Origin of the sequence: Tessaracoccus sp., assembly GCF_016714275.1 — a bacterium.
Classification (GTDB): Bacteria; Actinomycetota; Actinomycetes; order Propionibacteriales; family Propionibacteriaceae; genus Arachnia.
This window is the reverse complement of the sequence record NZ_JADJNP010000008.1, coordinates 1-45,739: the sequence shown is the minus strand read 5'-3', so window position 1 is coordinate 45,739 and position 45,739 is coordinate 1. Positions and strand designations below refer to the sequence as shown.

91 protein-coding genes (1 of these 91 cut by a window edge) are annotated in these 45,739 nt (G+C 68.7%); 48 read left to right on the top strand and 43 right to left on the bottom strand.

Annotation, left to right across the window (positions count from 1 at the left end; translation table 11 throughout):
- A protein-coding gene (locus IPJ61_RS19450; RefSeq protein ID WP_297111838.1) for a helix-turn-helix domain-containing protein crosses the window boundary here: on the bottom strand, positions 1-281 show its 5' portion. Its footprint begins 67 nt before the window's first position; the window shows 281 of its 348 coding nt (coding positions 1-281); its start codon is at positions 279-281; its stop codon lies off the left edge, out of view.
- Positions 278-586: a hypothetical protein gene (locus IPJ61_RS19445; RefSeq protein WP_297111835.1), complete on the bottom strand. Its 309-nt coding sequence runs from the start codon at positions 584-586 to the stop codon at positions 278-280. Before IPJ61_RS19445 ends, IPJ61_RS19450 begins: the two co-directional genes overlap by 4 nt.
- A gap of 6 nt (positions 587-592) precedes the next feature.
- On the opposite strand from IPJ61_RS19445, the gene IPJ61_RS19440 reads away from it, so the two are divergent.
- From IPJ61_RS19440 to IPJ61_RS19420, 5 genes are all read left to right on the top strand, one after another.
- Positions 593-730, top strand: coding sequence for a hypothetical protein (locus IPJ61_RS19440; RefSeq protein WP_297111831.1), 138 nt, complete (start codon positions 593-595; stop codon positions 728-730).
- A gap of 276 nt (positions 731-1,006) precedes the next feature.
- On the top strand, positions 1,007-1,759 hold the full coding sequence (locus tag IPJ61_RS19435) for a glycosyltransferase (protein WP_297111829.1): 753 nt from the start codon (positions 1,007-1,009) through the stop codon (positions 1,757-1,759).
- A 24-nt stretch (positions 1,760-1,783) separates the two neighbouring features.
- Entirely contained in the window at positions 1,784-1,975 is a 192-nt protein-coding gene (locus IPJ61_RS19430; protein ID WP_297111826.1) for a hypothetical protein, read from the top strand.
- A 6-nt stretch (positions 1,976-1,981) separates the two neighbouring features.
- Positions 1,982-2,311 (top strand): hypothetical protein, encoded by a 330-nt coding sequence (locus IPJ61_RS19425; RefSeq protein ID WP_297111822.1) that lies wholly within the window; start codon positions 1,982-1,984, stop codon positions 2,309-2,311.
- Positions 2,312-2,333: 22 nt separating this feature from the next.
- Positions 2,334-2,549: a hypothetical protein gene (locus tag IPJ61_RS19420; RefSeq protein WP_297111819.1), complete on the top strand. Its 216-nt coding sequence runs from the start codon at positions 2,334-2,336 to the stop codon at positions 2,547-2,549.
- A gap of 393 nt (positions 2,550-2,942) precedes the next feature.
- On the opposite strand, the gene IPJ61_RS19415 is transcribed toward IPJ61_RS19420, so the two are convergent.
- Positions 2,943-3,413, bottom strand: coding sequence for a hypothetical protein (locus IPJ61_RS19415; protein WP_297111816.1), 471 nt, complete (start codon positions 3,411-3,413; stop codon positions 2,943-2,945).
- Between the two features lie 119 nt (positions 3,414-3,532).
- On the opposite strand from IPJ61_RS19415, the gene IPJ61_RS19410 reads away from it, so the two are divergent.
- Positions 3,533-4,015 (top strand): hypothetical protein, encoded by a 483-nt coding sequence (locus IPJ61_RS19410; protein WP_297111814.1) that lies wholly within the window; start codon positions 3,533-3,535, stop codon positions 4,013-4,015.
- Here IPJ61_RS19410 and IPJ61_RS19405 read toward each other — a convergent pair.
- The 8 genes from IPJ61_RS19405 to IPJ61_RS19370 all read right to left on the bottom strand — a co-directional run bounded on the left by IPJ61_RS19405 (position 4,012) and on the right by IPJ61_RS19370 (position 8,027).
- On the bottom strand, positions 4,012-4,374 hold the full coding sequence (locus IPJ61_RS19405; RefSeq protein ID WP_297111810.1) for a hypothetical protein: 363 nt from the start codon (positions 4,372-4,374) through the stop codon (positions 4,012-4,014). The two genes, IPJ61_RS19410 and IPJ61_RS19405, sit on opposite strands and share 4 nt — an antisense overlap.
- Positions 4,375-4,410: 36 nt before the next feature.
- Positions 4,411-4,728 (bottom strand): hypothetical protein, encoded by a 318-nt coding sequence (locus IPJ61_RS19400; RefSeq protein ID WP_297111807.1) that lies wholly within the window; start codon positions 4,726-4,728, stop codon positions 4,411-4,413.
- A gap of 428 nt (positions 4,729-5,156) precedes the next feature.
- Positions 5,157-5,534, bottom strand: a complete 378-nt coding sequence (locus IPJ61_RS19395; protein WP_297111804.1) for a hypothetical protein — start codon at positions 5,532-5,534, stop codon at positions 5,157-5,159.
- Positions 5,531-5,722, bottom strand: coding sequence for a hypothetical protein (locus IPJ61_RS19390; protein ID WP_297111801.1), 192 nt, complete (start codon positions 5,720-5,722; stop codon positions 5,531-5,533). The genes IPJ61_RS19395 and IPJ61_RS19390 overlap by 4 nt, the downstream gene beginning before the upstream one ends.
- Before the next feature lie 10 nt (positions 5,723-5,732).
- The gene (locus tag IPJ61_RS19385) at positions 5,733-6,164 is read right to left on the bottom strand and encodes a hypothetical protein (protein WP_297111798.1); all 432 of its coding nucleotides are present in this window, start codon (positions 6,162-6,164) and stop codon (positions 5,733-5,735) included.
- A gap of 30 nt (positions 6,165-6,194) precedes the next feature.
- Complete coding sequence (locus IPJ61_RS19380; RefSeq protein WP_297111795.1) at positions 6,195-6,818, bottom strand: M15 family metallopeptidase; 624 nt, start codon at positions 6,816-6,818, stop codon at positions 6,195-6,197.
- On the bottom strand, positions 6,815-7,282 hold the full coding sequence (locus tag IPJ61_RS19375) for a hypothetical protein (protein ID WP_297111792.1): 468 nt from the start codon (positions 7,280-7,282) through the stop codon (positions 6,815-6,817). Before IPJ61_RS19375 ends, IPJ61_RS19380 begins: the two co-directional genes overlap by 4 nt.
- 253 nt (positions 7,283-7,535) lie before the next feature.
- Positions 7,536-8,027 (bottom strand): hypothetical protein, encoded by a 492-nt coding sequence (locus tag IPJ61_RS19370; protein WP_297111789.1) that lies wholly within the window; start codon positions 8,025-8,027, stop codon positions 7,536-7,538.
- A gap of 47 nt (positions 8,028-8,074) precedes the next feature.
- On the opposite strand from IPJ61_RS19370, the gene IPJ61_RS19365 reads away from it, so the two are divergent.
- Positions 8,075-8,410 (top strand): hypothetical protein, encoded by a 336-nt coding sequence (locus IPJ61_RS19365; protein WP_297111786.1) that lies wholly within the window; start codon positions 8,075-8,077, stop codon positions 8,408-8,410.
- A 36-nt stretch (positions 8,411-8,446) separates the two neighbouring features.
- Here IPJ61_RS19365 and IPJ61_RS19360 read toward each other — a convergent pair whose 3' ends face one another.
- On the bottom strand, positions 8,447-8,989 hold the full coding sequence (locus IPJ61_RS19360) for a hypothetical protein (RefSeq protein ID WP_297111783.1): 543 nt from the start codon (positions 8,987-8,989) through the stop codon (positions 8,447-8,449).
- Between the two features lie 21 nt (positions 8,990-9,010).
- Positions 9,011-9,226, bottom strand: a complete 216-nt coding sequence (locus IPJ61_RS19355) for a hypothetical protein (protein WP_297111780.1) — start codon at positions 9,224-9,226, stop codon at positions 9,011-9,013.
- Positions 9,227-9,247: 21 nt separating this feature from the next.
- On the opposite strand from IPJ61_RS19355, the gene IPJ61_RS19350 reads away from it, so the two are divergent.
- Positions 9,248-9,655: a hypothetical protein gene (locus IPJ61_RS19350; protein ID WP_297111777.1), complete on the top strand. Its 408-nt coding sequence runs from the start codon at positions 9,248-9,250 to the stop codon at positions 9,653-9,655.
- A 250-nt stretch (positions 9,656-9,905) separates the two neighbouring features.
- Here IPJ61_RS19350 and IPJ61_RS19345 read toward each other — a convergent pair whose 3' ends face one another.
- The 5 genes from IPJ61_RS19345 to IPJ61_RS19325 all read right to left on the bottom strand — a co-directional run bounded on the left by IPJ61_RS19345 (position 9,906) and on the right by IPJ61_RS19325 (position 11,842).
- Positions 9,906-10,193, bottom strand: coding sequence for a DUF6527 family protein (locus IPJ61_RS19345; RefSeq protein ID WP_297111774.1), 288 nt, complete (start codon positions 10,191-10,193; stop codon positions 9,906-9,908).
- A 2-nt stretch (positions 10,194-10,195) separates the two neighbouring features.
- Positions 10,196-10,603 carry a hypothetical protein gene (locus IPJ61_RS19340; protein WP_297111770.1) on the bottom strand — a complete coding sequence of 136 codons (408 nt, stop codon included), beginning with the start codon at positions 10,601-10,603 and terminating at the stop codon, positions 10,196-10,198.
- Between the two features lie 96 nt (positions 10,604-10,699).
- Positions 10,700-10,852 (bottom strand): hypothetical protein, encoded by a 153-nt coding sequence (locus IPJ61_RS19335; RefSeq protein ID WP_297111767.1) that lies wholly within the window; start codon positions 10,850-10,852, stop codon positions 10,700-10,702.
- Positions 10,853-10,856: 4 nt separating this feature from the next.
- Complete coding sequence (locus IPJ61_RS19330; RefSeq protein WP_297111764.1) at positions 10,857-11,174, bottom strand: hypothetical protein; 318 nt, start codon at positions 11,172-11,174, stop codon at positions 10,857-10,859.
- On the bottom strand, positions 11,171-11,842 hold the full coding sequence (locus IPJ61_RS19325) for a hypothetical protein (protein WP_297111761.1): 672 nt from the start codon (positions 11,840-11,842) through the stop codon (positions 11,171-11,173). Before IPJ61_RS19325 ends, IPJ61_RS19330 begins: the two co-directional genes overlap by 4 nt.
- A 29-nt stretch (positions 11,843-11,871) precedes the next feature.
- Here IPJ61_RS19325 and IPJ61_RS19320 point away from each other — a divergent pair, with 29 nt between their 5' ends.
- Positions 11,872-12,114 (top strand): hypothetical protein, encoded by a 243-nt coding sequence (locus tag IPJ61_RS19320; RefSeq protein WP_297111760.1) that lies wholly within the window; start codon positions 11,872-11,874, stop codon positions 12,112-12,114.
- A gap of 1 nt (position 12,115) precedes the next feature.
- On the opposite strand, the gene IPJ61_RS19315 is transcribed toward IPJ61_RS19320, so the two are convergent.
- A complete protein-coding gene (locus IPJ61_RS19315) occupies positions 12,116-13,012 on the bottom strand; it encodes a hypothetical protein (RefSeq protein ID WP_297111757.1) in 897 nt (298 codons plus the stop codon).
- A gap of 81 nt (positions 13,013-13,093) precedes the next feature.
- On the opposite strand from IPJ61_RS19315, the gene IPJ61_RS19310 reads away from it, so the two are divergent.
- The 4 genes from IPJ61_RS19310 to IPJ61_RS19295 all read left to right on the top strand — a co-directional run bounded on the left by IPJ61_RS19310 (position 13,094) and on the right by IPJ61_RS19295 (position 14,922).
- Positions 13,094-13,807 (top strand): hypothetical protein, encoded by a 714-nt coding sequence (locus IPJ61_RS19310; protein WP_297111754.1) that lies wholly within the window; start codon positions 13,094-13,096, stop codon positions 13,805-13,807.
- Positions 13,808-13,998: 191 nt separating this feature from the next.
- Positions 13,999-14,241, top strand: coding sequence for a hypothetical protein (locus IPJ61_RS19305; protein WP_297111751.1), 243 nt, complete (start codon positions 13,999-14,001; stop codon positions 14,239-14,241).
- Between the two features lie 22 nt (positions 14,242-14,263).
- Positions 14,264-14,614, top strand: coding sequence for a hypothetical protein (locus tag IPJ61_RS19300; RefSeq protein WP_297111748.1), 351 nt, complete (start codon positions 14,264-14,266; stop codon positions 14,612-14,614).
- A gap of 2 nt (positions 14,615-14,616) precedes the next feature.
- A complete protein-coding gene (locus tag IPJ61_RS19295; protein ID WP_297111745.1) occupies positions 14,617-14,922 on the top strand; it encodes a hypothetical protein in 306 nt (101 codons plus the stop codon).
- Here IPJ61_RS19295 and IPJ61_RS19290 read toward each other — a convergent pair.
- The 4 genes from IPJ61_RS19290 to IPJ61_RS19275 form a co-directional block, all read right to left on the bottom strand.
- A complete protein-coding gene (locus tag IPJ61_RS19290) occupies positions 14,919-15,302 on the bottom strand; it encodes a thioredoxin family protein (RefSeq protein WP_297111742.1) in 384 nt (127 codons plus the stop codon). The two genes, IPJ61_RS19295 and IPJ61_RS19290, sit on opposite strands and share 4 nt — an antisense overlap.
- Positions 15,299-15,487 (bottom strand): hypothetical protein, encoded by a 189-nt coding sequence (locus tag IPJ61_RS19285; RefSeq protein ID WP_297111739.1) that lies wholly within the window; start codon positions 15,485-15,487, stop codon positions 15,299-15,301. The genes IPJ61_RS19290 and IPJ61_RS19285 overlap by 4 nt, the downstream gene beginning before the upstream one ends.
- Positions 15,488-15,495: 8 nt before the next feature.
- Positions 15,496-16,428, bottom strand: a complete 933-nt coding sequence (locus IPJ61_RS19280) for a hypothetical protein (protein ID WP_297111736.1) — start codon at positions 16,426-16,428, stop codon at positions 15,496-15,498.
- Between the two features lie 99 nt (positions 16,429-16,527).
- Positions 16,528-17,460, bottom strand: coding sequence for a hypothetical protein (locus IPJ61_RS19275; RefSeq protein WP_297111732.1), 933 nt, complete (start codon positions 17,458-17,460; stop codon positions 16,528-16,530).
- Between the two features lie 68 nt (positions 17,461-17,528).
- Between IPJ61_RS19275 and trxA the strand changes: the two genes are divergently transcribed.
- The 15 genes from trxA to IPJ61_RS19200 all read left to right on the top strand — a co-directional run bounded on the left by trxA (position 17,529) and on the right by IPJ61_RS19200 (position 24,979).
- Positions 17,529-17,957, top strand: coding sequence for a thioredoxin (gene trxA, locus IPJ61_RS19270; protein WP_297111729.1), 429 nt, complete (start codon positions 17,529-17,531; stop codon positions 17,955-17,957).
- 92 nt (positions 17,958-18,049) lie between these two features.
- On the top strand, positions 18,050-18,328 hold the full coding sequence (locus tag IPJ61_RS19265; RefSeq protein WP_297111726.1) for a hypothetical protein: 279 nt from the start codon (positions 18,050-18,052) through the stop codon (positions 18,326-18,328).
- On the top strand, positions 18,325-18,573 hold the full coding sequence (locus tag IPJ61_RS19260) for a hypothetical protein (protein WP_297111723.1): 249 nt from the start codon (positions 18,325-18,327) through the stop codon (positions 18,571-18,573). Before IPJ61_RS19265 ends, IPJ61_RS19260 begins: the two co-directional genes overlap by 4 nt.
- A gap of 4 nt (positions 18,574-18,577) precedes the next feature.
- The gene (locus IPJ61_RS19255) at positions 18,578-19,087 is read left to right on the top strand and encodes a DUF6557 family protein (protein WP_297111720.1); all 510 of its coding nucleotides are present in this window, start codon (positions 18,578-18,580) and stop codon (positions 19,085-19,087) included.
- 3 nt (positions 19,088-19,090) lie between these two features.
- On the top strand, positions 19,091-19,639 hold the full coding sequence (locus IPJ61_RS19250; protein ID WP_297111717.1) for a hypothetical protein: 549 nt from the start codon (positions 19,091-19,093) through the stop codon (positions 19,637-19,639).
- A 1-nt stretch (position 19,640) separates the two neighbouring features.
- A complete protein-coding gene (locus tag IPJ61_RS19245) occupies positions 19,641-20,102 on the top strand; it encodes a hypothetical protein (RefSeq protein WP_297111714.1) in 462 nt (153 codons plus the stop codon).
- On the top strand, positions 20,099-20,428 hold the full coding sequence (locus tag IPJ61_RS19240; RefSeq protein ID WP_297111711.1) for a hypothetical protein: 330 nt from the start codon (positions 20,099-20,101) through the stop codon (positions 20,426-20,428). The genes IPJ61_RS19245 and IPJ61_RS19240 overlap by 4 nt, the downstream gene beginning before the upstream one ends.
- A complete protein-coding gene (locus IPJ61_RS19235; RefSeq protein WP_297111708.1) occupies positions 20,425-21,030 on the top strand; it encodes a hypothetical protein in 606 nt (201 codons plus the stop codon). The genes IPJ61_RS19240 and IPJ61_RS19235 overlap by 4 nt, the downstream gene beginning before the upstream one ends.
- Positions 21,031-21,056: 26 nt before the next feature.
- Entirely contained in the window at positions 21,057-22,529 is a 1,473-nt protein-coding gene (locus tag IPJ61_RS19230) for a hypothetical protein (RefSeq protein WP_297111705.1), read from the top strand.
- The gene (locus IPJ61_RS19225) at positions 22,522-22,725 is read left to right on the top strand and encodes a hypothetical protein (protein WP_297111702.1); all 204 of its coding nucleotides are present in this window, start codon (positions 22,522-22,524) and stop codon (positions 22,723-22,725) included. Before IPJ61_RS19230 ends, IPJ61_RS19225 begins: the two co-directional genes overlap by 8 nt.
- Positions 22,722-23,018, top strand: coding sequence for a hypothetical protein (locus tag IPJ61_RS19220; protein WP_297111700.1), 297 nt, complete (start codon positions 22,722-22,724; stop codon positions 23,016-23,018). The genes IPJ61_RS19225 and IPJ61_RS19220 overlap by 4 nt, the downstream gene beginning before the upstream one ends.
- 108 nt (positions 23,019-23,126) lie before the next feature.
- Positions 23,127-23,729, top strand: coding sequence for a hypothetical protein (locus IPJ61_RS19215; protein WP_297111697.1), 603 nt, complete (start codon positions 23,127-23,129; stop codon positions 23,727-23,729).
- Positions 23,730-23,769: 40 nt separating this feature from the next.
- Positions 23,770-24,084, top strand: coding sequence for a hypothetical protein (locus tag IPJ61_RS19210; RefSeq protein WP_297111695.1), 315 nt, complete (start codon positions 23,770-23,772; stop codon positions 24,082-24,084).
- Positions 24,081-24,260 (top strand): hypothetical protein, encoded by a 180-nt coding sequence (locus IPJ61_RS19205; protein WP_297111692.1) that lies wholly within the window; start codon positions 24,081-24,083, stop codon positions 24,258-24,260. The genes IPJ61_RS19210 and IPJ61_RS19205 overlap by 4 nt, the downstream gene beginning before the upstream one ends.
- 215 nt (positions 24,261-24,475) lie before the next feature.
- Entirely contained in the window at positions 24,476-24,979 is a 504-nt protein-coding gene (locus IPJ61_RS19200; protein ID WP_297111689.1) for a hypothetical protein, read from the top strand.
- Here the strand turns inward: IPJ61_RS19200 and IPJ61_RS19195 are convergent, their stop codons facing one another.
- From IPJ61_RS19195 to IPJ61_RS19160, 8 genes are all read right to left on the bottom strand, one after another.
- Positions 24,980-25,972, bottom strand: a complete 993-nt coding sequence (locus tag IPJ61_RS19195) for a hypothetical protein (protein WP_297111686.1) — start codon at positions 25,970-25,972, stop codon at positions 24,980-24,982. It lies immediately after the preceding gene.
- 9 nt (positions 25,973-25,981) lie between these two features.
- Entirely contained in the window at positions 25,982-26,293 is a 312-nt protein-coding gene (locus IPJ61_RS19190; RefSeq protein WP_297111682.1) for a hypothetical protein, read from the bottom strand.
- Between the two features lie 3 nt (positions 26,294-26,296).
- Positions 26,297-26,800, bottom strand: coding sequence for a hypothetical protein (locus IPJ61_RS19185; RefSeq protein ID WP_297111679.1), 504 nt, complete (start codon positions 26,798-26,800; stop codon positions 26,297-26,299).
- Between the two features lie 199 nt (positions 26,801-26,999).
- Positions 27,000-27,551 (bottom strand): helix-turn-helix domain-containing protein, encoded by a 552-nt coding sequence (locus IPJ61_RS19180; RefSeq protein WP_297111676.1) that lies wholly within the window; start codon positions 27,549-27,551, stop codon positions 27,000-27,002.
- 321 nt (positions 27,552-27,872) lie between these two features.
- Positions 27,873-28,583, bottom strand: a complete 711-nt coding sequence (locus tag IPJ61_RS19175; RefSeq protein ID WP_297111673.1) for a hypothetical protein — start codon at positions 28,581-28,583, stop codon at positions 27,873-27,875.
- A 108-nt stretch (positions 28,584-28,691) separates the two neighbouring features.
- A complete protein-coding gene (locus IPJ61_RS19170; RefSeq protein ID WP_297111671.1) occupies positions 28,692-29,210 on the bottom strand; it encodes a hypothetical protein in 519 nt (172 codons plus the stop codon).
- A 64-nt stretch (positions 29,211-29,274) separates the two neighbouring features.
- Positions 29,275-29,466 (bottom strand): hypothetical protein, encoded by a 192-nt coding sequence (locus IPJ61_RS19165; protein WP_297111667.1) that lies wholly within the window; start codon positions 29,464-29,466, stop codon positions 29,275-29,277.
- A complete protein-coding gene (locus IPJ61_RS19160) occupies positions 29,466-30,092 on the bottom strand; it encodes a hypothetical protein (RefSeq protein ID WP_297111664.1) in 627 nt (208 codons plus the stop codon). The genes IPJ61_RS19165 and IPJ61_RS19160 overlap by 1 nt, the downstream gene beginning before the upstream one ends.
- A gap of 87 nt (positions 30,093-30,179) precedes the next feature.
- Between IPJ61_RS19160 and IPJ61_RS19155 the strand changes: the two genes are divergently transcribed.
- The 4 genes from IPJ61_RS19155 to IPJ61_RS19140 all read left to right on the top strand — a co-directional run bounded on the left by IPJ61_RS19155 (position 30,180) and on the right by IPJ61_RS19140 (position 31,700).
- Complete coding sequence (locus IPJ61_RS19155) at positions 30,180-30,479, top strand: helix-turn-helix domain-containing protein (protein ID WP_297111661.1); 300 nt, start codon at positions 30,180-30,182, stop codon at positions 30,477-30,479.
- A 41-nt stretch (positions 30,480-30,520) separates the two neighbouring features.
- Positions 30,521-30,847 (top strand): hypothetical protein, encoded by a 327-nt coding sequence (locus IPJ61_RS19150; protein ID WP_297111658.1) that lies wholly within the window; start codon positions 30,521-30,523, stop codon positions 30,845-30,847.
- Between the two features lie 241 nt (positions 30,848-31,088).
- Positions 31,089-31,274: a hypothetical protein gene (locus tag IPJ61_RS19145; RefSeq protein WP_297111655.1), complete on the top strand. Its 186-nt coding sequence runs from the start codon at positions 31,089-31,091 to the stop codon at positions 31,272-31,274.
- Positions 31,275-31,313: 39 nt separating this feature from the next.
- Entirely contained in the window at positions 31,314-31,700 is a 387-nt protein-coding gene (locus IPJ61_RS19140; RefSeq protein WP_297111652.1) for a hypothetical protein, read from the top strand.
- Positions 31,701-31,725: 25 nt separating this feature from the next.
- Here IPJ61_RS19140 and IPJ61_RS19135 read toward each other — a convergent pair whose 3' ends face one another.
- The 8 genes from IPJ61_RS19135 to IPJ61_RS19100 are packed head-to-tail and all read right to left on the bottom strand — an operon-like array spanning position 31,726 to position 34,495.
- A complete protein-coding gene (locus IPJ61_RS19135; protein WP_297111649.1) occupies positions 31,726-32,052 on the bottom strand; it encodes a cyclic-phosphate processing receiver domain-containing protein in 327 nt (108 codons plus the stop codon).
- On the bottom strand, positions 32,052-32,258 hold the full coding sequence (locus IPJ61_RS19130; protein WP_297111646.1) for a hypothetical protein: 207 nt from the start codon (positions 32,256-32,258) through the stop codon (positions 32,052-32,054). Before IPJ61_RS19130 ends, IPJ61_RS19135 begins: the two co-directional genes overlap by 1 nt.
- A gap of 2 nt (positions 32,259-32,260) precedes the next feature.
- Positions 32,261-32,485, bottom strand: coding sequence for a hypothetical protein (locus IPJ61_RS19125; RefSeq protein ID WP_297111643.1), 225 nt, complete (start codon positions 32,483-32,485; stop codon positions 32,261-32,263).
- Positions 32,469-32,732 (bottom strand): hypothetical protein, encoded by a 264-nt coding sequence (locus IPJ61_RS19120; RefSeq protein ID WP_297111640.1) that lies wholly within the window; start codon positions 32,730-32,732, stop codon positions 32,469-32,471. Before IPJ61_RS19120 ends, IPJ61_RS19125 begins: the two co-directional genes overlap by 17 nt.
- Positions 32,733-32,738: 6 nt before the next feature.
- The gene (locus tag IPJ61_RS19115) at positions 32,739-33,239 is read right to left on the bottom strand and encodes a hypothetical protein (RefSeq protein ID WP_297111639.1); all 501 of its coding nucleotides are present in this window, start codon (positions 33,237-33,239) and stop codon (positions 32,739-32,741) included.
- Positions 33,236-33,511, bottom strand: coding sequence for a hypothetical protein (locus IPJ61_RS19110; RefSeq protein ID WP_297111636.1), 276 nt, complete (start codon positions 33,509-33,511; stop codon positions 33,236-33,238). Before IPJ61_RS19110 ends, IPJ61_RS19115 begins: the two co-directional genes overlap by 4 nt.
- Positions 33,512-33,521: 10 nt before the next feature.
- Complete coding sequence (locus IPJ61_RS19105) at positions 33,522-34,007, bottom strand: hypothetical protein (protein ID WP_297111633.1); 486 nt, start codon at positions 34,005-34,007, stop codon at positions 33,522-33,524.
- A 23-nt stretch (positions 34,008-34,030) separates the two neighbouring features.
- The gene (locus IPJ61_RS19100) at positions 34,031-34,495 is read right to left on the bottom strand and encodes a hypothetical protein (RefSeq protein WP_297111629.1); all 465 of its coding nucleotides are present in this window, start codon (positions 34,493-34,495) and stop codon (positions 34,031-34,033) included.
- 57 nt (positions 34,496-34,552) lie between these two features.
- Here IPJ61_RS19100 and IPJ61_RS19095 point away from each other — a divergent pair, with 57 nt between their 5' ends.
- Both IPJ61_RS19095 and IPJ61_RS19090 read left to right on the top strand, forming a co-directional pair.
- A complete protein-coding gene (locus tag IPJ61_RS19095) occupies positions 34,553-34,939 on the top strand; it encodes a hypothetical protein (RefSeq protein WP_297111626.1) in 387 nt (128 codons plus the stop codon).
- Complete coding sequence (locus tag IPJ61_RS19090; protein WP_297111623.1) at positions 34,936-35,679, top strand: hypothetical protein; 744 nt, start codon at positions 34,936-34,938, stop codon at positions 35,677-35,679. Before IPJ61_RS19095 ends, IPJ61_RS19090 begins: the two co-directional genes overlap by 4 nt.
- Here IPJ61_RS19090 and IPJ61_RS19085 read toward each other — a convergent pair.
- Positions 35,676-35,885, bottom strand: coding sequence for a hypothetical protein (locus tag IPJ61_RS19085; RefSeq protein WP_297111620.1), 210 nt, complete (start codon positions 35,883-35,885; stop codon positions 35,676-35,678). The genes IPJ61_RS19090 and IPJ61_RS19085 overlap by 4 nt on opposite strands.
- On the opposite strand from IPJ61_RS19085, the gene IPJ61_RS19080 reads away from it, so the two are divergent.
- On the top strand, positions 35,862-36,053 hold the full coding sequence (locus IPJ61_RS19080) for a hypothetical protein (RefSeq protein ID WP_297111617.1): 192 nt from the start codon (positions 35,862-35,864) through the stop codon (positions 36,051-36,053). The genes IPJ61_RS19085 and IPJ61_RS19080 overlap by 24 nt on opposite strands.
- On the opposite strand, the gene IPJ61_RS19075 is transcribed toward IPJ61_RS19080, so the two are convergent.
- Both IPJ61_RS19075 and IPJ61_RS19070 read right to left on the bottom strand, forming a co-directional pair.
- Positions 36,054-36,446: a GNAT family N-acetyltransferase gene (locus IPJ61_RS19075; RefSeq protein WP_297111614.1), complete on the bottom strand. Its 393-nt coding sequence runs from the start codon at positions 36,444-36,446 to the stop codon at positions 36,054-36,056.
- On the bottom strand, positions 36,446-37,174 hold the full coding sequence (locus IPJ61_RS19070; RefSeq protein WP_297111611.1) for a transglutaminase domain-containing protein: 729 nt from the start codon (positions 37,172-37,174) through the stop codon (positions 36,446-36,448). Before IPJ61_RS19070 ends, IPJ61_RS19075 begins: the two co-directional genes overlap by 1 nt.
- Positions 37,175-37,231: 57 nt before the next feature.
- Between IPJ61_RS19070 and IPJ61_RS19065 the strand changes: the two genes are divergently transcribed.
- The 8 genes from IPJ61_RS19065 (at position 37,232) to IPJ61_RS19030 (ending at position 42,625) form a co-directional block, all read left to right on the top strand.
- Positions 37,232-38,533, top strand: coding sequence for a hypothetical protein (locus IPJ61_RS19065; RefSeq protein WP_297111608.1), 1,302 nt, complete (start codon positions 37,232-37,234; stop codon positions 38,531-38,533).
- Between the two features lie 24 nt (positions 38,534-38,557).
- Positions 38,558-39,280: a hypothetical protein gene (locus tag IPJ61_RS19060; RefSeq protein ID WP_297111606.1), complete on the top strand. Its 723-nt coding sequence runs from the start codon at positions 38,558-38,560 to the stop codon at positions 39,278-39,280.
- A gap of 33 nt (positions 39,281-39,313) precedes the next feature.
- A complete protein-coding gene (locus IPJ61_RS19055) occupies positions 39,314-39,745 on the top strand; it encodes a hypothetical protein (protein WP_297111603.1) in 432 nt (143 codons plus the stop codon).
- Between the two features lie 34 nt (positions 39,746-39,779).
- Entirely contained in the window at positions 39,780-40,787 is a 1,008-nt protein-coding gene (locus IPJ61_RS19050) for a hypothetical protein (protein WP_297111600.1), read from the top strand.
- Positions 40,784-41,173: a DUF3037 domain-containing protein gene (locus IPJ61_RS19045; RefSeq protein ID WP_297111597.1), complete on the top strand. Its 390-nt coding sequence runs from the start codon at positions 40,784-40,786 to the stop codon at positions 41,171-41,173. The genes IPJ61_RS19050 and IPJ61_RS19045 overlap by 4 nt, the downstream gene beginning before the upstream one ends.
- A 34-nt stretch (positions 41,174-41,207) precedes the next feature.
- Positions 41,208-41,441 (top strand): hypothetical protein, encoded by a 234-nt coding sequence (locus tag IPJ61_RS19040; protein WP_297111594.1) that lies wholly within the window; start codon positions 41,208-41,210, stop codon positions 41,439-41,441.
- A gap of 29 nt (positions 41,442-41,470) precedes the next feature.
- Positions 41,471-41,629, top strand: coding sequence for a hypothetical protein (locus tag IPJ61_RS19035; RefSeq protein WP_297111589.1), 159 nt, complete (start codon positions 41,471-41,473; stop codon positions 41,627-41,629).
- 210 nt (positions 41,630-41,839) lie between these two features.
- Complete coding sequence (locus IPJ61_RS19030) at positions 41,840-42,625, top strand: DUF7695 domain-containing protein (protein ID WP_297111587.1); 786 nt, start codon at positions 41,840-41,842, stop codon at positions 42,623-42,625.
- Positions 42,626-42,808: 183 nt separating this feature from the next.
- Here IPJ61_RS19030 and IPJ61_RS19025 read toward each other — a convergent pair whose 3' ends face one another.
- Positions 42,809-43,027 carry a hypothetical protein gene (locus IPJ61_RS19025; RefSeq protein WP_297111584.1) on the bottom strand — a complete coding sequence of 73 codons (219 nt, stop codon included), beginning with the start codon at positions 43,025-43,027 and terminating at the stop codon, positions 42,809-42,811.
- 93 nt (positions 43,028-43,120) lie between these two features.
- Here IPJ61_RS19025 and IPJ61_RS19020 point away from each other — a divergent pair, with 93 nt between their 5' ends.
- The 5 genes from IPJ61_RS19020 to IPJ61_RS19000 all read left to right on the top strand — a co-directional run bounded on the left by IPJ61_RS19020 (position 43,121) and on the right by IPJ61_RS19000 (position 45,657).
- Positions 43,121-43,447, top strand: coding sequence for a hypothetical protein (locus tag IPJ61_RS19020; protein WP_297111581.1), 327 nt, complete (start codon positions 43,121-43,123; stop codon positions 43,445-43,447).
- Positions 43,448-43,499: 52 nt separating this feature from the next.
- Positions 43,500-44,069: a hypothetical protein gene (locus IPJ61_RS19015; RefSeq protein ID WP_297111579.1), complete on the top strand. Its 570-nt coding sequence runs from the start codon at positions 43,500-43,502 to the stop codon at positions 44,067-44,069.
- Between the two features lie 276 nt (positions 44,070-44,345).
- The gene (locus tag IPJ61_RS19010; RefSeq protein ID WP_297111576.1) at positions 44,346-44,855 is read left to right on the top strand and encodes a hypothetical protein; all 510 of its coding nucleotides are present in this window, start codon (positions 44,346-44,348) and stop codon (positions 44,853-44,855) included.
- A gap of 227 nt (positions 44,856-45,082) precedes the next feature.
- Positions 45,083-45,367, top strand: coding sequence for a hypothetical protein (locus IPJ61_RS19005; RefSeq protein WP_297111574.1), 285 nt, complete (start codon positions 45,083-45,085; stop codon positions 45,365-45,367).
- A complete protein-coding gene (locus IPJ61_RS19000) occupies positions 45,364-45,657 on the top strand; it encodes a hypothetical protein (protein WP_297111572.1) in 294 nt (97 codons plus the stop codon). Before IPJ61_RS19005 ends, IPJ61_RS19000 begins: the two co-directional genes overlap by 4 nt.
- The last annotated feature ends 82 nt before the right edge of the window (positions 45,658-45,739 follow it).

Below are 45,739 nucleotides of genomic sequence, written 5' to 3'. Positions count from 1 at the left end.
TCTGCCGTTGCGCCGAGCAAGATCCGCATCCCGGCCATCGGGTCGGTCTCGACCACGGCACGGACCTGCGCACCGAGGTCACGCAGCACGGCGGCGTCGCGCGCGATCAACGCCTGCAACACTTGCCGGACCTGCCGGCGCAGGTGTGGGCGTCGACGCCGCGCAGCCTCCCACCGGTAGACCGAAGACTTGTGGACGCCGAGCGCGGCCGCGAACAACTCGACCGTCAGCCCGAGCTGCTCGCGCACCGCCTGGATCGCCGGCCCAGAGAGCGCGCTCATGGCGTCTCCGACGGCGGTAGGGAGATGCGATCGTAGATCATACGGGCTGCATCCTGCGGCAAAACGCCCAGCGCTGCAAGCTGTTGCGTACAGAACGCGGCGATCGCCGCCGCCGCCGCGTCGCCCGTGGCGAGGTACCGCGGGTCGACGTCGACGTCGACAGCCGGCTGGGTGATCATGAAGATCCACCGCGTCGGGTCGTCCGGCGCGCGTCGGACCTCGAACGCGACCGCCGGTGGATCGGCGCCAGCGCCGACGTCCACGTTGTCGTCTGTGAGAATGGGCTCAGCCGCAGGCTCAGTCATGGATCCTTGGACCATCCGTGGGTAGGGCAGTTCGCCGCCTTGCACACCCCCTCGTCGAAGATACACGCCCGCGGCGTCGGGATCGGGATCGATGCCGGCGCCGACGGCGCCACGCTGTGCGCCCGGATCGCGGCCCCGACGTGAGCCGCGACGCCAGGCAGCGCCGGCCCTGGGCCGGCCTGCCATAGCTTGTCGCGGCACGCCGCCCCGCACGCATAGACGTAGAGCGTCTGGCTAGCGTCCACGGTCGTGGCGATGTAGAACCACCCGTCCGGCGCCGGGAACAGCAACGACCGTCGCCCGCTGGCGTCACAGTTGTCGCAAAAGATACGCTCGGTCCCGAGCTGATCGATGGGCGGCATCGCAAACGAGAACCTAGCACAGCTATACGCGGTCAGGTAGCCGTGCTACAAGGTTTTGGTGACCACCCTCTCGATCGCCATGATCACGATGGCGTCGCGTGACCGCATCCGTGCGCCCGTCCTTGCCGGGCTGCTCGCCCAGGCGCGTGGGCTAGGCACCGACGTCGAGCTGGTGATCGGACTTGACGCAGACGCCGTGGTGCCGTACGACGAGGCCCGGACCGTCGCCGCGAGCGGGGTCGCCTGGCAAGGCGTCCGCGGCCGATGGCCGACGGTCGCGGACAAGCAGAACGCGACGATCGCACGGACGCGCGGCGCCTGGGTGACGTTGTGGGACGACGACGACTGGTCGGCGCCCGACCGGCTGGCCAAGACGCTCGAGGCGATCGGGACGACCGGCGCCGACCTGATCGGCGTCGAGCGCATCCTCTACCACGAGCTGACGGCGCCGACGCGCCGGACGGTCGAGTTCACGACGCCGGCCGTGGTCGTCGACGGGCTCGTGACGTTCCGCCGCAAGCTCTGGGAGCGTACACCGTTCGAGGTCAAGAGCGCGTACGGTGACGTCGGCGACTGGATCGTCCAGCGCACTAACGCAGGCGCCTCGGTTCGGACGACGGCGTTTGACTACATCGCGATGATCCACGGAGCCAACGCGACGCGGGCTCGGCCGTTCCGCGTCGACCCCGTCAACGGCAAGGTCTTCGACGGCCCCCGCGAGTTCAAGCTGCGCGGCGGGCGCGACGCGACAGCCGCGGTCATGGGCGAGGAGACGTTGCGACAGTTCGAGGCGGCGGTCAGCCCCCGCTGAGATCTACCCCAAACGAGGTACGTGATGACGTTCTGGCGACGGTTCGACGCGTTGTTCGCTGAGTTCGGCCAGCTGCTCCGTGAGGTGCCGCACGACGACGTGCCGCACGACGGTGACGCGAAGGAAACCCGAGTCACCGAGGAAGAAGTCCGGCCCGACGGGACACGCGTCACGCGTACCACGGTCACGCGCACCACGCGCACGGTCAGGAAGTGACCGGCGATGCGCAAGCGCGATCGTAGGACGACAAAGCTCACCGAGTTGCAGCGCCTCGAGCGACGCTACGCCTGCGCGCGCCGCGCGCTCGACAAGGCGATCGACCGGCAAAGTACGCTTCGTACCACGCTCACCGCGATCGCGGCCGAGGCGCGGCCGATCTGCACGCACCCGCTCGAGTACCGGCTCGACATCCCGTGGGCACACGACAACGGCTACGGGCGTCAGTCGACGGTCACCGGCGAGAAGTGCCTGTTGTGTCAGCTGTACCGCGCATGGAAGGGCATGAGCCAGTGGAGCGAGAACTACCCATCGAGCCGGTTTCACGATGGCTGAGCCGTCGTTACAGTTGGTCGTCATGCGCGACGGCAAGCGCGCTTGCGTCACCTGTGGACACGGTGAGGCCCACCACTGGTGGAGCCTCGATGGTGCGGGCTGCGCCGTCTTCGACGTGCCGGCCGGCGGCACGTGTGCGTGCACACGGTTCGTCCAGCACATCCAGCTGCGCTGGCCACACCGGCTCCTGAGCTGGATGTTCCGCCAGCGCATCCCGCGCGCACGGGCGCTCGGGTAGCTACGAAACGTGCGTGCGCTCAGCGTACCGCCAACAGTTGGCGTCCGCGTGACGAAAACTTGCACTGGGCGTAGCTGCGACCGCGCTTGCGTTGCGGTGTGCAGATCGCCAAGTACCCCTCGCGATGACTGTACGGACCCTGTGTGACATCCTCGACGGTCGTGTGGTACCCGCGTGTCTTGGCGTCACGTGCAGCCTTGCGTGCTGCCGCGCCAAACGTTGGGTACTCAGCCCTGAAGGCGCCGATCACCTGACCGTGCACCAGCGCCTGTGAGACGACACGGAACCGCGGCTTGCGACGAGCCATACGCCAAACGCTAACACGCCCCGCCCGAAACGATCAACGGCCCGGGTCGCCCCGAGCCGCTGACAGGCCAGGCTCGACGAGCCGGGCTACTTGACCGACGACGACGCGCGCAGGCGGACGCGCATGTAGCAGTCGCCGGCAGTCGCGATGGCGGTGATGTTGATCTCGGGCCGCCCCGAACCGTCGACGTCGACGTCGGCCTCGCAGAGCGCGCCGCCGCCGACGCCGGTCGCCGGCTGGAGGTCGATCTCGGCGCGCGGCATCAGCGGGCCACCCGCCTGGGTGGTGCCGTCGCCCATCAGCAGGTCCCGGGCCTCGGCCTGGCTCCAGCCGCCGGCGGCCTGGGCGCCGAGGCCGTCGAGGCCGGCGCGGCAGACGGCGCGCAGCTGGGCGCTCGCGGCACGACCCCAGGTGTCGTCGACGCAGTCGGTCGCGAGGTCCGGCGTGGCGCCGCCCGCGGCCGGGATGGTCAGCGTGGTGCCGAGGGTGGCGGCGTTGGTGATCTTGTACACCAGCTCGTTGGCGGTGACGTTGACGAGGATTGCGGTGAGCGCCATGGCGGTTCCTTCTTCCGGGTGGGCGAGGGTGAGCCTCGCAGTGGATGTAAGGAAGCCTACCGGAAGCCTGGGAACACGTCAACCGTGCTGTCAGGCTCGTGTGCTATCCGCCTTGGGCAATGAGCCGCGATTTTCATCTAGTCTGTGTGACGTGCGCCCCCGATCCGACGAGCGCAGGCCCGTCCGCGACATGGGGCCGGTGGTGCGACTTCAACCACCAGGGCGACAAGCTACTCGCGCTGATCCCACACTTGCCGCTGTTCGCGCGTGTGGCTGAAGCTGGCTTCGGCATCGACGGCGACTCGCTCGACATCTACGGATCCGGCCGTGAACCGATCGGCGAATTCGCACGCCTCCACGCAACCCATGATGTTCGCGTCTGGGACGAGTACGGTGAGGAGTGGCCGCAGCGCCTTCAAGCACGTATCATCGATCGACGGCTAGTCGAACGGCCAGGCCCCGACGGCGTGGCGATGTGGCCAACGCCGGTCGACGTGCTCGAATGCGGCCACGAGGTCGAAGTCGAGCGCGCGGCACTTCCACGTACTGATGGGTACCTCGGTCAGCGGAGCTGTCCGGTGTGCGTCGAGCCGCAGGACTAGTCTGCGGGTCGGTAGACCCGCCGCCCGAACTCCTGGTCGTCCCCTGTCTGCCAGGTCGGATGCCAGTACGGCTGCGTCGCGTCGGGCATCACGAGGCACCGGACCGGGCACCCCGGGATGGCGACGTAGCCGACGAAGTCGTCGAGCATGACGTCGATCCGGAGGTCACGCAGGAGCACCGCCTTGCAGCCCTCGCCGTGCGTCGTGTAGTCCGCACAGTGGACACGCGTCGGGTCGATGAAGCCGAACTCGTTGCGGGCCAGCGTCGCGCAGACACCCGCGTGATCGTGCATGTCGGTGATGACGTAGACCTCGGCGCCGCCGGCCACGATAGTAGCGAAGGCCCACGGTGACGGCATGCGTAACCGCCAGCCCCGTCGGATTGCGGCCGTCACCTACCACAGCCCCTGCATCAGCGCCGCGGTCCGGTCCGGGGCGAGCGTGCGGACGCGGGCTGCGATGCGTGCGACGAGTACGTCGCGGCCTGGCAGGTCGACGCCAGCCTGCTTCGGCCAGAGCAACGTCACGGCGACGCCCGTGAGCACCGCCAGGTCGGTCACGCGGTCGAAGTCGAGCGCCGCGACGGCCGCGGCATAGTCGGCGAAGCGGCCTGCATCGTAGGCATCATCGGCGGTCACGAACAGGAAGTTGAGTGCGCCGTCGACGCTACGCGCCGGCATATCGTAGATTGCCGCCAGGCCGATCGGGTTCACTCGCCACTCCGCTGCAGCTCACGAACGCGGCGCGCGATCCGGTCGACGTCGGCGTCGGACAAGGGCGACGGCGTCGAGGCCGTCTCGATCACGACGCGGCCGATCGTGGTGTGTGCAGGGCACGGAGGCGGCGGACAGACACCGTACCATACCATCGAGCACGTACACGCCAAATGACCGTAGCTGATGACGCCGGTCATGGCCGTGATCGGTGCTGTAACCGGTGGGGCCGGTGGGACCCACATCTGATCGTCGGGCATCGAAGGCCCCCTAGTTGATGCGGCCGCACGCGCGCGGTCCTCGGCTTCGGCGAAGCCTCCGCCGCGTTTCCAGTAGGGCCACGTATCGACCTGTTCCGCGGTACGATCGATGTGATCCCAGAGCGCAGCATGTGTCTCGCGGTTCGGATTCATGCTAGGCTCCGTGTATCACATCCGGCGGGCCTCTGCACGCACGCTCACTTCGTCGGATTTTTCGACGGCCGCCTCGGGGTAACCCGGGGCGGTCGGCTTTTCGGGCCGCCAGTTGATCCAGTTGTGGACCTGCGCGACGAGACACCCGGTCGCCCAGGCGGGCCACCGGAGCCATCGCAGATCCTCGAAGTGGATGATCCGCCCGCAGCTACACTGCGCGACGTCGTACGTACACCGACGGACGCGGTGGAACTCGGTGATCAGCACCAGGAATGGCGCCATCAACAGCCATCGAAGCGCGCGCGACGGCCACCGTCGGGGAACATGTCCGAGGTTGGAGACCCACCCGGCGCGGGCGGCCGCGCGGATAACTCGACGCGCGGCCCTACTCACAGCCGATCCAAGTGCGGGATCTCGTGGGCACCGCTGCCGGTCTCCTGTGCGTCGTCATTCAACGCGTCAGGAATGGCGTCGGCGTAGTGCGCTGCAGCTCGATCGCGGCGGCCGGCGCCGACGCGCCCGGTGCAGCATCCACACGACCGGCGCCCGTTGGGGCATTTCGGATGACGCGAACGGCTCATGACCCAGACGCTAGCACACCCCGCTGACAGGCAACGGTGCCACCTTATCGAAGGTGTCCACCACCGACGCAACCATCCGATCGACCATCCGATCGGCCTCGGCACGGGCATCCAAGTGCATGTCTGGACAACCCATCATGCAGGCTACCCAGGCGATGTACTCCAGCACGTCGACCGCGGTCGCGTGCATCGCAGGCGTCGGCGGAATAGCCGCGAGCAACGCAGCAACCGCGCCCTTGTTTGCCGCGATGACAGCGCCGAGGGTGTCGGTGGTATCGGGGAGCACCGGCGCACCAGCCACGGCGGTGCCGCGGTCCGTCTTGAGCACCGCGGTGCCGCTGAATCGACAACGCGCCAAGTCGGCATTTGTCAGCGCCGCACCGCGGGCAGCAGCTGCGTGCAAAAATTGGGAGACGACGAGCGTGCGCTGCGTGCGGTCCATGTCAGCGGTGTCTACCACGTCGCGCTGACATTACGGCCGCCGACTCCAGGAAAAGTGCATCGGGTCACAGTATTTCTGCCACCGGCCGCCCCACGCCCAGCCCTCGGCCTCGAGCGCCGCGACGAATGCCCGCGGTAGCCCCTTGGGCCACAGCTTCATCCAGGCCGGCCCCCACGGCTCTGGGTACGCGCCGCGCGCGAACGTGCGGGCGCCGTTCAACGGCTGATCGGCGTCGTCGTACGGGTCGATGTCGACGGCCAAGCCCCACGCGTGCTCCGACAGCGGCCGCAACCGCCGCTTCTCCTTCGCCGCGAGCGCCGGCGTGTCGTGGCGCTGCCGGCGAAAAACGAACGACGCAGCACGTCCGATCACGTAGGTCGGGCACTCGCGTTGTGCGCGCTCGAGCGCGCGCCGGAGATGCGGCACGGCGAGGCGGTGCGTCTGGAAGTAGAACTTCGACGGGATGCCCGGCAACGCCTGGCTGCCGTGGAACTCGACGATGTTGCGCTTCACCCACGCCGGGTCGGCGTCGGTCCGCGCCAGGCCCGGGTTGCCGTACAGCTCGACGCGCTCACGCAGGCCCGTCAGCTCCGCCGGGTGATCACCCGCCGGCGGGACGTGCATGAACGAGATAAGGTGTTCGAGGAAGCTCACGCGGCATCCTTCGGCGGCGTCGGTGCCTCGGCGTCGGGCTCGAGGACCGGCGCTAGCGGCTCCACCGGCGACGGCGTGATCTCGCCGGCCGCGGTCGCATCCTTGGGGGCCATGAGACGCTTGACGGCGGTGTAGCCACCGGCCGCGAGGACACCGATCTGAAGCGCGCTGATGGCCAGCGTTGCGTCGATCGGGGCCCGGGTCACGAACGACGTGACGAGCGCGCCGAGGAAGCTCATGAGGAACAGGAACAGCACGCCGCCGCGGTCGCCGCTGAACCACTTGAGGTTGCCCCGGAAGTCCCGGAGCGCGGTCATGACCAGGACCAGGAGCGCGGCCGCGATCACGCGCCCGTCGCCGCTGCGCGCGGCCGCCACGAGGTCGCTGAGCGGGTCTGTGCTGCCCGTCGCGGCGACGAGCAGCGGCGTCAGGACGAAGAACAGGGCGACGGCGAAGGCTGGCATACCCGGAAGCCTACCATCAAGCAGGCTCCGTATGGTAGGCTCTTGGGATGCCCGCTCACCGCCAAACGTTGAAGCTCCCCGTCAAGGATGGCGCAGGAACACTCGCCCGTGAGATGACACGGGCTCAGGCCCTACGTCACTGCGAACGGACAATGGACCCGAGCCTACGTCGCGCCGGGTTCAAGTGCCAAGTGAGCAAGAGCGACGCGCAGATGCACGGCGGTGAGTGGTTCCGCATCAACCGCGTCAAGACCTACTGACGCGGCCGCGCCCGCCCGACGCCGGCGCCGCGGATCTCGCAGGTCAGCACCTTCCGCTGCATCGCGACGACGGCGCCACGCTCTCGCGGTGTCCGTGCGACGAGCAGGGCCTTGCTGACGGCCGTCCGGGCACCGCTGCAGTCGTGACGCCGGAGCGCACCCGCGACGTCGCGTTGGAGCCACTGGAAGTTGGTCTTGCCGGCGTACGCGCCCGAGGGACCGAGGCGGCCGAGCGTCGTCCAGCCGCTCGCCGAGAATGGCTTGAACTCGGCCTCGTCACCCCACCACGCCTCGCCCTCAGCCTTCGTCGCGACGCGGACAGACACGTCCGGCGGCCCCGCAGCGTGCACCTCACCGGGGCGCTTCGTGAACGCATGCCCGGTCCGCTGATCGGTGAACGTGTACAGCGTCCGCGAGTCGCCGCCGACCCAGAGGCCACGGCGGGCGTTGTACTTCGGGAGAGTGGTCTTGGGAGCCTGGGCCATGGTGGGAGCCTACCATCGCGGCGCGGGGCTGTGGTAGGCTCCTGTGCATGACCAAGTCCTGCGTTCCTGTGATGTCGAAGTGGCTCACCTTCCACGGCGGCACGAGCTGCCGTGACGGCGTGTACAGCTACGTCGCACCGGCACACGGTGGCGGCGCCTTCCACGTCTCGCCGCACTGCCAACGTGGACGGGTCAACGGTTACCACGTCCAGTTCGCGACCGTCGACCACAACACCGCGAACCGTCAGGTCCAGCAAGGCAAGCTCACGGGGCTCTGGCACGACGTCGGGCGCGTCCGGTCGCCGGCGCAGGCGGCGACGTTGATCAAGACATTCTGCGCGGCGCACGACCTCAAGGGGGTGCGGCGCCGTCGTCGGCGGTAGGCCCAAGCGTAACACAGGCGCGCGGCGCGCGGTGGCTTAGCCACACTCGGCGAGGCGCTCGACGAGCGCATCGACCGCGCCGGGATTCCAGAACCGGTACGTCCCAAGTCCGCGCTCGAGCAGCTCGATCGGATCATCGCCTTCGTCGTGACCCGTCGGACCGACGCAGTCGACGAAGTGCGAGAGCTGCCACTGTTGTCGAGGATTGAGGAACAGCGCGGCAGCACGGAACCCATCGTCGGGCATCGCGACGTCGGTTAGCTCGATCGGGCGCCGGAGTAGACTCGACGCGTCGAACAGGAAATATGCGCGTGCAGCCCCGACCGGCTGCAACTCGAACTTCAGGATGACGTCGGGTGGTAACGGGTTGGACGCGACGCCCCAACGCTCGAGGATCGTCGTCAACTCCGGGACACGTAGGCCGTAGTACGGGCGCAGCGGCGAGAAGTACAGCATCGGCGCGTTGGCGCCGACCCATGTCGTGACGTGGAGGCCAGCGTCGCGGACGGCGTCCGGGATCTGACGCGGGTACGCAGGCGCCGGCGCAGCCACGATGTCGCGCGCATCCCGGAAGTTCATGTCACGAGGCTACCATCCACGTCACCGGCACATCAAGCCGCGCCGCGCCCGCTTGATCGTCAGCGCCAGTGTCGCCCGCGCGTCGGGGAGGTCGTCGGTGAAGTAGCCGCCGTCCTTGCCGCCGACGAGCTTGCCGCTGACGAAGGTCTGGACGACGAACTCGTCGGTCGACGGCTTCCGCTTGAGCGTGAAGGTGCAGCGCTTGTACGTGATCCGCTTGGGCTTGAATCTGGCCATGGCGTGAGCCTACCATCCCGCATGCCGTCTGTTGAAGATGTTACCGAGCGCGTTCTCGCCAGCGTCAACGGTCCCGGGCCGTACGTCGCCCGCGTCCGCAAAGCCGCACCGATGACCAAGCTGACGCCGGCCGGCGCAGCACAGCTCGCGGCCTGGAACGGGCGCCACGACAAGACGTTGCCGTTCGTCAGCAACGTGCTGGCGTACGGCTTCGAGAACTACGTCAAGCCGGGGTGGCACTCGGGGATGGTTCGACTCGTCAAGGGCGGCCACCTGCGCTTCTGCCGCGTCGACCAACCTGCGCCAGCGGGATCGTTCGCGCAGCGGACGTCGCCGTACGGGACGGCCTACTACCTCCTGCGCCCGGCGTGCCCGGCCGAGGTGGCGGACGGGACGATCGCGGGTCAACGGCGGCGTCGGCGGCGCTGAGCTGCTCGGCACGCGACCTCGCCAGCTCACGCCGGATGTCACGCTCGACGCGGTCCGGGGCGGGCCTGGCGGGCGTCGCGGCGCACCAGACGCACCCGCCGGTCGGGAGAATGATCACCAGCTTGGAGCCGCGGTTCTCGACGGTGCCGCCATGCCGGATGGCGGCCGCGTCGACGATCCTCCGCCACTCACGCGGGTTCAACGCAGTGTCCTATATGCGAACATGCGGCAATGGTAGCACAGCCGCACGCTACCGCGAGTCGGCGCAAAAGACGATCTGGCCGCTCTGGATGAAGATGTGGAGCGCACAGGGGTCGTGGTCCGTCGGCTGGCGGCGGATGCTCGGCGCCAGCGAGAGCACCTCGAACTCGTCGCCGGTGCGCGCCCACGCGACCGGCGGCGGCTTGACGTCAGGCTCGAGCGGCGGCCGGAACGGGATCAGGTGACGACAGTCGGCGTGACCCTCGGGGCAGTCGAAGGCCAGGTAGCAGCCTCGCCACCACCGCGGGTTGCAGTCGACGAGGCGGTGCTTGCGCACAACTACCGTGCGCGGCGGGCCTGCTTGCGCGCCTTCTCGGCGCGCTCCCTCAAGATCTGCGCGTACGTAGCGCGTGATGTCAGTGGCAGGTCACGCACTGCGCCGGGCACGACGCATGCGACTGCCAGCCGGTTCATGCGCTGGTTGAGGTAGTCACCGACGAAGTTCGCTTCGCCATACATCTGTGTGTTCGCCTCGCGCTCGGGGCCATCGACCGAGTTGAGGTGCGCGCGCGCGCGACCGTACGCCTCGATCGCACGCGCAGTCAGGCGGATGCCGCCCTCACAATTGGACGGCATCCGCTCCAGATCCACCCAGACTTGGCTGAGTTCGTGACGTGCCGACGCGATGTGGTCAGCGGCAGGAGCCCCGAGGCCGCGGCTGCTACGAGGACGCTTGTACTTGGACATACCGCAGATGCTACCATCCCCCACCAGCCGATGTCACCCACCGTTGCCTTGCAGCACGTCGTCGACGCCGCTATCGCCACCTCCGTCGCCGTCGGGTCACGCTACCGGCGGCGGCTTGACGTCAGGCTCGAGCGGCGGCCGGAACGGGATCAGGTGACGACAGTCGGCGTGACCCTCGGGGCAGTCGAAGGCCAGGTAGCAGCCTCGCCACCACCGCGGGTTGCAGTCGACGAGGCGGTGCTTGCGCACGGCTTCACCACGTCGCCAGTTCCTGATCGACCGTCGTCCCGCCGCCCGTCCATTCACCGACGACGCGTCCGATCACGGCCGCCACGCCGTCGACCCACTTGGGGTAGGCCCCGGCGATGCTTTGCATCTGGCGATTGTGCGGGAGCATCGCCATCACGCGGCTCGTTGCGTATGCGACGGTACAGCGGAACGCCGAGTCCTTCATCCACTCGGCGGCCAGCTCATCCTCGTAGCTGAGCCACGAGTGCATGGGCGTGAACTCAGCAACGGCGTACCGCGCCGCTGCCAGCGCGACGGCTTCCGACGTCGGCGTCGGGTTCACGACCGCACCGCCCGGAGGCGCTTCGGCGCCTTCCGCTTGCCTACGTCAGCGGGGCAGCGCGCGCCGGCGACGCCGGCAGTAGAGCGCGCGCACTGCCGGTTGACTGCATCCTTCCAATCATCGACAGCCTTCTGACCGCGCCAGACTGAATGACTCAGCTCTGTATGCCGTGTCGTCAACGCCGTCATCGCGCGGTGCCAGCCTGGCGTCGGATCCCCGCTGTACGGCTCGCGGGCGCGCGCCATCAAGCGGGCAATCGACGCCGACGTCTTGGCTAGCGTACGCACATCCTTCTGGTACATGTCTTCGTACGCACGTAGGCGTGACTGGGCGTAGCTGCATGACACGTTGAGATCGACGTACGGGGTCTCGGCGGGGGGTCGAACCCACTTGGACCGCTTGACATGCGGCACAGCTGGCGGTGCCGTACGCTGGGGTACCACGGCTGCGTCGGCGACCGTCCACTGCCGGCCGTCGTAATGCGCGACGATCCGACCGCGATGATGCCCGTAATGTGTACCGTCGCTCGTATAGTCGCTGCGGATGTCGATCCGCCCGCTCGGGGCAGCCTCACGTGCAGCGTCCATTGTGGCGGCCAGCGACTTGCGCGGTGCCGTCACCGCACGTCCAGCCTTGTACGCTACAAACGTCTCGTGGGCCTGCGCCATGCCCACATGCTATCATCCCCCACCGGCCGATGTCACCCACCGCCGCACTCCAGCACGCTATCGACGCCGCCGTCACGACCTCCGTCGCCGTCGGGTCACGCTACCGGACGATCCAGGAGTACATCGCGCAGGGTCGGCCCATCCCCGACGACCTCTTGCCGGGTCGATTGCTGGCACGCCAGTCGTCCGAGGTCCGGGCAGCGCTGTGCGCGTTGACGTCGGCTGTCGCCGCGAACGTCGCCCCGTGGGCCGTCCGCGACCTCGTCGGCTGACTCAGACGACGCCGCCGCGACGTTGTCGCCGACGAAACAACGCCGCACCGACGACCCCGGCCGTAGCGAGCGCAGCCGCGCCGATGACCACGCCCGCGCCAGGCGCGACCGCCGTCACCGTCGCCTGACCGGTCTGGCAGTCCGGTAGGCCGTTCCAGTTCGGACGCGCCGCGCGCATCGCCGCCTCGCCGCGGGCGATCAAGAATTGCCCGAGCTGGCTGTCGGGCGCGACGTCCTTCATCGTCCGGTACTGGATCGTCCGCCACGGGTCGACGCCCGGCAGCGGGCCGACCCAATACTGGCGACGATCGCGTCCGTGAGACCGGACCGAGGCCACCGGATCCTTCAGGTGCTCGGGCCCCATCTGGTCATCGGCGCCCTTGTTGAAGTCCGCCGGGATGTCGCCGTTGAGGACGCCGATCGCGAGCATCAGGTTGCTCACCGACGGATCGCGTGACGTCGATGCCCACCGCTTGTACGGCGCGCTCGCGACGTTGGTGACGCCGGCGATCTTGCCGTGGATCGGACCATAGAAGCCGCGGTTCTTGTGGCCGACGGGTTGTCGATACAGGAGCAGCTTGGTCAGGCTGTTGGTCCCCTCGACGTAGCGGACTCGGTTGACGGCATCCTGCATGACGGCGACGCGCTCGGGGACGCTCTGGTTGCCGACCTCGGAGGTGACGTACCGTGCGAGCGTGTACGCATCGAGCGAGACGGCGATGCCGAGCTTCCGGCCGGCCGCGGCCGCGAGTGCGTTCGGGTCGGCCGGGACGTTGCCGTCCGCGTTGACCTTGTAGCCCGAGGCCACCGTCGTCGTCGGGTACCCGACGTACCGCGACACCCACGCAGGCATACAACGGACGGGGTCGAGGAGGACGGAAACCGGGGGGAGGCTCACAGGTTGGGACTCTATCACCTGCAAGCCTGAACGTCATCGTCCCCCTGGATCTGGCCTGCAAGCTCCTGTACATTACCCCACATGCCCATCAATGGACTCGGCATCAGCGGAGGTGGCTTTAGCGGTGGCGGCTTCGGCCGCGCATCAGGCGAGCCCGTCCAGTTCCTCGGCGATGCTGGCGGTGCCGGCGCGCCGCTGCCGTCGGCTCAAGCTGCGGGCGTAGCCAACTGGGGTGCGCACTGGGCGTCGAACAAGTGCTCGAGCTGCAACACCGCCATCCTCGAGATGCAGAACCAGATCAACCGGGCGGCGGCGGCGTTCGGCGTGCCGATCCGGCTCGTCATCGACGGGTGGGTCGGCCCGCGCACTGTCAGCGCGCTTCAGGGTGTCGCCCAAGCTGTGATGGGTCGCTACGCGACCGTGGGGCTTGAGCTGCGCGCCTACACGACGATGGAGGCGGTCGCCAAGAACGCGGACACGATCCGCGACAAGGTCAAGCAGGTCGCCGACGCCGCGGGCGTTCCCCCCGTGGCCTCGGCGATCGCCGCGACCGCGCCGGCGCTGCCAGCGGCCAGCACGACCCCGATGCCGACGACGATCTCGCCGCCTGGCTCGTTCGACATGGCGACGATGCCGGCAGCCGGCCTGCCGCTCACGCCGGTCAGCAAGTGGCGCGCCCGCGCGCCGTACATCATCGGCGGCGTCCTGGTCGCCGCGGGCCTCGGCGCCGCGGCCTACATCCTGACGCGCCCGGCGCGCGCGGTCCAGGGCGCTGACGACAACGACGAGGAGTGACCTCATGCATCACCAAGCCCCCATCGGTCGCCCCGCGCCGCCGTGCTGCCTCCGCCCCAAGCCGGGCCCGCAGCGCCCGGTGCGCCCCGTGACGCCGCGGCCGGCGCCACGCCCCATCCGCCCCCGCTGACGTCGAGCACGTCCGTGCTCACGTAGCTCGACACCTCTCACCACCCGAAAGAAGCAACGTCATGGCAAAGTCCGCAACCTGCACCCGGAAGCGCATCACCATCAAGAAGAAGCGTGGCGGCAGCGTCACCTTCATGGCCCGCCACGGCAGCGGCTGTGGCCCCCGGACCAAGTTCAAGACCTCCCACCTCAAGCCGTACCAGAAGGCGATGAAGGTCGCGGCGCCGCAGTGCGCGGGCACGACCAAGACGCGCCAGGCGTTCCGGGCGTGCATGAAGACGCACCTCAAGGCGCTGGCGCGCTAACCGAGCCCCCTGAGAGCTTGTCGTGGAGTCGTTGCCTGCCCTCGCCGTCTGGGGTCCCCTGGGGATCTGGGCCATCGTGGTCACGGGGGCGGTCATCGTGCTGTACAAGGAACTGGCGAAGGCGCGTGATGCCTGCGTCGCCGAGACCGCGAAGCTCAACACCGAACACGCCAACCGCTTGGTGACGATCGGCAAGGAGCACGCAGCCACGGTCGCCGGCATCACCGCCGAGTACACCCGGAACCTTCAGGCCGCGGGCGAGCGCTACGACCGCCTCCTCACCGAGGCGACGCAGCGGAGCTTCACGGCCGTGACGACCCTCTCCGACAAGCTCTCGGGCCTGGTGGACTCCCTCACCCGCCACCACCGATGACCATGGCGCTCCCGCCCGTCCTCGAAGCCGTCGCCCAAGAGATGGAGCGACGCGGCGCGAAGGTATCTGGGCAAATCGATGATGTCGTGAAGTCTCTGGAGTCGGGTGACCTGATCGTGCTTCCGCCGGGGCTCGGCTTCGACTTCGACGTGGACGACCCCTCGGTCGTCCAACGGCTCGACGAGCTGAGCGAGGCCGCGGCTGACGCCGCGATCGAGTGCGCGGTCGGGACGCCGCCGACGGGCTACGTCCCGACGCGCATCCGGCCCTCGATGTACCAGATCGTCCGCAGTCGCAGCCGCCGCTAGCGGTTGTGGACCCAGGCGGCGTTGAGGACGCCGCTGACCGCAAGCGGACTGGCGCTGCCCTCGAGCCGGCCAACAGGGAGCGGACCAGCGAGGGACGCCGCCCCACGCCGCATCGCCACGGCGATCAATGTTGGTGTGGCCTCGACGCGGAGCGCGTTCATCCATCGCTGCGCGACGGGGTCGGTGGTGTTGGCGTCGACGCGGATGATCGGCAACCCGCGCTGCGCGTAGGGCAACGCGGTCTTGACGAAGACCGGGTGGAACTCCTCACAGGCCGGGCAGCCGTCCATCTCGACGAGCACGACCAGGACGGGCGCGCCGGGTGGGATCGCCGGCAGGAAGACGTCGTCGTCCGGCGGTGTGTCAGTGGCGGTCGTCACCGGGGCTTGACCTCGCGCGACCGCGCCGCGGCGATCGCCGCCCGGACCTTGGCCGCGGCCCGTTGGACGCGGACGTCCGCCTGCAGCGCGAGGTAGTCGACGAGCATGGTCGCGGCGGTCGCGGCCTGGTCGACACGGACCTGGGTACGATGACGTGCGTAGTCGATCTCGTCGACGATGGACATGGCTCCTCCTAGGCGGCGCGCTCGGTGTACTCGGCGTCGATCACGTCGGGCTCGGGCAGCGCACGGTGCGCGCCGCCGCGCCCCGCGGCCAGCTTCCCGCGCAGCCGCGGCGCGACCACCTTCCAGCCGACGAAGACGAGGCCGCCGACGACGGCGACACCGAGAATCGTCCCGAAGATGCCCAGGCCGCCGCTGGCGATGGTCGGCTTGAAGTCGGGCGTCAGCCGGGCGCAGTTCTTGGCGCACTCGGCCGGATCCTTGCCGCGGTTGACGCAGTCGGTGTAGCACGCGGCGCGCTGATCGAGCGTCTGCCGGTGCTGCTCGGCCTGGAGCGCGATCTGGCGCGTCGTCTCCTTCTTGCCGGGGATGTCGGTGAGGGCCTCGACGATCCGGAGCACGATCGTCGCGACGACGGCGACGACGATGCCGACGATCACGATGGCGACGACGACGAGCGGCGCGATGCCGAGCGGGCCCTGGAGCTGACCTGCGGCGACGGCGTTGTTGCCGGCCTGCGCCACGATGGCGGCGACGGTCTGGTTGTCCGACGGCAGCGCCTCCTGCTTCCAGGCCACGTGCCGCGGGTCGACGAAGTAGTCACCAAGGCTCGTCGGGCGCCACCCGCGCAGCTGCGCGGTGCCACAGTCGATGTCCGCCGCCTGATCACCCGTGACGCCCTTGTAGGTCACGTAGATCGGTGCCGGTACCGACGGCGCTTGCCCGCCCTGCGCAAGGATGATCCCTGCAACAGTCGCCTGGTACATGTAGACCGCCTTGACCTGCAAATTGTAGATCTTGATGTCGGTACACGTCGCCTGGCCGGCGGCCATGAGCACCGACAGCGAGGTCCGCATCGCGTTCGTCTGCTTGTACGCGGCCTCGACGTTGTCCATCATCGCCTGGACCGCGGCGGCCAATTCGGGGGTCAGCTGCTGTGCCATGGGGGAAGGCTACCGCCGCAGAGGGCGGGGGCGCAAGCGCCCGATCTGACGGAGACGGCCTGATCTGACGAGGACGGTCGCATACGCGACCGGCGCACGTCAAGCGGCTACGGCAACCTGTCGCCGCCGGTTGACCAAGATGGCGCCCCCAAGTAGAAGGCCGACGGCACCAATACCTACGGCGATCGGGACCCAAGTAGGCCATGGCTTCGAGGAGGCCGGTGGGGGGGTCGGCAAGCTTGAGGTATCAGCTGCCGGAACGGTCAAGGCCGCCATCTCAAGACGGCTCAGCGCTGCCTGGACTTCCCCAAGCACTGCTGTAGCCTCTGACCGATACAGCGCGCGCTCCGCCGCCGACACACCGGCGGTACCGCTCGCGACGACGTTGTTCAGCACTGTCGCGAGCGTATTGGCCGACCGAATCTGCGCAGCGCTCAACGTACCGCGACGGAGGATAGCCTCTAGCGCCTTCATCGCGAAGCTGCGGGTGCGCAGGCTAGCGCCGCCGTCCGGCCCACCGATGGCCCAGCCCCACAGCGGGAGCCACGTCGCGGCGTCGAAGACCGGCGTAGTGCACGCACGAACGACGTCCGCCGCAGCGGCGATGACCTCCGTCGCCTTGGAGCCCGTACGGCTGCCCGCCGGATCCGCAAAGATCTTGAGGAGTAGCGCCTGCGTCGTGTACGTCAGCGGCGCCATGAGCGGGCTGAACACCGAGAAGCCACCGCTAGCGCCCCACGCACGAATTGCCTCCAACAGCTTGACGCGGCCAGCCACAGTCAGCACAGGCTGCACGGCCTCACAGCCATTAAAGAACTCAGGGTTTGCGTAGCTCAACGTCAGGAGCGCCACGCCGGCGTTCAGCTGGGCTGCGTTGGCGAAGGTAGTCCGCCAAAACTGCGGCGGGCACGGCCCACCCCAGGCGTTGCAGTACATCCAAGCGCCGGCTGCCGTGCCCTTCGTTTGCGGGTCGAGCACGTTGCCGATCAACAGCGCTGTCAGCTCATCGCAGGACCATGTCGTGGCAGGCATGGCCCAAACAGTACCACAACCGCCGACAGGCCACGCGTGTCAGGCCGGCGTGATACCAACCCCAGACAATGCCCCAGGTCTTCACCGACGCCAACTTCAACACCGCCGTCCTCCGCAACAAGCTCCCGGTCCTGGTGGACTTCTGGGCGCCGTGGTGCGCGCCCTGCAAGATGCTCGCGCCGGTGCTGGCGGCGCTCGAGCCAGCCTACGCCAACCGGCTCATCATCGGCAAGCTCGACACGGACGCGAACCCGAAGACGGCGAACACCTACCACGTCGCGTCGATCCCGTACCTCGTCATCTTCATCGGCGGGAAGCCCGTCGCGGCGGTCGAGGGCGCAGTCCCGCGAAAGGTGCTCGTGGAGATGATCGACCAGGCGCTCGCGGCGAAGCCGCTGGCAGGCGCGTCGGCGGGCGCACGAACGAAGAAGCCCACGTCGAAGCGGCCCACGCCAACGAAGAAGCCCACAGCACCGATCCGCAAGAAGTCGAAGTAGTCCGCACGGTTGGTGGCGCCCAACCGAAACCTTGTGGATAGATTGTTGACAGCAACGGCGGCGTCAGGCATGGTGCATTTCGCAAACGAGAAATGCGCGTCCTGGACTTCAGCATCATCCCGGTCGGCACGATCGTCACGCGATCGGGCGCGTGGCGGACCCGCCACGGCATCCGCGCGACGTCGCGGCTGCAGCTCGGGATGGTGTTTGGCCACAGCGCCGCACAACGCGCGGTGACCTGGCCGGTCATCCTCTGGGAAGGCGCGACGTGGCCGGAGGTGACCCACCCCGGCGACGTTCGACTGTTCCGGCCGGAACAGATCCAGACGTACACGAAGTTCGTCGAGACCCCGGAGCCGTTCCTACCATGAAGCCGACCGAGCCGAAGCCTCCCGCAGCGCTGACCGTCGAATGGTGCGGGTCATACCGCGTCGAGTTCGATGCTGAGTCCGTCGCGAGCGACCTCGATGACGGCGCGACCGACGCCGCAATCCGCGCGGCCATCGAGAACAACGCGGTCATGGTCGCCTACGACCAGTCGCCGGCGTCGAGCCGTGTCCGCGGAGTCACCGACGCGCACGTCTTCGCGGTGCGGAAGATCCTCAAGGAGCGCTGAGACCGTGAACCTCCACGAGTTGCTCGCCACGACGCCCCCTGCGGAAGTCCTTGGCGCCGTCTTCGCCTACCACGCCGACGGCATCACCGACGATACCCGGCACGGCTACGCCGCAGCGCTCACCGAGTTGCGCGGCCTCACGCCCGCCTCCGAGTGTCCTGGCACGCTGGACATGGAGCCGCTCGGTGACCGCCACCCGTACGACGTCTGGCTCATCCAGCCCGACGGTACGACCGTCAGCGCATCGTTGATGCCCTGGACAACCTGGCTCGCGGTCGACGTCCCGGCGGCGGTCCGGGCAAAGTACGCGGACGCCGCCATCCTCGGCGCTGTGCTCTGGGAGCTGACGTTCCACGGCTTCAGCGCAGCGGACGTCGACGCACGCGCCGAGAGCATCATCACGGCAGCCGCAGAAGCCGCACGCGCTGCACAAGCCGGTGACCGGGTCGTGGTCACGGACATCCACAAGTGGCTCGCGGCGATCAGGACGACCGACGAGCCCGACGCGGAGTAACCCATGGCCACCGAGTTCGGCGCGACCGAGACGCGAGCATACTGCGCGGTCGTTGACAGCCACGACTGTGAGTGCCCGCCCGGCAGCGTCGTCTGGCGTCGGCCCGCGGCATGCTACGCCTGCGGCCTCGACGTCTGCCGACAGTGCTCGACGGTGATCTACTACGCCCACTGCAAGCGGCGATGTCGGATCTGTTTCAACTGCCAGGACATGCACAAGATCGGCCGTGCCGCGCCCGCACCGAACACGACGCATGACTACATGTTCCCCGCGGCGATCCTCAAGGGCATCATCGAGCACGACGACGGCAGCGCCTACTTCGGCAGCCTGCTTGGCTACGCAGACTACCGGGACACGGCCATCAAGCTCGGCTGGGTCACACACGGCCCACGCCGCCTCGCAGCCACGCCGCTCGGACATGCTGTTTACGTCGAGGCGCACCTCGATCGGCTCCCGCAACGCCGTCACAGCCGAGCGTACGCGTGGAACTGGGACAACGTCAAGTTCACGCCGGCGCACCTCCAACACGCGCCCGCACGAAAGGTCCGCTAAGATGCCAACGGTCCAGATCGACGACTACCCCGTCGGCTTCGGGTATTCCATGACGCGTGGCCCTGCGCGCGAAAACGCCGTCGCCGCGCTGTCCGTCGGCCGGCTCGCAGGGGAGACACCACAGCGGCTCTGTCGGCTGACCTTCGGTGATCTCACCGACGGCGAGACGGGCTTGGACGCGACGTTCGATCTCGTCACGTCCGACCCCCAGACTGTGGCCGAGCTGTTGGCACACGACTGGACCGACGTCGACGCGACGCGAGCGCTGTGCGCCCGGCTGATCTTGCCGCGGCTGACGTTTGCGCAGCTGCAGGAGTTCATCCGCGACATCGCCCGCGAGGCGTGGCGTCAGGGCTGCAACGATGCTCAGACGACGATCCGATGCGCGCTGGGGTTGGACGTCTACGACAACGCCACGACCCCGGCGTCAATCATTCAGCGCGTGCTCGGAGACAGGCGATGACACCGGATGAGGCGCACGCACGCCGTGTCCGCGTCAGGGAAGCGAAACTGGCCGTGGCGCGAGCGCTCGCGCCATTCCACGATCTGACCCAGGCAGAGATCACCTACGTCCTGAGCGGTGAACTCCTAGCACACGCCGACGGCGCCGTCCACCGCGAGCGGACGGGGCCGCCGCCGCCGCGCGCGGACGTCCGCTGTACGTGCGGGTGGGCCGCCACGGCGCCCGACCCCGACGACGCCTTCGCGGACCACATCGCCACCATGACAGCCGCGCGCGACGTGCGGACCCACCGGATCACGGGGGTCTACATGCTGAGCGTCCCATGAAGCAGTACCCGTCCATCCCGCGCCGGTTCGAGGAGTTCACCGCGCACGTCTGGGACAAGCTCGACGGCTCGAACCTCCGGTTCGAGTGGAGCCGGAAGCGCGGCTGGCACAAGACCGGCACGCGGACGCGGTTGTTCGACGCGACGGACCCCGTCTTCGGCGAGGCACTTGGCGTGTTCGATACGGTCTGGGCGGCGCCGCTGGCGGATCTGTTCAAGCGGCAACGCTGCGATCACGCCGTCGCGTTCCTCGAGTTCTGGGGGCCCGGGTCGTTCGCCGGCAACCACGTCGCCGGAGCGCCCAAGACGCTGACGCTGTTCGACGTCGCCGTCCAGAAACGGGGCCTGCTCGACCCGGCCGTGTTCCACGCCATGTTCGGAAAGTTCGAGCACACGCCGCGGTACCTGGGCATCCATCGGTGGACGCGGGGCTTCGTCGAACGCGTCCGTGCCGGTGAGATCGCCGGCGTCACCTTCGAGGGCGTCGTCGGAAAAGGCGGCACGGGCCACGCGCAGGTCCGCGCGAAGGCCAAGACCCAGGCGTGGATCGACGCCGTCGTCGCGCAGTACGGCGCCGACGCCACGCCCATCCTCGAGAGCTGACCGCGATGGCGTCCTACACCAAACGCATGATCGAAGCCGCGGCGCCGTGGCTGGCGGCCAACCCGGACGCGACGGACCCTGCCATCAAGATCCCAGGGCACGGCGCCGTCGACATCCAGGAAGCGACGATGGCCGCGCGGCTCGCACGCATCCGCGCGCACGCCCGCACCTCGCCGGAGATCGCCGCACGCGTCGCCGAGCTTGATCAGGTCATCGAAGAACACACGGCCGCGACGGCGGAGCTGCGCGAATCCGAGGGTCAGCTCGCGACGCTGCTCGGCAGCCGCGGCGACCCGTGCCGCCTCAAGACCGACCGCGACGCCGGCGACGTGCTGCTCGGGCCCTGGTACTTGGCCTGGGCGCGTCAGGCGTACAACGTCTTCGAGTTGACCGCGGACTTCACCGCGGCGATGCTGCTGACAGACCCGGCGACGATCGACATCACGACGTTGCGGTTGCCCTACGACGGGATCCTGGTGCTCCTCCCGTCGGGCTTTGCCGTCGGGGCTGAGGGCGCGCACTACACCAAGGTCCACCTCTGGACGCGGACCGACGCGACGGCGGCGACGAGCTTGCACTACTACGCCACCGACGGCGCCCGCGGGCTCTACGCGGTCCTCGACCTTACCGCGTTGACGTGGTCAACCGTCGAGACGATCCCCAGCACCATCACGGACGCCTCGGACCAGCACGCGCAGCACACGCTGACCCGAATCGTCCTAGGTGCGCTGGCGTACGTCATGTCCGTCGAGAGCGCGGCGACGCGGCGCCCCGCCGACCGACCGCGGCGGACAGCTACGATCACGCCGACGCCGACCGCGGCGTACTGGGACGTCGGCCGCGCCGTCCGACTGACGCCGGCGCTCGTCCAGGCCGCGCGTGCGGGCTCGCGCGAGATCGCGCTGCAGATCAAGCACCGGTTCTTCTACCCCGTCAGCCCAGACCACTCCAACATCTTCAAGGTACCCGACGACGTCACCGACGCCTGGCTCGCCGTCGCGTATGAGGCGGCTGTCGCGCTGCGCGATCGGTCGCGCAACGCCGCCAGCCGCTACGGCGTCCACGGTGCGTTCAACCGCAAGCACGGCGAGGCCATCGTCACGCAACTCTGTGCGCGGTTCCCGACACGACTACCCGCTAGGAGCCACATGTCCAAGGTCATGCCCATCCGTCCCGACGACGTTGTCGCCTGCCGTCAGGCCACGATCCCCGACTTCGTGATCGAAGCCTTCAACACGTGCATCGCGGCGGCGTACGCGAACGGGGCGGCGGTGGTCTGCCTCGACGACGTCGTCGCCGCGATCTCGCGTAGCATGCCGTCCGATGACGACAGCTCCGCCGCCATGAACCGCGCCCGGATCTTCCGCGAGCGCTGGCTCGACGTCGAGGGTCTATACCGTGCCCAGGGTTGGGTCGTGACCTTCGACAAGCCGGGCTACAACGAGAGCTACCCGGCGAGCTTCACGTTCAAGCGCGCCAAGCGGACGTCCGATGGCTAGGTCTGACCCGCGCCCACGGACGAAGGTTACCAAGGCCGAGTTGATGCCCGGATGGTGGAACGGCCTGGGTGGGCGCTGGCAGACGTGGTACCTCGAGCTGGCGTGCGGGCACGCCGTGACCCGTCGTCGACGCGTCGACACACCGCCACCTGCCTGGGTCGTCTGCTGTGACGACGCGCCGACGGTGTCCCGATGAAGTTCCTGGTACGCGAGCGCGCCTGGGGGCGCCCGACGCGTGTGTACAACCGCGCCGGGTGGCGACAAGGCATGGCATGGTGGCCATGGCAGACCGTCGCACGGTTCGATACCTACGTCGCGGCGTTGGCTGACGTCGAGGCTCGCGAGCGCGCGCGCGAGCCTGGCGTACCAACCCAGGCCGCTGTCTTTTACCGCGGGAAGCCCTACCGGCTGTGGGTCAATGCCCAGGGTGAGGTCCTCCAGGTCGACCACGGCGCGGCGGCGCTGCGACGAATTTTCAAACCGCGATAGGTGCGTAACTACCTGTTTTGACTGACCAAATCAGGATGGTTGATTTTCCGTGTGAATGATTTATTCTGGCTCGCGTCACACGTTGGAACCCAGCCGAGGAATCTGCCCATGACCGCCGCTTCCCTGTTCCCGAACGTCACGAACGACCCAGCCAACCTGATCCCCGGCGCGCTGCTCCACGGTCGACTCGACGCGCCCGACGGTGCGCCGGTGTACGGCCGGCTCGGCACCGACGGTGCGGTGTACCTGTACACCAGCTGCACGACGCACGGGTACGCGCTCAAGGGCCTGACCGCCCTCGCTGCGCAGGGTCACGGCGCCGTCGGTGCGGCCGGCCCGTACCACTACACCGGCATCGCGGCAGTCATCGCCTGGGCGCAGGCACGGGCGCGCGAGACGCACCGCCAGGACGCGGACTGCGCGGCGTTCCTCGACGACGGGACGTGCGTCGCCTGCGGCGTGGCGCACGCCGAAGACCCGGAGCCGTGCTGCGGCGCTCGCGCGTTCCACCGGCCCGGCTGCAATGCCAACGAACATAGCGAAGCAGGTCGACACCGCGCCGCCGTGCGTAGTCACGACGCAGCACAACGCTGGCTCGATGAAGCGAACCGACTGCGCGGATGGGGCGACGGGACGGAACGTAAGGTCCACCAACCCTCACCCGGCCCCTTCGGTGGGCCCCTCGCTGGCGCACGCCGGCGCGCGTATTAACACCCCAACCCCACCACACCCAGCTCGAGGACCCACCACCATGCGCACCCTGCTGACCCTGATCACCCTCGCCCTCACTCTCGCCACCGGCGCCTGCGCCTGCCCCGACAACGACCCCGGCAACGACCCGCCGACGCCGCCGCAGCTGATTACCTGTGCCAGCGTCGGGTGCGGGTTCGCGAGCCGGCAGGCCCCGGCCTGCACCGAGGCCGGGTGCACCTGCACCAAGGATGCGATGGTCCTCAACTGCCTCCCCGACTGTCAGGGCGTCTGCGTCGACAAGACCACGATCGCCTGCGACGCGCAGGGCTGTGTCTGTGAGGCGACGGTCGGCACGATCGAGTGTACGCCATGACGGTGAAGTCTGGACCGCTCGACGACGACGCGCGCGCCATCGTGATTCGTGAGCGCTGCTCGACCTGCACGGTGGGTCCCGGCTGGAATTGCGTCGATCGTCACGGGCGCAACCGCTACCCGCACAAGGCGCGGGTCCACGCCGCCGCAGCGCGCATCCGCACGGTGGACGATTGACGCCGCCCGACGTCGTCTGCGGCGCGTGTGAGCGCACACACGCGGTCAACAAAGACGGGCGCGTACGCGTACACAACGACCGCGCGACAGGTCGCTCGTGCCGCGGTTCGGGCACACCGCACGACCGGCACGCTCCGTCACCGATCTCGAAATCGTCGGCACAGGTCCCGACACGCGTCGGCGCTAACACTCCAATCCCAGCCTCACCCCAAGCCATGAGCAACACCGCCCACTACGTCGTCTACCACGACCTGATCCACGGCCCCGGCGGCGCCGGACAAAGCCTTGCCGACGCGATCGGACGCTACACGCTCGCCGAGGCCACCGACGTCGCCGCGCGCCTCGGGTACTGCACCCGCCGCCCGATCGCCGGTCAGCCGCCCGACATCCTGTTTCGCCCGCTGCCCGGCGCGCTGACGCCGATCGGCTTCTGGCGCGGCAACGGCGAGAACCCGGCGCTGCCCTGGCCGGCCGAACACGTCGTCGAAGTCGACCCTACCAGGCGCACGGCGCTGGTCGACATCCTAACCAGCGGCGAGGTGGGTATCCGGTATCGCGGCATCGCGCTGTGCCGCATGTGCCAGCGATACCTCGGCTCGTGCGACATGTGGGGCCACGACCACCTGTGGCCGCAAGGGTTGGAGCACTACGTCACCGACCACGGCGTGTGGCCGCCGGGCGCTGACGGGCTGCTCACCGCGGCCAGCGCGTTGACATGATCACGGCGTCGGCGCCGGCATCGTCGACGCGACCGAGCAGCCGCCGCACGTCGACCGCAGCGTCCACATCAGGATGCCGTCGTCGCCGTCCGCCGGCGTGTAGTAGAACAGCAGCCAGTCGCCCGCGGGCGCGACCGGCAGCTGGACCGGAACGTTGCTGGTGAGCGCACCCGACGTGTAGATCGTCCGCTCGAGCTGGACGTGTGCTGTCTCGACCACGGGTGGGTCGATCGGCGCAAGCTCGGTGAAGTCGACGACGGCGACGCGAATGCTCGGCGTACAACCGACGGCACGGAACGCCGCCATGAGGCAGCAGCGGCCGTGCACGGGCGTAATCGCGAACAGCTGCTCGCCCGGCGTCGAGGCCGCGTTGACCGGCACGGGCTGCGTCAGCGGCCGCGCACCGCCCGGCCGTTGCGCCAGCTGGTACAGGTGCGTCCGCACCAGCTGCAGCGGTGGCGTCTGGAGGTAGAACCGCAGCGCCAACACAGGCTCGGCGAAGGCCGACTTGCCGGTGAGCCCCGGGATCTCGGCGGTCGTGAAGGCCGACAGCGTGCTCCCGCCCGACTTCGCGTAGGTCGGGTGGTAGATCGCGTCCGGGTGCGCGCGCAGCGTCACCGTCGGCTGCGGCACGACGCCGTTGCTGATTTCAGGCAGGATCGGCGGCGCGAGCAACAACGGCGCCTCGACAGACAGCGAGAAGCTCTGGCTGTTGACCGCGACGGCGACCGAACCCTTCTGGGCCGCCGAGATCACGCCGGCGCCGAGCGACGTCTCGATGATCACCCGGTCGATGTCGCTCTGCGGGTGGATCGCGATGCCCCGCGGCGCGGGGAGCTTCACGTCCGTGGCCGCGAACGGGTAGATCAGCCCCTGGTTGTCACCGTGGACGACCGACGACCCACCCCACCCGCGGATGTACATGTCGAAGTAGGTGAGGCCAAGCCGGATCGCCTCTTGCGGGTTGACGTTGAACTGGACGCCGATGGCCATGGCTTCCTCTCAGTGCGTGACGGGCAGCGCGACCGAGGCCGCGTAGGTCAGACGACCGCCGCCGGGTGACACGGCGCAGATGAACTGTTGCGGCGCGAGGATGATCGCGTCGGACATCCCGGCGGGCAGCTCGTAGCGATCGGTCGTGACGTTCGTCGTGTTCGCCGCGCTCGTGACGAAGGCGAGGTAGATGGGGTTGCCGCCGACGTTGCGGACCAGCAGCCGGATCCAGCTGTCGGCTGGTGCCGTGTAGAACGGGCCCAGCGTCGGTGCCGGGATCGTCGGCACCGAGACCACGCCAAAGGTCGAAGGCCGGATCATGGGTTAGCCCCGCGGCGGCGCGACTTGAAGGAAGAAGCCTTGGAGCACGAGAGTGACGCGAAGGCTGATGATGCCCGAGCCCGCGAACGACGCAGGGAAGGTGTCGCAGGAGCCCGTCAAGACGACACCGTTGGCATTGGGCAGCACGATCGGCTCCTCCAGACGCCAGTACCGCTCGCTCGTCGAACCGCCGACGAGGTTGCTGATCCGCGTCGGCGCCTTCGTGCCGTTCTGGTTGAAGCCCTGCCAGAGCACGGCCAGCTTGATGAGCGCCTCGGCGACGTTGACGTCGGGTTGCGTCGCCAACAAGAGCCCGCTCGAGTCGAGCGCGCTCACCCGCGGGATGACCCGGTGGACGGCGAACGGCATGCCCTCCTGGTTCATCAGGTCCGCGTTCGGGAAGGCGATGCCGGTCTGCCCCGTCGTGAAGGTCTGTTCGGTGGGCATGTTGTACGGGAACATGTCCATGATCTGGAGGCCGGCGAAGGTCTGTGCGAGGCGACCCATGGTGGTGGCGGTCCTTTCGAGAGAGAGGGAAGGCTCAGGGAGCTGGAGGAGCCTGAGCCCGAGCCTGCGAGAGCCTGGGCGCGAGCCTGGGTGAGAGCCTGGGTGAGAGTATGCCAGCTCCGGGGGCGTTTGGGGAGCCTATGTGGAGCCTTTGGTTTGGGCTAGGGGCGGCCGTCGGGGGCGGCGCCGAGGGAACAGCTTAGGCCTTGGGCTCGTCGGTGCGCGTCGGCGCGGTCGTCCCGTTTGCGGCAACATCGCCCCGCAGCAAGGGGACGTTAGCCGCAGGCGTACCGAGCTGGATGGCCGTCCAAATCCGCCGGACCGTCCGGGCGCTGACGTTGAACGTCTCGGCGATCTCCGCCTGCGTTACGCCCTTCCGCAAGAGCCCAATGATCTGTTCGCGGGCGTTGAGCGAGATCCGGTCACGCCGATTCAGCAGCTGTACGGTCGGGGTCGCCCACCGACAGTTGTCTGGCGCGTAATCGCCGTTTGCGTTGACACGGTCGAGCGACGTTCCTTTCGGCCGTTCACCCATATCGGCAAGAAAATTCTCGAAGCTATCCCACCGTGCACACACCTTGATGCCACGACCGCCGTAGTTGGCGTAGCCGGCCGCACCCGGCGTGTTGCAACGTGCCCGCATGTTTGCCCACGACGCGTACGTCGACGACCGCGATGCCCGCGCATCGCCGCCGGGCGCCACACCGGGCGCCAGGCGCCGCAGGCCGTGCGTCGTCCGCCGCCGCGCCATGTCTTCCCGTTGGAAGCATCCGCACGATGTTGACATCCCGCGACGCAGCGACCCGCCCTCGATGATCCGCAGGGTGCCGCAGTCACACTTGCAGGTCCAGCGCGGCTTCTGTTTGGACCCGGGCGTAGGCGGGACGCGGTGAAGGACGACGAGCCGCCCAAAACGTTGACCAGTGAGATCGACGAACGCAGACATGCAACCTCCGAAAAGCCGAACGGGGCCGGGCGACGTGCCCGACCCCGTGGAGGTTGCGCTCGGTGTCTGTCGAAGTCAATGGACTTTCAGCTAGAGGACATCCAGCTCAAAGCCCAATGATTTCAACTAGACAACCGGGCGCTTGAAGAGACCGTTGAGCTCCCCGTGGGCGTCGACGAACGTCAGGTCGGTGCCACCGTCGGTCGCGTCCTGCGAGATCACCAGCGGCGACTGCGGGGCGAACACGAGCTTGAAGCTCAGGTTCTCCTGCAGGCGGATCGGCAGCACCATCGAGTTGCGCGAGCGCGGGTCCGGACGGCCGTTCTGCACGACCTCGAAGTCCGACGTGGTCGCGTTGATGTACGCGCCGCGGCCGGTCGGGAAGTTGACCGGGATGCCCTCGCTGTAGGTCTTCTCGCGGTACTTGAACTGGATGTTCGTCAGGCGGTTGATCCCGAAGAACGTCGCCATGCGCAGCGGCTCCGACAGCGCGCCGCCCGAGTCGCCGATGACCGGCTGGGTGGCGCCGGTCTGCGGACGGCACGCGCGGATGAAGTCGATGCCGATCGAGAAGACCAGCAGCTCGTACGCCTGCGGCAGGCCGTTCGAGCCGGCGCGCTGCAGGTTGGTGTCGGCCGAGGTCAGCGTGCGGGTGCCGCCCGGGATCTGCTGCGACAGGCCGGCGCCGAAGCACTCGAGCGCGCCCGACTGCCCGTTCGACAGCTGGATCGTCGAGAAGATGCGGTCGTCGACCCAGTCGGCCAGCGAGATGACCGAGCCGTCCTGGAGGGTGAAGGTGGTGGTGCCGGGTGCGACGCCGACGGTGCCCATGGACATGGTGGTAGCTCCTGAGAGGGCGGGCTGTTCACCCGCAAGTTGAAGGGCGGGCTGTTCACCCGCAGGTCAGAGGCTCAGCCGTCGAACACCGACGGCGTCGAACTGGGATCAGTGCGAGATGTGCGTCGCGCCGTAGCGCGCCGCCAGCTGCATGTGGTGGGTGGGCGGCCCGAGCAGGTTCACCGGAGCGCCGTGGCCGTTGTCCGCGATCGGACCGGCGACCGCGCCGGCGACGCCGGGGACGGTGCCGTAGGCGTGCGGCTGCGGCTGCGCGGTGGCGTAGCCGAGGCCGTTGATCTGATCGGCGCGGACCATGCCGAGCATCGGGTTCACGGTCTCGGCCGCGTAGTAGCCGACGCCGGCGACCGGGGCCTTGGCCACCATCGACTCGATCAGGCGCGGGGCCGCCGAGGCGACGGCGCCCGCGAGGGTGCCGCCGACGGCGCCGCGGGTGCTCGGCGAGAGGGCCATGCCGCCCGCGACGAGCGCCGCGGCGAACACGCCGGTCACCTCGGAGTGCCGGGCGAACCAGCTGTCCGGCGAGAGGAACATCCGGGCCGACATGGCCCCGACACCTTGGACACCGGCGCCGATGGCCGGAGACCACTCCAGAAGGCTGTTGGGCATGTAATCGCCGAGGCTGGACATGATGATGGACTCGCTTTCGTTCAGTGAGGGTTGGAGACGGGGGTCAGTCGTCAGTGCAGGAACCCTTGACGAAGGCCCAGCCACTGCGATGGGTTGGCGACGGGGGGACGGGGCAGAGCTTGACGGGCTTGCCGGTGCGCTTGTTCTTCACGCATCGGCAACCCTCGCGGTCGAGCTTGGGCTTCGCCGCCGGCGCCGCGGGCGGCGGGCCGTCCAGCGTGATCGCGGCGGCCATCAGTAGCCCGCTCCGGTCGGGCTCTTGACGCCGAACCACTTGGTCAGGACGTCTTCCTCGGCGCGCGCCGCGACGACGGGCGGGAGCCCGTCGCGGATGACGCGGTTCCAGAAGTTCTGGGGGAACGCGGCCTGGTTCTGCGCCATCGCGACGCCGGTCGCGACGGGGCCGCGCGCGGGCGGATCACCCTGCGCCGGCATGTAGACCATCGCGGCGTCGGACTTCGGCGACTGCGGCGTCGGCGCCCAGCCGCTGGTCACGGCGATGGCCGCGACGTTGGCGTTGGGCGGCCGCGGCGAGGTGTCGACCGTGGTGACCTGACCGGGCGCGGTCACGGCCACGGCGCGCGCGGTACGGCGAAGCCGTTGGGTCTGCAGGTTGAGCTGGACCTTGGCCTTGAAGGCCTGCCACCGCGACTTCATCGAACCCAGGGCCGGCGCACAACCGACGCCGCCGTTGCAGCCCCAGAGCGCGACCGGGCCGGCCAGCGCGCCGGGCGAGACGAAGCTCGCGGCGACGGCGTTGGTGTCCGGCACGGGGTTGAAGTTCGCGAACGGCTGCAGCACGCTCGTGATGTACACACCGTCGGGACGGAGGTAGTGCTGGAGAGCGCCGTGGCGAGTCATTGTCAGTAGACTAGCGGGTCGCCAGGCTCCAATCAAGCTCTAAGTACGCGAAATCGTTTGAAGTCCAAAGAATCTCAAGGATGGCCATTGACGGCCATTGACGGAACAACGGACTATGCCGACGTGCCACGCCGCCGTCCGCTCAAGCGCCCGCCCACGCGTACGTCAGCGTCGCCCGTCTCGCTCGCCGAGCTGCCGATGCTCACGATGAACCGTGCGGTGACGTTCACGGGGCTCAGCCGCTCGACGCTCGAGCGCGCCGTCGCCGGCGGTCAGCTCCGGCCGTGCGGCCGCGTCACGCGGCGGCGGATCATGATGTTCGAGCGCAGCGAGCTAGAACGGTGGCTGCGGACAGACGCAGCACCGTCGGGGGAATCACGGACATGACGCGGTTGGGAAGCTGTACGCCCTGTACAGCCATCCTCGACATGCAGGCGCAGATCGACGAGATCGCCGCCATCACGACCTGCTGGCACACCGACTGCGGCTACCGGCCGCCGCCGCGGACAAGCCCCGAGACGTGTCCGTGCGTCCCGAAGGCGGCGGCGATCACGGCTGCACGCCGGGTCGCGGACGAGCTGCCGACGCGGATCCGGTGGTTCCCGACGGGCGACGGTGGGCTCATCGCCGAGTGCTTCGACGACCCCGCATCGATCATGTTCCGCAGCGTCGAGGTAACAGTCATCGACGTGTTCGCGGACGGTACGGTCTGGGCGCTCGGCGTCGACGATCAGGAGCACCAGTGGCCGGCGTGAATCCACAGCCGCACCTGATCCGCTGCCGGGGGCCGTTGAACCGTCCCGAGTATGTCTTGGCGTGGCACTTGATCCTGCGCGACGCGATGCGCGGCGTGCCTACGCGGCTCCTGCACCGTATGTGTTGGTTGCCGGCCGCACAGACACGGCCGTCGATCTGGAAGCGCTGCCGACGGTGCGGGTGCGTATACCTTGGACGTGACCTGCCGGCCGCCGTCTGCCGCGCCGTGGGCGCCGACTGATGCAGACGCCGTTACCCGTCCCCGTGACGCCAGCCATCGAAGCTGCGGTCGCCAACGGCGACTACGTCCGGGCCGGCGGCGATTGTGTCTGCGAGGTATGCGGCCGCGCGTACTGGCGACACCCGGTGCTCGACCCGTACGGCTGGCTTCACGTGCTCTGCGACGGGCTGCTCGTGAAGCTCTAGGCTATCCAGTTCGCGGACCATCGCGTAGTATCTAGGGCTATGACCACAGAAACGATCATCGCAGACACCAAGGGGGCGTTGCTGACCGCGCTGCGTGCGTACACACGGGCAGAGCGCGCCGGGACATGCGGTGAGGCGGCCAACAACCTGCGGATCGGCCAGAAGCAGGAACAGCGCGCGCGTGAGGCCATGCGCGGGGTCTTCGCGAAGCAACTGGAGTTTCGGCACTGGTCGCCAGCCCGGAAAGAGCTGTTTGAGCTGGTCGGGCTACTGCCGAACGCCGAGATGCGCGCGCACCTGCATCGGTTGAACAAGTGTGGCATCACGGAATCGCAATGGGCGCACCGTGCAGCCGCCGAGCGCGTCGACAAAACGGACAGCGCACGCGAGCGTCAGTACCGCAAACGGCGCAAGAAAGACCGTTGACGCGTGCCCTACTGCTCGTGAAGCTCTAGACGCCGAACGGCCGGACGACGGTCGGGATGCCCGCCGTCCCGAGCGTCGCCGCGATCCGTTGCGCACCGACCGGGTTCATCGAATGGACGATCACGGCGTGCGGGCGCCGCGGGACGGGCAGCCCGGCGAGGAACATCGCGACGTCGTTGCCGTTGGGGCCGCCGAGGTCGTAGTCGAGGCTGACGACGTCGAAGGTCGCGGCGTGCAGCTCGACGAGGGCTTCGTCGTAGGACCGCGCGATCGTCACGACGTAGCCGGCCAGGCGGCGGCGCAGCTCGGCGTCGCGCTCGGGGCAATCCTCGACGACCAGCGCAGCGGGCACTACTTGGCCGTCGCGCGTGCGAGCTTGCGTGCAGCCCCGAGCTGGCGGACGCCCTTGGCGACGTGCTTCCCGGCCGCGGTGAACCCACGGACGATGTAGGCGCCGCCTTCGCGCGTCACCGACGCGCTGCCGTTGCCCGTGTACTTCTCGATGCAGCCCAACGCGAAGCTCCGTACGGAGCACGTCTGATTGCGCTTGATGGCCATGGCTACTTCCACCGCCGGCGGCGGGCCTTCGTTGGCGTCAGCACCTCGACGCGGACGCGCTCCGGCTCGCCGATGCGTGCCTTCCACGCGTTGAACTCGCTGACGCAGGTATCCAAGAACATCGTCCGAGGACACTTGGCCGCCTTGACGAACGCGTCAGCGTCCATCGACCCGATGCGCTTGCCATCTGACTCGACGATCACTCGAAACTCAAGCCCGCGTGCCATGACGGCCTCCCTTGCGACGACGCCGGACGCCCTTGAGGTCGGCCGGGCAGCGGTCGTCGAACCAGATCACGCCAGCGGCGCCGCTCGCGAAGGCACGACGGACGCGCCGCCGTCCCTCGAGCATGCACGGCAACTGGCAGACGATCTCACCCGGGCGATGCGGCGACGCCGCACAGTCGGCCTGACCGAACTGCGCGGCGGCGCGCTGCGCGCCGGCGAGGTTGTTGTTGATGCGGACGGTGATCACGGTGGATTACCGCCGGCGCTTGCAGCGCAGCACCTTGTGCTGCAACTTGGACGCCGCGGTACGTTGGTGCGGCGTCGTCGCCTGTTGCCGTGCGCGTGCAGCTGCGGTTGCGGCACCGGCGCAATCGCCAGCCTTGACGGCTGCGAGCGCGGCGCGGGCGCTTGCATCGAAGGTGCGCGTCGACATTGACGCGCCAAACCCACGGAGTCCACGGCCACGGCCGCGCTCCGCCAGATCCTCCGTGATGTTGCCCGCGGCGATCCAAATGATCCGTTCACGGTTGGCGTTGTCGTCGGCGAGTTCCGCCGCGTCCCAGGCACCGTGCTCCTTCAACTCGGCACGGATCTTCTCCGGGTCGATCTTGCGGAGCTGCCGCGCGATCTTCGGGTCACGCAGCAGCGCGCGTACGTCGCTCAACGCGTCACGCCCCGGTTGAGAGGCACTGCGCGCCTGGTCCGCGGTCATCTGAATCTCGAAGGTGTTGAACGGGGCGTACATGATGTTCACCGACCCTTCCGGCGCGCACGGCCGACGCCGCCACACTTGTACTTGCACTTCCCGAAGCCCTGGGCCGCACCGATCGCCGGCGTCAGGACGGGAAAGAAGAAGCCGAGGACGCCCCAGCCGACGCCCCACCCGATCGAGCCGCCATGGCGCTTCGAGCCGTGGTAGGCGCTCGCACCGACGCTGGCGGTCGTCAGCAGGCCCCAGGCGACCGCGCCGGCCTTGCCAGCGGGGCCCTTGAGCGTGGGTGGACGTTGGAGCAGCTGAATGTTCATGGACGGCAGTCTACCGTGATGCGGTCGACGGCGTCAACGTCAACGCCGGCGGCGTCGCTACTCGACGCAGCGAAGGCAACTTCCGGCGTGATCGCACGGCGCCGGCGAACATCGAACCCTCTCGCGCGTACTCGCCGAGGCTCCAGGACGCGTGGTGACCTGGCTGGTCGCCGCCGGCGGTGTATCGCATCCGCCCCGAGACCGCCGCGAAGATGTTGCCGTCCTCCTCGACAAGCCGACGGGCTTCACCCAGCGCGCGCTTGACCGCGTTCGGAGCACACGGATCGGGCCAGTCCATATGCTTCATGGGCGCGTGTGGATCGGCGCCGTACGAGACCGTCATCGAGGGCACCAACTTCCGCCACCCGGTCGCCGTGTCGAACTTGTGCTTCGCAGCGCACGCCTTCGCCCACGTCAGGTCGTTGTACTTGGTGCTCCGGTTGCCGAGGCTCAAATCGTCGAGCGTCGGGAGCCGTCCGGTCGCCGGACGAAACACGGCCTTAGCCTTCGGCGCCATGGCTACGCCCGCCCCGCGGCCGGCCGCGCGCAGCTGCTCGCGTTGCGCCCATAGCCCTGCCCGACGGCGATGAGCGGCACGACGCCTGGCAGCACCGCGCCCATCGTGAACCAGACGAGGCCCCACCAGGCCGAGCCGTCGTTGCGCTTGACGCCGTGGTAGCCCGAGACGAGCGCGCTGGCAAAGACGAGCGCGCCGCGCCACGTGAGGACGTTCTCGAGGCCCCGTGCCGAGGCCCACGGTCCGGCGAGCCCGCCGCTCTTGAGGCCGAGCCAGGCCCGCAGCTGACCCATCGTTGGGCGCCCGGTCGCCTGCCCCCACCCCACCGACAGCCGGACGACGTTGTTGGGCGTGTCGAAGACGAGCGCGTTGGGTGCGCCGAACGCCAGCGTCGGCTCGACTGGCGTCGTGTCGGGGACGTGCGGCAGCGCCGCGACGGCAGCACGGAGTTCGGCGACGGGGTTCATGAGCGAGAGCATACAGGCTCTTGCCGGGGGTCTGCAACGTCGGCTACGCTACGGCGCATGGACAAGTGCATCGAGCGTCGCGTCGGCGGCCTGAAGTCGTCGCTGTGCCCTGGCGGGGCGCTGCGGCAGTACAAGACCGCGTCTGATCGGTCGTACATCCGGCTGGGAATCACGCCGTACACCAATCCGCGCGGCCGCGGATTCTGTTACGACCTGAGCGCCCAGCAATGGCCGTCGGCCGCGCGCGGCGCGCGCAGCATCCCGCTCGCGTGCAAGCTGTCGACCGTGAAGGCGACGCCGTACGTCAAGCAGTTCGCGGCGGCGCTGCATCGGCTCGCGGCACACCCGCACGCCTGGGAGCGCGTCGCCAAGCTCGCAGTCGACGGCGGCAGCGCGACCACAATCCGCCGTGCGCTGCAAGCTGAAGGCGTGTGGTCCGCATGACCCGGCTCGCCGGCGGCAAGCCCATCCCGCTCCCCAAGGGAGAAGCCGGACGGATCGCGGCCGCGCTGATCAAGCAATTCCCAGCGTGCGGTCCAGACCACGTCCGTGGCGACTTCGCGTCGACGACGTCGCGCCCGGTCTACGCAGGGAAGCCGGTCGGCGTCAGCGTCTTTCCTGTACCCGGCGACCCCAACGCGCCACCGCACCGCGAGCACGTTCCGGCTGGCAGCTTCGCACGCTACTCGCCACGCGGCCAACACGCCGGACGGGTCCGGCTCGACGTCACGCCAAGCTGCCGGCGCCGCGCGGACTGGAACCGGGACATGCGCAGCGTGATCCAGCACGAGCTGGCACACGCCGCGGACGTCACGACGACGTACCGGCACGCAGCCTCCGACGAGTTCTGCGGCTACGTGAACGCGCCGACGGAGATCACGGCGCGCATCGCGCAGGTCACGCACGAGCTATCGTCGACGGAGGCCCGCAAGGCGGTCCGTCAACGGGTCGACTATGCCCACCCTGACGACCCAGCGCGAGCGCATGAGATCCTGTACAAGTCGCCGACCTACAACGCCGTCGAGAACTGCCTGACGCCGAAGAACAAGCGCAAGTTCTTGCAGCTCGCGGCACGGCTGTGGCAGTCGGGACGGTATGGTGAGCCGCCACGCCCCGGTCAGGGTGCGCGGGTCAATCAGGAGCTACTGCCACCGAAGTTCCCGCGCGACCGCCGCCGGCGCTAACGCCGACGTCGACCGTGGCCGGCACACGACGTCGCGTTCAGCTTGATCACCTCGTAGGCACGCGTGCCGACGCGGCAGCGTGCGAGGCGTGGCTGCCAGGCACCCTTCGGGCATCCGACGAGGATGCGGGTGTCACCGCGGACCAGGGTCCGGAAGGACCGCGGGTCGAACGACGCCTTCGGGTGCTCGACCTTGACGCACTTCATGCCGGTGAGCCTATTGAGGGCGAGACCCTGGCCACGTTCATGGCCGACAATCCGGACGCACAAACCTACGCCGCGACCGTCGCAAACCGCCCCGTGTTTTTCATCCAGACCGCCGGCTTTGAATTCATCTTTGCACCCGACAGCGTCATCAAGCTCCGACTTCGATGATCACGTAGTACGCCGCGAATGACCGAGCGCCGTAACCGGACACGGCAACGCGTAGCTCCCCGTCCGCGTGACCGTCGCAGCACGGAGGCGTGCTTGCTTGGCCCAGAAGTCGTGCGAGTGCGCGCCCGGATCGCGGTTGCCCGCGACGCTCACGAGCTGACCACGCCGACGGCACGCCTCACGCGCAGCCGCTTCGTAGAGCTGGGTCCCAATACGCTGACGGCGGTGGTTGGCATCGACGTAGACGCCGCGCACGTTCCAGCTGACACGTCCGCCGACGGGCTTCGGCAGCTTGACGACGTTGATCGATCCACAGACCCGGTCGCCACAGTATGCGTCGAAGCGGAACGACAGCTTGCCGCCTGTCTCGACCTCGCGGATGACGGCCGGCATCAGGCCGGGGCCTCGACGGTGTAGTCCCGCGCCTTGCCGTACCGCGCCTCGGACCCGAGCTTCGCGTTCCACGGCAGCGTCGTGTCCACCGCACGCGCGAGCTTCGGCGCGTGCTTCGGCAAGAGCGTCACGGGGTAGATGTGTTCCCAGTCCCCAAACCGCGAGGACGCGCTCACGCGGAGCCGGACGGTGTGGCCGATGACGGTCAAGAGTGAAGCGATGACGCCGACATGGTCGTCGCAGTCGCCTCCCCCGTACTCGAGCGTCACCCACGGCTTCTGGTAGAGGTCGATCGCCTCGACCTTGCCCGTCTTCGGGTTGAGCACCGGACCGATGTCACCCGTATACCGGACGTTGGCCTTGACGTAGTCGAAGACCCGCTGCGCTTCACACGCGCCGTCGTCACGGCCACAGCTGCGCGTGATCTGCAGCGCGAGCTTCCGGATGCGCGGATCGTTGACGCCGTCCCAGACGCGCGCCTGGATCAGGTTGAGGCGCTCGTCGATGCTCATCGACGCCAGCTCGTAGCGGCGCATCGTCACGCCGCCCTCGGTCCGCGTCTCGGTCACCGTCGGCGTCTTCGCCGGGTTCTTCTTGATCAGCACCGGCTTCGGATTCGAGCGGCCGAGCAGCCGCCCGCGCTTGGCGTGGAAGTATGCACCCGTCCCGACGGCGACGGCGGCAAGGCCACCCCAGAACACGGGAGAGCGGAACAGGCTCGTGGTCATTCTAGGAGCCTACCACGGGCGGTGACAGGCCGGCTAGCCGTCGTGTAGGCTCCCAGCATGACCACGCCGCCGCCGTGCCCGCGCCCGAGCCTCAACGACCTGCCCAACCTGTCGTTGGACATCCCGGCGTTTATGTTTGGGGCGGCGTGCCTGCCCGGCACCGCGACGGACGCCGGCTGCCCCGCCGACAAGGCGTACTACGTCATCGTCGTGCCCTGGGAGCAGTTCGTCGCAGAGGGTTGGACGGCGCCCGGCGGCAATCGTTACTGGCAGAGTTCGATGCCGGCCAACCCCGACGACGTCCGCGCCCGGATGATCCTGCGGTTGATGGCGGCACGCAGCAAGACCGCGTTCCGCGACAAGTACAAGAACAGCAGCACGCCGGTGGCGAAGATTCTCGAGGGAAAGCCGGCCGTGCCGACGCACCGCGAGGGGCTTCGGACGATCCTCGCACAACCCGCCGAGGCCTGGGCGACGCAGGTTGGCGTCGTGTCCGTCGAAGTTCAGCCGACGCCTGGCGAGTCGGCCAAGGCGTTTGCGGCGCGTGGTGGGTACTTGCTCGACCTGAGCCCGGCATCGAGCCCATTTCTCGGCAAGCAGGCACTACAGGCGTACGGCGCACGACCGTGGATGGGCGGCAACGTCCGGACGGCCGAGCTGTGGGCGACGTACGACGTCGGCACACGGACGATCGGCTACGCCGTCCGTGTCGCGCTCAAGGGCACGTGGAAGCAGGCCGTCGACGGGACCGAGAAGTGGATCCGCGACAACGCCGCCAAGTTCTGCGCGAAGGCGACCGGCACCGAGGCGCTCGCCGCAGCAGGCGCGCTTGCGGCCTTCCCGGCGGCTGCGCCCTACCTGGCCGCCTACGGCGCCGCGTTGTCGGTGTGCGGCATGGCGTCGATTCCGGCACCGCCGTGCACACCCCAAGCGTGGCCAGGGCTGGTGGCCGGCGGTACAGCCGGCGAGGGGCTCACGTTCACAACGGGTGGCAAGGGCCGGCCGCTGTTCATCGACACAAGCGCCGTGCTGACGGCGATCAGTCCCAAGGTCCAGGGTATCCGCACCGAGGCCGTCGCGCAGTCTATCGCGTATCCGCTCGGCACGATCGCGTGGCTCGACCCGACGTTGAACAAGTACCGGGTCGCTGTCCCGGCACCCGGCCCAGGGACGACGCACCGCGAGACGGTGACGATCGCGACGCCGCCCCAGACCACGAGCGTCCAGGTCGTCGATCAGACCGCCTGGCAACGTGCGACGCGGCCGTGGTTGCAACGGACGCGGACCAAGTACGGGCTGATCGGCGGCGGCGTGGCCGCCGCGGCCGCGGTCGGCGCCGGGCTGTTCTTGCGGCACTGACGGGCGCTGGTGTAGGCTCTGACCATGCCCGCACCCGGTCAGACTGCCACGACGCCGCCCAAGCCCGATTCCGGCGTCGCTGAACTCCAGCGCGTCCTCAAGGCGTACGTCGCCGCGACCGGGTACGCCGCTGCCGACCCGGGCACCGTCGATGGCCTCGTGGGCATCAAGACTGCGACGGCGGTCGCGATGATGATCCCGCGCATTCCCGATCTGCCGCAGTCGGTTCGGGCGATGGGGCCCGTCATCTTGATGCTGCTGGCGACGGACGACGGCCGCGCGAGCGTCTACAAGATGATCCGCGAGAACGCCAGCACGATCGCAGGCGGCATCATCGCGATGGAGGCGTATCGCGCCGGCACCGCGGCGAGCGGCGGCGGATCGACGCCAGCCCAGGGCACGCCCGCGCCACGGACGCGGTTCAGCGAAGCACTCACGACGGTGCTCGTGTCCGCGGCCGGGTCGCCGGCCGTGCCGGCGATGCCGACGACGACGATCTGGTGGTACGCCGGCAATCAGTACCGGGTCGCCGTGCCGCGCAGCGCGACGCTCGGTGGATACACCGACTACGTCGAGGTGGCGCCGTCGCTGACCCGCCCGAACTTCGGCACCCAGGTGAGCCGGACCGACTTCTTCAAGGCGATCGGTCACTGGTGGGCGACGCCTATCGGGATCGGTGGCCTTGTCGCCGGCGGCCTCGTCGTCGTCGGCGGAGCCGTGCTCGGCGTCCGCGCGTTGACGCGCTAGACAGCCGCGGCCCTTTCCGGCAAGCTCTCGAGGATGTCCATCCTTGGCTTGCTCGCCGACCGTCCCCAAGACGTCGTCACCGTCCTCAGCTTCCTCGGGGGACTCCTGGGGCTCCACAAGTACAACAAGAAGCGGCAGGCCGCCGCCGCTGAGGTCAGCCGGTGGACGTCGACGGCCGCTGCGCTCGTCGTCGGCTTGATCCAGCACGGGCTAGTCACCGACGAAGACGAAGCCGTCCGCCGGGGGTTGGCGCGATTCAAGGCGCTCGCAAGCGCGGCCGGCGTCAGCGTCACACCCGAGCATGAAACGCGTGCGGCCAGCGTGATCGCCGAGGCCGCCACTGCGGCGGGCCAGGTCGCGCTCAAGGACGCCGCGCGGCAGTTGTTCAAGGCCGCCGACGCGGCCCTCAAGCACATGGAGGCTGTGGCGGCAGCGACGAAGACGAAGGCGAAGCCGACCAAGTAGTCAGCGCCGCCAGGGGTGTGGTACGCTGCCTGGCATGCAGACTGCGCAAACGCTCCCGCGATCGGTCGGCGTCGCCCCCGGCACCACGACGCTCGTGCTCAGCGGACCGACCGTCGGCTGCGAGAATCCTGCGCGGGTGGCCCGGCAGCGGCAGATGCTGTACCCGCCGGGCAAGGTCAACGTCGGCTTGCCGCCAGCCCCGGCCGGCTGGCAGGCCGGCCCGGCGGCCACGATGGCGACGGCTACCACGGCGGCGCGGCCCCCGCGGGCGGGTGGCACGCAGGCCGTCGAGGCCGTCCGGAACGCGGTGACCCGCGTCCAGAACGTGCTCGACCCCTACGGCACGATCGAGTCGCTCAAGGGCGTCATCGCCAGCCGCGAGACGCGGCTGGGCCTCGTGCTCGCGCCCGAGGGCGACCGATCGCCGTACCCGAGCAGCGAGATCGTCGCGGTCGGCAAGACCACGGCGGGGCCGTCGGCCTACTGCACGCGGCGCCCCGAGCGCGGCCCCAACTTCCGTGAGAACCAGACGTGGCAGTACGAGCACGAAGGCCTCGGCGCTGTCCCGACGGACCTGCAGCTTGCGACCCAACGCGGGTACACGCCGGTGTTCTCGCAGTGGGCGCCCGGCAAGACGGGCGCGTACAGCCCGCTGCCGTGGATCCCGCCGACGGGCTCGCCGCGGTCGACGCTGCCGGGTGACCCGCCGGGCTACGTCCAGGGCTACATGACGCAGCTGGCAGGTCCGCGCATGACGATGCTCGGCGCCGACGGTGAGCCCACGGTCACGTCGCCGTTGGCACCGACCACGGCGCCGCCGGCGGAGTACAACGCCGGGCAGGCCGCCGTCGAGGAGCTGAAGCGCCACCAAGACCGGATGTACAGCCTGGGCATCCTCAGCGCGGCGGCGGTCGCGATGACCGCGATGGTCAACGTGTTCCGCTACATGGACGACAAGCGGACGGCGCGCAAGCGGACGAAGACGGCGGTAGCGGCAGAACCTGCGCCGGCGTTGAGCGGTCGGCGCCTGCGGCGGCGATGAGCGCGGACGCAGACACGAAGCCGATTCGGATGCCGCACACGGTCTACTTCGCGATCGTCCAGTGGCAACCGACGCGGATCCGGGCGGAGGGTGCGAACGTCGGCGTCGTGCTCGTCGATCCTGACCGTGGCCGCCTCGAGACGGCCTACGTCACCGCGTTCGATCGGCTCCGGGTGATGTTCCCGAAGGCGAAGCTGGACGACGTCCGGCTGGCATCCGAGATCCGTAGCTTCGATGCGCGGCTGCGCGAGGTCGACGTGACGGTGCCAGCGGTCGGGACGTTCTTGGCCGGCGAGACCCACAGCGTCGTCGCGACGCCGTTGCGCACCGCGGACGGGCGTATCGCGACGCTCCGGCGGTTGTTCACCGAGCTGGTCGAGGATTGACAATCGTGGCCGTGTCGCATATGCAACACGGACCATGCTCCAGCCCGCCGAATCGACGTTCGAGGTATTGACGACGCTCACGCAGACGATCGACGCCGTCCGCCTTCCGACGGCCGATGACGTCGAACGCGTCTATGCGCTCTACCACGCTGCGCCCGTGTGCGTCCCGCAGCACACCATCACGCCCGCCTTCTGGCCGACGGTCCAGGCCGCCGCCGCGGACGCACGACGCGCGATCGCCGAGTTCCAGCAACGCGCTTCCCTCTAGGCGCGGCGGCGTGCTACAACGGTTCGCAAATGCGAGCCCAGACACGTGAGGTGGGCGACGTCGTGGTACCGACGGCGCCCGTGCAAGGTCACATCAAGCCGATGGCGCCCATCGGGCCGTCGACGCGCGAGCTGGCCGAGGAGATCGTCAAGCTGTTGCGCCGGAAGCCGCGCAAGGACGCGCGGTGAGCCTTGGTTGGCATCGCACACGACGTGCCTGGGCACGGGCCTGGCTGCAGCCTCGCACAATGCGGCACCGCCAGCGCGCAGCTACGAACCGCCCGTCCGGCAGCATGATGCACGCCATGCCTGGTGATTGCCCATTCTGTGGCAACGTATGCACACCAGCTGACGCGTGGACTTGCGGAGCCGGTCGTCGTACATGAGAATGCCGAAGCCATGGCTTCAACCTCGACCATCACGATCCCGAAGGCACAGTACGACCGGATGACGCGCGACCTCGAGACGGCACGCCAGGACGCCGCCAAGGCGCGCGCGGCTGCGCAAGCCGTCCGCGCCGAGACGCCGACGGTGCAGGCGGCCAAGCTCCGCGAGCTGATCAACCACCTCACGGTCATCGTCGACCACCACGTCGCCAACCTTCACCCCGAGAACACAGTGGACCTGCCGATGGAGGCACTCGCCGGCGCGGCCGCGCTGATCGACGCCGTCCCCGGCGCGACGCCGCGAGACGCTGAGCGAAGCAGCATCTGGGAGGAGCGCGCCGACCTCATCGGGGAGTGGCGGACCCGGCGCGCGGGCCGAGGCGACAACGCCTTCGATCGGGTCGCGCTCTCGACGCGGCTGTCGCCCGATCGCCCGGATGATGTCGACGAGCGGCGCATCCTGGTCAACGCAGCCCGGTGCCGCGATTGCATGACGATCGCGCAGTCGACGGGGACCCACGACCTTGCGCGCTGCAGCTGCGGCAAGAGCTTCGCCGACGGCGGCTACGAGTACCTCCGCCGCGGCTTTGGCAGCGCCGGGTTTGATGAGGCGACTGTCTGGGTGAAGGGCAACCTCCCCGACGACCTCAAGACAGCATACCGGGACGCGATCCGGGCGATCATCGCCGTCGCGTCGCGCGCAGCGCAGACGCCCAAGCCGCGCGCCAAGCCCAAGACCAAGACCAAGACCAAGCGCGGCGGACGCGCACCCCGCCGTGGTCACGGCCCCGTCCGCTAGTCCTCGTCGCAGGTCAACCGGAACCAGGCGTTACCGCGGACGCGGATGACGTAGACCGCCAGGGGGATCGCGAGCACGCCGCCGTAGGTCTGCCGGACCTGCCGGTAAGCCATCTGCGACTTGACGACAGCGCCTTCCTCCCAGGCACGCCGGCGCCTGATCGCGGCCCGACGGGCGCGCCAATCACCGCTCGACATGACCACGCACGACGGGTGGTTGGAACAGCCGGCGGACGTCGCCATCGGGCACGGCGACGATCATCTCGCGTGCCGTGGGGCTACAGCGTGCGGCGACGTACTCAGCCGGCAGCTCACCCATCGCGTCGGGCTCGACCGCGGCCCGCAGCCAAGGCAGCTCGCCATCGACGACACCTTCGGACTCCCACAGCGTGTAGATGCGCACGGCCGGACAATCGTCGAGATCACCCGGCGCAGTCAAGGTGTCGGTTTCGCATTTGCGACCGGCGGCGGCGTGATGTAGGATCGAGGCACAATCATGAACCACATCTGCGCGGTCTGTCGTCAGCCGCAGTCGGCCCGCCGCCACCTCACCTACGTCTACACGGCGTGCGGCTTGGCGAACGCCATCCTCAACAACGTCGAGGTCCGGACCTGCGGCTGTGGTGATGCCGTCGTCATCCCCGACGTCGACGGCCTCCACCAGGCGATCGCCGCGGCGCTGCTGATGACGGCGGGGCCGCTGAACCCCGCCGAGATCGCGTACCTCCGGAAGTTCGTCGACGGGTTGGTCGCGGGCGACGTCGACATCACGCCGCCGATCCAGCTGCGTTGCGACGCTGGCCGGTGGCACACCGTCGATTAATCGTTGATTCGCATTTGCGATTAATCAAGGGATGGGGTAGGGTGCTCCGCACATGCATGAGACCTGCATCGCGATCACCGGCGTCGCCCCGCTCATCGTCCACAACGGGCGCCTCGCCGATCCCCTCGACCCGATGACGCGCCAGCTCGCCGAGCTGACTGGCAAGCGCAAGAAGACGCTCGAGGACCACCTCCGGATCTCCCGCGTCGAGTGGGAGGGCGGGTTGTACCTCGACGACGACGGTGAGCCGTGCCTGCCCAGCGAGTGCATCGAGGCGACGCTGGTCGCCGGCGCCAAGCGAACCAAGCAGGGGCGTGACGCCAAGGCCGGCATCGTCGTCCCAGACCACGCCAAGCTCGTCTACGACGGCCCCAAGGACGTCGAGGCGATGTGGAAAAGCGGCAAGTTCCTGAAGCGGAATGGCGTCCGCGTCGGCCCCGCGCGGGTGATCCGGTCGCGGCCGATCTTCCATGCCTGGTCGACGACCGTCCGGATCGTCTGGGATCCAGACGTCATCCGCGACGAACCCGACCTGCTGAAGATCTGCGAGGCGGCGGGGCAGATGGGTACCTGCGAGTGGCGCCCGCGGTTCGGGCGGTTCGAGGTTCGCAAGATCAGCTAGCACTGCGAAGCGTAGCCCAGCCACGCGTCGTCTTGCGAGGCGTAGCCGTGCAGGGCAGGGCAATGCAGGGCAGGGCAAGGCACAGGAACGCAACGTAATGGGCGCTCGTCGCGCACTTTTTTGACAGTATTGAGCGCTGCTAAGCACGGCCATGACGTGCCCAGCGGGGCGAAGCCGGTGCTGCGGCTTGGTACGACTCGGTAAGGCTAGCAATGGGCGCTCGTCGCGCACTTTTCTTGTATCGGCCGGCTGGCTATGCTACTTGCGAGGTGACTGATGTCCGATGACAACGACGTCTTGATCTCGACGCGATACCCGATCGACCCTGACACCGTCGCCAAGGGCGACGAGATCTCGGTCGAGACGCTAACGCAACTCAGCGGCGCCGAGCGTGGATCGCAGAAGTACCAGCTGTTCGCGATGTCCCTCGGCGACTGGATCGAGCGCCAAAAAGCCGAGCGCGGTGATCACGTCGTCGTCACCATGCGCAAGGGCGCGCTGCGGGTCTTGCTCGACCACGAGGTCCCGGCGTACACCGCACGGCGGTGGCGTGAGTCACTCGGCATCCAACGGCGTGCCATCCAAGCGGTCGGGTACGTCGATCGATCGCAGCTCCCCGACGACGCCGCCCGCAACCAGCTTGACCGCCAGGCGACGTCGATGGCTGCGCAGTATACGGCTGCCCGCAACGCGGCGCGTGCGGCGAACCGAATCCTCAACCCGGCGGTACGTCGGTCTACACCGACAACGCTGGGTGTCCCAAAGGGGTCGAAGGGATCAGATTAGTTGGATAGGCGTGCAGGGCCAGGCAAGGCCAAGCGCTGCAGCGCATGGATACGCAATGGGCACTCGTCGTGCTTTTTTTTAATGGCCGAGGTCGGCTACGCTAAGCGAGGTAGCACAAAGCTACGCAGGGCGGAGCCTCGCAAGGTAACGCAAGGGGCGCTCGTCGCGCACTTTTTTACTCAGTCGCATTTGCGAACTGGTCATCTGTCGTGGTAAGACAAGACCGCGTGTCACCTCATCAGCTCACCGCACTACACGCCATCCGTGACGCATTCACGGTCACGTTGACACGCGAGCATGCGCTACGTGCGCGGCGATCCGGCTGGCTCGCGGACGAGCTAGCGGCGATGCGCGCGGCGATCAACCGTGAGCGTCACCGGCAACGCTTGGCACCCGTCGACGAGGCTGCGGTCGCCGCGGCTGATCGCCTCGCTGCCGGCCACGTTGACTACGCATCCAAGTTCACGCTCTACTGCGCCGAGCTGGCGTGCGGCCTTCGAGGTGTCCGATGACCACCCTCCAGATCTGCGTCTTAGCCGTGACGGTCATCCTACTCGTCGGGCTGGTCATCCAGGCACGCCAGCCCGACGCCGAGCCTGCGCCCCGCGTCGCGCTAGTCTACCTGCCGCACCAGTGCCGAGTCTGCTGGCGCGGGTACCGCAGCGCTGAGGTGCTGCACTTCCACCTCTACGGCCTCGACGGTGAAGGCCAGCACGGTCGCCTACCGCAGATCGTGCCGCTCGAGATCGACGGCGAAGCCTGCGTCGGCACACCTACGCCGGCGCCCGAGGAAACACCATGAGCTACAGTGATGGCGGGATCGACGACGCCGACGTCGACATGACGGCGATCGATACGGCGATCGACGCCTTTGCGCACGCGCC

What these genes read in the sequence shown, in the direction of transcription:
- IPJ61_RS19445 (WP_297111835.1), bottom strand. Translation starts at nt 586, where the DNA reads ATGACTGAGCCTGCGGCTGAGCCCATTCTCACAGACGACAACGTGGAC.
- IPJ61_RS19430 (WP_297111826.1), top strand. Translation starts at nt 1,784, where the DNA reads ATGACGTTCTGGCGACGGTTCGACGCGTTGTTCGCTGAGTTCGGCCAG.
- IPJ61_RS19425 (WP_297111822.1), top strand. Translation starts at nt 1,982, where the DNA reads ATGCGCAAGCGCGATCGTAGGACGACAAAGCTCACCGAGTTGCAGCGC.
- IPJ61_RS19420 (WP_297111819.1), top strand. Translation starts at nt 2,334, where the DNA reads ATGCGCGACGGCAAGCGCGCTTGCGTCACCTGTGGACACGGTGAGGCC.
- IPJ61_RS19415 (WP_297111816.1), bottom strand. Translation starts at nt 3,413, where the DNA reads ATGGCGCTCACCGCAATCCTCGTCAACGTCACCGCCAACGAGCTGGTG.
- IPJ61_RS19410 (WP_297111814.1), top strand. Translation starts at nt 3,533, where the DNA reads ATGAGCCGCGATTTTCATCTAGTCTGTGTGACGTGCGCCCCCGATCCG.
- IPJ61_RS19405 (WP_297111810.1), bottom strand. Translation starts at nt 4,374, where the DNA reads ATGCCGTCACCGTGGGCCTTCGCTACTATCGTGGCCGGCGGCGCCGAG.
- IPJ61_RS19390 (WP_297111801.1), bottom strand. Translation starts at nt 5,722, where the DNA reads ATGAGCCGTTCGCGTCATCCGAAATGCCCCAACGGGCGCCGGTCGTGT.
- IPJ61_RS19385 (WP_297111798.1), bottom strand. Translation starts at nt 6,164, where the DNA reads ATGGACCGCACGCAGCGCACGCTCGTCGTCTCCCAATTTTTGCACGCA.
- IPJ61_RS19375 (WP_297111792.1), bottom strand. Translation starts at nt 7,282, where the DNA reads ATGCCAGCCTTCGCCGTCGCCCTGTTCTTCGTCCTGACGCCGCTGCTC.
- IPJ61_RS19370 (WP_297111789.1), bottom strand. Translation starts at nt 8,027, where the DNA reads ATGGCCCAGGCTCCCAAGACCACTCTCCCGAAGTACAACGCCCGCCGT.
- IPJ61_RS19365 (WP_297111786.1), top strand. Translation starts at nt 8,075, where the DNA reads ATGACCAAGTCCTGCGTTCCTGTGATGTCGAAGTGGCTCACCTTCCAC.
- IPJ61_RS19360 (WP_297111783.1), bottom strand. Translation starts at nt 8,989, where the DNA reads ATGAACTTCCGGGATGCGCGCGACATCGTGGCTGCGCCGGCGCCTGCG.
- IPJ61_RS19355 (WP_297111780.1), bottom strand. Translation starts at nt 9,226, where the DNA reads ATGGCCAGATTCAAGCCCAAGCGGATCACGTACAAGCGCTGCACCTTC.
- IPJ61_RS19350 (WP_297111777.1), top strand. Translation starts at nt 9,248, where the DNA reads ATGCCGTCTGTTGAAGATGTTACCGAGCGCGTTCTCGCCAGCGTCAAC.
- IPJ61_RS19340 (WP_297111770.1), bottom strand. Translation starts at nt 10,603, where the DNA reads ATGTCCAAGTACAAGCGTCCTCGTAGCAGCCGCGGCCTCGGGGCTCCT.
- IPJ61_RS19325 (WP_297111761.1), bottom strand. Translation starts at nt 11,842, where the DNA reads ATGGCGCAGGCCCACGAGACGTTTGTAGCGTACAAGGCTGGACGTGCG.
- IPJ61_RS19320 (WP_297111760.1), top strand. Translation starts at nt 11,872, where the DNA reads ATGTCACCCACCGCCGCACTCCAGCACGCTATCGACGCCGCCGTCACG.
- IPJ61_RS19310 (WP_297111754.1), top strand. Translation starts at nt 13,094, where the DNA reads ATGCCCATCAATGGACTCGGCATCAGCGGAGGTGGCTTTAGCGGTGGC.
- IPJ61_RS19305 (WP_297111751.1), top strand. Translation starts at nt 13,999, where the DNA reads ATGGCAAAGTCCGCAACCTGCACCCGGAAGCGCATCACCATCAAGAAG.
- IPJ61_RS19295 (WP_297111745.1), top strand. Translation starts at nt 14,617, where the DNA reads ATGGCGCTCCCGCCCGTCCTCGAAGCCGTCGCCCAAGAGATGGAGCGA.
- IPJ61_RS19285 (WP_297111739.1), bottom strand. Translation starts at nt 15,487, where the DNA reads ATGTCCATCGTCGACGAGATCGACTACGCACGTCATCGTACCCAGGTC.
- IPJ61_RS19280 (WP_297111736.1), bottom strand. Translation starts at nt 16,428, where the DNA reads ATGGCACAGCAGCTGACCCCCGAATTGGCCGCCGCGGTCCAGGCGATG.
- IPJ61_RS19275 (WP_297111732.1), bottom strand. Translation starts at nt 17,460, where the DNA reads ATGCCTGCCACGACATGGTCCTGCGATGAGCTGACAGCGCTGTTGATC.
- trxA (WP_297111729.1), top strand. Translation starts at nt 17,529, where the DNA reads ATGCCCCAGGTCTTCACCGACGCCAACTTCAACACCGCCGTCCTCCGC.
- IPJ61_RS19265 (WP_297111726.1), top strand. Translation starts at nt 18,050, where the DNA reads ATGCGCGTCCTGGACTTCAGCATCATCCCGGTCGGCACGATCGTCACG.
- IPJ61_RS19260 (WP_297111723.1), top strand. Translation starts at nt 18,325, where the DNA reads ATGAAGCCGACCGAGCCGAAGCCTCCCGCAGCGCTGACCGTCGAATGG.
- IPJ61_RS19250 (WP_297111717.1), top strand. Translation starts at nt 19,091, where the DNA reads ATGGCCACCGAGTTCGGCGCGACCGAGACGCGAGCATACTGCGCGGTC.
- IPJ61_RS19245 (WP_297111714.1), top strand. Translation starts at nt 19,641, where the DNA reads ATGCCAACGGTCCAGATCGACGACTACCCCGTCGGCTTCGGGTATTCC.
- IPJ61_RS19240 (WP_297111711.1), top strand. Translation starts at nt 20,099, where the DNA reads ATGACACCGGATGAGGCGCACGCACGCCGTGTCCGCGTCAGGGAAGCG.
- IPJ61_RS19235 (WP_297111708.1), top strand. Translation starts at nt 20,425, where the DNA reads ATGAAGCAGTACCCGTCCATCCCGCGCCGGTTCGAGGAGTTCACCGCG.
- IPJ61_RS19230 (WP_297111705.1), top strand. Translation starts at nt 21,057, where the DNA reads ATGATCGAAGCCGCGGCGCCGTGGCTGGCGGCCAACCCGGACGCGACG.
- IPJ61_RS19225 (WP_297111702.1), top strand. Translation starts at nt 22,522, where the DNA reads ATGGCTAGGTCTGACCCGCGCCCACGGACGAAGGTTACCAAGGCCGAG.
- IPJ61_RS19220 (WP_297111700.1), top strand. Translation starts at nt 22,722, where the DNA reads ATGAAGTTCCTGGTACGCGAGCGCGCCTGGGGGCGCCCGACGCGTGTG.
- IPJ61_RS19215 (WP_297111697.1), top strand. Translation starts at nt 23,127, where the DNA reads ATGACCGCCGCTTCCCTGTTCCCGAACGTCACGAACGACCCAGCCAAC.
- IPJ61_RS19210 (WP_297111695.1), top strand. Translation starts at nt 23,770, where the DNA reads ATGCGCACCCTGCTGACCCTGATCACCCTCGCCCTCACTCTCGCCACC.
- IPJ61_RS19205 (WP_297111692.1), top strand. Translation starts at nt 24,081, where the DNA reads ATGACGGTGAAGTCTGGACCGCTCGACGACGACGCGCGCGCCATCGTG.
- IPJ61_RS19200 (WP_297111689.1), top strand. Translation starts at nt 24,476, where the DNA reads ATGAGCAACACCGCCCACTACGTCGTCTACCACGACCTGATCCACGGC.
- IPJ61_RS19195 (WP_297111686.1), bottom strand. Translation starts at nt 25,972, where the DNA reads ATGGCCATCGGCGTCCAGTTCAACGTCAACCCGCAAGAGGCGATCCGG.
- IPJ61_RS19190 (WP_297111682.1), bottom strand. Translation starts at nt 26,293, where the DNA reads ATGATCCGGCCTTCGACCTTTGGCGTGGTCTCGGTGCCGACGATCCCG.
- IPJ61_RS19185 (WP_297111679.1), bottom strand. Translation starts at nt 26,800, where the DNA reads ATGGGTCGCCTCGCACAGACCTTCGCCGGCCTCCAGATCATGGACATG.
- IPJ61_RS19180 (WP_297111676.1), bottom strand. Translation starts at nt 27,551, where the DNA reads ATGGCGCGGCGGCGGACGACGCACGGCCTGCGGCGCCTGGCGCCCGGT.
- IPJ61_RS19175 (WP_297111673.1), bottom strand. Translation starts at nt 28,583, where the DNA reads ATGTCCATGGGCACCGTCGGCGTCGCACCCGGCACCACCACCTTCACC.
- IPJ61_RS19170 (WP_297111671.1), bottom strand. Translation starts at nt 29,210, where the DNA reads ATGCCCAACAGCCTTCTGGAGTGGTCTCCGGCCATCGGCGCCGGTGTC.
- IPJ61_RS19165 (WP_297111667.1), bottom strand. Translation starts at nt 29,466, where the DNA reads ATGGCCGCCGCGATCACGCTGGACGGCCCGCCGCCCGCGGCGCCGGCG.
- IPJ61_RS19160 (WP_297111664.1), bottom strand. Translation starts at nt 30,092, where the DNA reads ATGACTCGCCACGGCGCTCTCCAGCACTACCTCCGTCCCGACGGTGTG.
- IPJ61_RS19150 (WP_297111658.1), top strand. Translation starts at nt 30,521, where the DNA reads ATGCAGGCGCAGATCGACGAGATCGCCGCCATCACGACCTGCTGGCAC.
- IPJ61_RS19145 (WP_297111655.1), top strand. Translation starts at nt 31,089, where the DNA reads ATGCAGACGCCGTTACCCGTCCCCGTGACGCCAGCCATCGAAGCTGCG.
- IPJ61_RS19140 (WP_297111652.1), top strand. Translation starts at nt 31,314, where the DNA reads ATGACCACAGAAACGATCATCGCAGACACCAAGGGGGCGTTGCTGACC.
- IPJ61_RS19130 (WP_297111646.1), bottom strand. Translation starts at nt 32,258, where the DNA reads ATGGCCATCAAGCGCAATCAGACGTGCTCCGTACGGAGCTTCGCGTTG.
- IPJ61_RS19125 (WP_297111643.1), bottom strand. Translation starts at nt 32,485, where the DNA reads ATGGCACGCGGGCTTGAGTTTCGAGTGATCGTCGAGTCAGATGGCAAG.
- IPJ61_RS19110 (WP_297111636.1), bottom strand. Translation starts at nt 33,511, where the DNA reads ATGAACATTCAGCTGCTCCAACGTCCACCCACGCTCAAGGGCCCCGCT.
- IPJ61_RS19100 (WP_297111629.1), bottom strand. Translation starts at nt 34,495, where the DNA reads ATGAACCCCGTCGCCGAACTCCGTGCTGCCGTCGCGGCGCTGCCGCAC.
- IPJ61_RS19095 (WP_297111626.1), top strand. Translation starts at nt 34,553, where the DNA reads ATGGACAAGTGCATCGAGCGTCGCGTCGGCGGCCTGAAGTCGTCGCTG.
- IPJ61_RS19090 (WP_297111623.1), top strand. Translation starts at nt 34,936, where the DNA reads ATGACCCGGCTCGCCGGCGGCAAGCCCATCCCGCTCCCCAAGGGAGAA.
- IPJ61_RS19085 (WP_297111620.1), bottom strand. Translation starts at nt 35,885, where the DNA reads ATGAAGTGCGTCAAGGTCGAGCACCCGAAGGCGTCGTTCGACCCGCGG.
- IPJ61_RS19075 (WP_297111614.1), bottom strand. Translation starts at nt 36,446, where the DNA reads ATGCCGGCCGTCATCCGCGAGGTCGAGACAGGCGGCAAGCTGTCGTTC.
- IPJ61_RS19070 (WP_297111611.1), bottom strand. Translation starts at nt 37,174, where the DNA reads ATGACCACGAGCCTGTTCCGCTCTCCCGTGTTCTGGGGTGGCCTTGCC.
- IPJ61_RS19065 (WP_297111608.1), top strand. Translation starts at nt 37,232, where the DNA reads ATGACCACGCCGCCGCCGTGCCCGCGCCCGAGCCTCAACGACCTGCCC.
- IPJ61_RS19060 (WP_297111606.1), top strand. Translation starts at nt 38,558, where the DNA reads ATGCCCGCACCCGGTCAGACTGCCACGACGCCGCCCAAGCCCGATTCC.
- IPJ61_RS19055 (WP_297111603.1), top strand. Translation starts at nt 39,314, where the DNA reads ATGTCCATCCTTGGCTTGCTCGCCGACCGTCCCCAAGACGTCGTCACC.
- IPJ61_RS19050 (WP_297111600.1), top strand. Translation starts at nt 39,780, where the DNA reads ATGCAGACTGCGCAAACGCTCCCGCGATCGGTCGGCGTCGCCCCCGGC.
- IPJ61_RS19045 (WP_297111597.1), top strand. Translation starts at nt 40,784, where the DNA reads ATGAGCGCGGACGCAGACACGAAGCCGATTCGGATGCCGCACACGGTC.
- IPJ61_RS19040 (WP_297111594.1), top strand. Translation starts at nt 41,208, where the DNA reads ATGCTCCAGCCCGCCGAATCGACGTTCGAGGTATTGACGACGCTCACG.
- IPJ61_RS19035 (WP_297111589.1), top strand. Translation starts at nt 41,471, where the DNA reads ATGCGAGCCCAGACACGTGAGGTGGGCGACGTCGTGGTACCGACGGCG.
- IPJ61_RS19030 (WP_297111587.1), top strand. Translation starts at nt 41,840, where the DNA reads ATGGCTTCAACCTCGACCATCACGATCCCGAAGGCACAGTACGACCGG.
- IPJ61_RS19020 (WP_297111581.1), top strand. Translation starts at nt 43,121, where the DNA reads ATGAACCACATCTGCGCGGTCTGTCGTCAGCCGCAGTCGGCCCGCCGC.
- IPJ61_RS19015 (WP_297111579.1), top strand. Translation starts at nt 43,500, where the DNA reads ATGCATGAGACCTGCATCGCGATCACCGGCGTCGCCCCGCTCATCGTC.
- IPJ61_RS19010 (WP_297111576.1), top strand. Translation starts at nt 44,346, where the DNA reads ATGTCCGATGACAACGACGTCTTGATCTCGACGCGATACCCGATCGAC.
- IPJ61_RS19000 (WP_297111572.1), top strand. Translation starts at nt 45,364, where the DNA reads ATGACCACCCTCCAGATCTGCGTCTTAGCCGTGACGGTCATCCTACTC.